This window comes from Bacillus cereus group sp. MG9 (assembly GCF_040459995.1).
In the GTDB taxonomy this organism is placed as follows: Bacteria; Bacillota; Bacilli; order Bacillales; family Bacillaceae_G; genus Bacillus_A; species Bacillus_A mycoides.
Map to the genome: position 1 here is coordinate 2,909,353 of NZ_JARVHC010000001.1, position 57,489 is coordinate 2,966,841.

Genomic DNA, 57,489 nt, shown 5'->3' on the forward strand with positions numbered 1-57,489 from the left:
GTGCTTGGCAACAAACAGTGAAGCGAACGCTCCAAGTACATGATGCCTTACAATCTTCATTAACATCCCTTCAAGAAGCAGAACTGGATCAACCAAGTCCGTCTCTACCAGTTTGGCAACAATATATGAATATCCTATTGCACGATGCATATCATACAGGTCAAATTATACAACTTCGTAAACTCCAAGGTTCATGGCCATCTCATCGTTCATATTTATAAGCAACGATTAAAGATGATAGATAAGCATATGATTCTTCATTTAGCAAAATAAGTACAAAAAAAGCAAATGAGATTCTAACTCTCATTTGCCTTTTTGCGTGCTGGAGAAACATCCTGCAATGAATTATTAAGCTTAATTAATATTCAACAAAGAATGTTCAATGGATAAAGTAAAACTTTAATTAGGCATTTCCGGGCCATTATCTCCCGCCTAACTTCCTCGCATTCGCCGCTTATCAATTCATCTGCGCATCGTTCAATATCCCAATTATTTCACTTAACATTTCTTCTGTAAAAGCACCTGCGCTAAAGTTCACTAATGCTCGTAATGGCATATAGTTCAGCATAGCGTCCATCATTTCAGATGCATCACTATCCCCTTCAGTCATACTACCAAACGGACTGTCTTTTAATGCTTTTTCCATAAGCCCTTTTGCGATTGGTGCTAAGATTGGGTCCGTAAATATGTCCCCAAGTAACGTATTACAATGCACTGGTTTTTGAGTTATAGTCGTTGATTGAACATACATGCTATCATGTAAAACGATCTCTTTTGAAGACTTTCCTACTAAAATCTCAAATTCACCTGTTTCAACATGCCAGTCCTTTAATTCAACATTATAATAAGCAAATGATCTTTTATTTAAAGTAAAGCTAACCGTTTTTTCTTCTCCCGGTTGCAATTCTACTTTTTCAAATCCTTTTAGCTCTTTTTCAGGACGAGTCATACTGCTTTCAACATCTTTTATATAAAGCTGAACAATTTCTTTCCCTGCTCTACTACCAGTATTTTTCACGTTCATACTGATAGAAACAGTGTCCGTATCCGTTATCTCTTTCTTATTTATTGAAAGATTACTATACTCAAAATTTGTATAGCTTAATCCAAAACCAAATGGGAACAACGGTTCAATATTTTTCGCATCGTAGTAACGGTATCCGACGAACACACCTTCTTTGTATTCCACTTTGTCCCCTTCACCAGGGAAGTTTAAGTAAGAAGGATTATCGCTTAACACTTTCGGGAATGTTTCCGCTAATTTCCCGCTTGGATTCGCATCACCAAATAATATATCGGCAATCGCCCCGCCTAATGCTTGGCCACCTAAATAGCCTTCAAGTATTCCTTTTACTTTACCTATCCACGGCATTTCAATTGGAGCACCGTTACTTAAAACTACAACGATATTACTTTGAACTTCAGCGATAGCCTCAATTAATTGCACATGATTTTCTGGCATTTGTAAATGTTTTCGATCAAAGCCTTCAGATTCATAACGATCTGGAAGTCCAACGAAAAGGACCGCTGTATCTGCTCGCTCTGCTATTTTTTTTGCTTCATTAACCATGCTTTCATTTACATCATCACTTGCAATGTCATAGCCTTGGGCAAATAATATGTTCGTTTTTTCACCTGATACAGTTTCAATTTCTTCAAGAATACTTTCAAGCTTTGTTGGATTAATATGAGAACTTCCGCCGCCTTGAAAACGTGGTTGCTTTGCAAATCCTCCAATTACTGCTACCGTTCCCTCTTTTTTCAGCGGAAGAATGGAAGCTTCATTTTGTAACATAACCATACTTTCACTTGCAACTTCTCTTGCAAGCTGATGATGCGCGTCCTTACTATACGCAGCGTTTTCTAATTGGTTATCATAAGCTTTAAAAATAATGTAAAGAAGACGCTCTGCCGCTTGATCAAGCTTTTCTACAGATAGCTTACCACAGTTAACTGCGTCGACAATTTTCTTCTCACCAATTCCAAAGCTTGAAGGCATTTCTAACTCCAAACCGTTAGCTAAACTTGCAACACGCTCATTTATTGCACCCCAATCAGAAACGACAAAACCTTCAAATCCCCATTCATCTTTTAAAATATCATTTAATAAATAGTTATTTTCCGAAGCGTATTCACCATTCACTTTGTTGTAAGCGCTCATTACTGTCCAAGGCTGTGCTTCCTTAATAACATCTTCAAAGCTAGCAAGATAGATTTCACGCAATGTTCTTTCATCAACAATTGCATCTACAGACATTCTGCGATGCTCCTGATTATTAGCAGCGAAATGTTTTAATGACGTTCCAACCCCTTGACTTTGTACGCCTTTAACATGGTTTGCAGCCATTTGTGATGATAAATATGGGTCCTCTGAAAAATATTCAAAGTTTCTTCCGCATAGCGGCGAACGTTTTATGTTTGCACCTGGTCCAAGGAGAACACCTACATGTTCAGCCTGACATTCTTCTCCTAATGCAACTCCTACTTGTTTTATTAATTCTTTATTCCATGTACTAGCTAACCCTACTGCTGAAGGGAAACAAGTCGCTGGAATACTGTTATAAATCCCTAAGTGATCTGCTCCCTCTGCCTGTTTTCTAAGGCCGTGTGGTCCATCAGTTACCATAATTGAAGGAATTCCTAATCGCTCAATCCCTTTTGTATTCCAAAAGTCTAATCCAGAACATAGACTTGCCTTTTCTTCTAATGTCATTTGTGAAATGATTTTCTTAATATCCCTTTTCATGATAGCCCTCCTAAAAAATAATTAAGTAAACGCTTTCTTAATGTTATTATAGTTATTATTTTTTAGATGTTATGGTATGTTTTTTAGAATAATGGTAAAAATTTTAGTTGATTATATTTATGGTTATACCGTACTCTCTTTCGCTCTTATTTTAAAACCTTTGCTTAGGAGAGGATTTTAACTTGTACATATATAGGCTAATGTTTAAAGAATAGAGGTTAAAATAATGAATTGCTCCAAACTTGAAGATTTATATTATATTTGTAAGTTGGTCTTTGACATACATAAAACACCTATCTTTTTCATTGATAACAAAGGGGATTTGGCATTTGAAATCTCGTCCAATATTCAGCATAACCCTTTGTATTCTTCAAAAGAGGCGTTATTTAATCAACTATTTAGGGGAAATCCACCATATACTTTTCCGGTACTTGAAGAGACTGCCTTTCTTGAAAATTTTTTCTCAATTAACTTACGTTTAAACGATCAACTTAGCGGGAATATCCTCGTTGGACCAGTCCTTTATTCCAGGTTATCAGAAACCTCAATTAAAGGAATCGTTAATGATCTTCAACTAAAAATAGACAAAGAGGAAATGATTCGCTATTATCAATCTCTCCCTGTTTTAAGCAATTTGCAATTTTTAAATATAAGCATGGTTCTTTATTACATGCTGTATCAACAAAAATTAGACATTGCTGATATTTTGCAAAAAAATATACTGTTAAAAAAGGATGATTTTGAAATTGAACAGCCCGCTATACATATATCGGAGCAACGTCAAAGTACACTAACTCATATCGATCCACTAGTTGAAAGGAAAATATTTGAGTGTATTAAAGAAGGAAAAAAGGATGATTTAATTAAAAATCTAAAAAAATTACCTGAATCAGGAGATCTTGGGGTGTTGTCAAAAACAAGCCACCTACGAAGCCAGAAAAATTCTGCTATCGCAGCAATTACACTTGCGACAAGGTCGGCTATAGATGGCGGACTATTTCCTGAAATTGCATATACCCTCAGTGATTTATTAATTCAAAAACTCGAAGAAATAAAAAAAAGTGAAGCCATTTCCCCATTTTTAGAGAATGCTTTACTTGAGTTCTCAGAACGAGTTAAAAACGGGAAAATGCAAAAACATTTAAAGCCTATAAACATATGTCAAAATTATATATTTACTCATCTTTACGAAGATATTACACTATCCCATCTAGCAGAAATAGTCGCATTAAATCCTAGTTATCTATCTTCCCTTTTCAAAAAAGAGGTTGGAATTTCATTAGGCGAATATATTCAGCGCGCTAAGATAGATGAGTCAAAAAGCTTAATGACCTATACAAAACATTCTATATCAGAAATCTCCACACTATTAAATTTCCATGACCAAAGTTATTTTACAAAGGTCTTTAAAAAACATACTGGTATTTCACCTAAACAATTTAAAAATGGATGCAGCTATTAATTGTCCTTCGTTCTACCAATAGATTTATTTTGTTGCTTTACATTATTAATACATATCCTTTATAAAGCGAAAAAACATTAATTTTTAGTACATAAATTGAAATAGATTAATCCCAAACATAATTTACATTCTTCATAACTTCTGATCATAATCCAAATTTGGAAGAATAGGGGCTTTTTTATATACAAATAATAAGCCTCAAGGAGTTGTTGACATGCATTTCATATTAAATATGTTAGGGATTTTCGTTGTAATATTAATCGTTTTCCTATGTTCGCCTAATAAAAGAAAAATAAAATGGAGACCAATTGTTATTCTAATAATATTGGAGCTTTTTATTACGTGGTTTATGTTAGGCACGAAATTGGGCAGTATTATCATTAATAAAATTGCGTCATTTTTCAGTTGGCTACTATCATGTGCGAATGAAGGAATTCGATTTGCATTTCCTTCAGCTATGGAAAATCAAACAGTTGATTTCTTCTTTAGCGCCTTACTTCCTATCATTTTTGTTATCACTTTCTTTGATATTCTTTCGTATTTTGGAATCTTAACTTGGATTATTGATAAAGTTGGTGCAATCATTTCAAAGATTTCTCGTTTACCAAAGTTAGAAAGCTTCTTTTCCATTCAAATGATGTTTTTAGGAAATACGGAAGCACTTGCAGTTGTTCGTGATCAATTATCTGTGTTAAAAGAAAATCGTTTGTTGACTTTTGGAATTATGAGTATGAGTAGCGTCAGCGGATCTATTCTTGGTGCTTATCTATCAATGGTTCCAGCAACATATATTTTCAGCGCTATTCCTTTAAACTGTATTAATGCATTAATCTTGGCTAATGTTTTAAATCCTGTAGAAGTTACTAAAGAAGAGGATGTTATTTATTCACCTTCAAAAAATGAAAAAAAAGATTTCTTTTCTACTATTTCAAACAGTATGTTAGTTGGGATGAATATGGTTATTGTTATTTTAGCGATGGTAATTGGGTATGTAGCTTTAACAGCATGTTTAAATGGTATTTTGAGCTTTTTTGTAACAGGTTTAACAATTCAAAAAATCTTCTCGATTATCTTTAGTCCCTTCGCTTTTTTACTTGGTTTATCAGGAAAAGATGCTATGTATGTAGCTGAATTAATGGGGATAAAAATAACAACGAATGAATTTGTTGCAATGATGGATTTAAAATCAAACCTAAAGTCTTTACAACCACATACAATTGCAGTTGCCACAACATTTCTAGCTTCTTTTGCAAACTTTAGTACAGTAGGTATGATTTATGGAACATACAATTCTTTATTTGGCGGGGAAAAATCATCAATAATCGGTAAAAATGTTTGGAAGCTTCTTGTTAGCGGAATGGCTGTTTCCTTATTAAGCGCTATGCTTGTGGGGCTTTTTGTATGGTAAATAATCTTTAAAATAAAAGACACTCACTATATGTTAAAGATATATAACTACAATTAAGTATTATAATTAAAAGCCTCTATCAAAAATTACTAAGTAACTTTTGATAGAGGCTCCTTTTATTTAGGTCGCTCTATATTCATCCAAAAAATTGAATACTACTTTATAGGGTTCCTTCTTTTTCCTCTCTACCGATAATGATACGTTAACTGAATATGTATGAAATATACATGATTCCTCGTTAAACAAAAGAGACAGGTTATTTAATAAAAAATAATAGTTTGGAAATACTACCTGTCAGAAAATCAAATTAGAATCGAGGTAATAAATTGATAGCTTCATTTCGTTTATTCATTACCTTAATACTTTTAATTAGTTACCCAATGACAATCATTGCTAAAGAAATTAAGTATAATCACAACAGCACTACTATTCCAGAAATACAGAAAAAAGTTAATTTCACTATTTTATCTCCAAAAAAGATTCCAGATGATTGGACATTAGATACAAAAACATCTCCTTGGATAAGCCTACATTATATGGATAGCAAGGATACAAAGCTAATGGTTGCTATTCACTTGAGTAGGAGAATTCCATTATCTGATAAAGACTTCACCCATGCTGAACAAATTGTGATTAACGGAAATAAAGGTTATTTTTCAGCATGGGGAAATAGTGGAACACTGGACAAGAATGGAGAACTCATTACAGGTGGTTTACTCTGTTGGACACAAGCTGGAACATATGTAGAAATGCAAAGTACAAGATTACCAAAGGAAAAAATGCTAGAAATCGCAAGGTCAATGAATTAACGTTATTTACTTGTAGAGCAATAATAAGTATTGAATAAATTAAATACAATAACTTCCTATATCGAAAATTATGTAAATAAGCTGTCCATATGGGCAGCTTATTGTATTTTTGTCTTAGCTTGTTTTTTCAAAATGCGCCGATCCTCCTTTACTACGTCTACAATTTTGACAATTTACCAAGTAAAATGGCATTGTCTTTTTTAGTTTTTTGTTTTCTTCATCCACGACCTTTTACTAAGCTAAGCATTCATTTTTTAGGTAAGTTCCTTAAACTACCTTTTATTACCAATCTAAAATTATGCATAAAAAAAGGACATTAGGAACATCGTCCCTTACTGTCCTTACTCATATATAAAACTAATTGCGTGTCTTTTATCTTCGAATCTGACCATTTCCACGAATCACATATTTTGTAGAAGTTAATGCAGGTAGCCCCATTGGTCCCCTTACGTGTAGCTTTTGTGTACTAATGCCAATTTCTGCACCGAATCCGAATTCAGATCCATCTGTAAAACGAGTCGATGCATTATGGTAGAGTGCTGCGGCATCAACAGATGTGAAAAACTTACTGACGTTTTCCTCGTTCTCTGTAATAATCGCTTCGGAATGCATGGATCCATACGTATTTATATGATGAATCGCTTCTTCTGTAGTGGAAACCACTTTAACTGCCAGTGTGAGAGATAAAAACTCTGTTTCCCAATCTTCTTCTGAAGCTAATGCAATAGAAGAATCAATTGCCAATGATTTACTATCTCCACGTAGCTCCACGCCTCTTTCCTTCAAAGAAGAAAACAGCTCGCTACCAAATTGCTGCGCCCACTTCTCATGAAGTACAATCGTTTCTATTGCATTACATACAGATGGACGCTGCGTTTTTGCGTTTATAATAATATCAAATGCCATTTGTTTATCCGCTGTTTCATCAATGAAAATATGACAATTTCCCGCACCTGTTTCAAGTACTGGAACAGATGCTTCTCTCACTACAGTATCTATTAACTGCTTGCCGCCTCTTGGGATAAGAACATCTAAGTACTCATTCAATGTAAACAACTGCTTTGCACTATCTCGCGTTGTATCTTCTATGAGCTGTACACTTTCTGGAGGCAAGCTTGTTTGTTTGAGCGCTCGGTGAATAACGCTAACGATGGCTTTGTTAGAATTGATAGCAGAAGAACTACCACGTAATATGACTGCGTTTCCTGTTTTCAAACAAATTGTAGCAGCATCTACCGTTACATTCGGTCTTGCCTCGTAAATCATTCCGACAACACCAAGTGGTACACGCATTTCCTGAATAGATAATCCATTTGGTCGCTCCCATGCACTTACACATTCTCCAACAGGATCGCGTAATTCAATTAACTGCTTAATCCCCTCTGCCATATCAATAATACGCTGTTCATTGAGCATAAGACGATCAAGAAGAGAATCGGAAAATCCTTTTGCCTTCCCTTCTTCAATATCCCGTTTGTTTTCCTCTAAAATATAAGCTGTTTCTACTATCATCTGATCAGCAATCGCAGCAAGTGCTTCGTTTTTTTGATTTGTAGATTTAAGTACAAGTTCTCTAGCAATTTCTTTCGCCTTTTTCCCCTTTGCCACCACTTCATTCATTTTTATTTCCTCCTTTTAAAAAGTTAATAAGTAAAAATTCAAGACCCGTTTATCTCCACCAACTAATTGTTTCCCGCCTATGGAATTAAAGAATTTGAGCAGTGGACTCTGCCCTCGCTATTCTTAAAATGAAACCCAATGATCCCTATGGATGACTTCATAATTATGCCTTTCGCCTCTTGCTTGAATATCTTGGCTTTGCATACCTTTTAAATTCCTTAGTTCCTCTGCGCTATATGTGCATTGTCCTTTTCCTATTACGCGCCCTTGTTGCGTAATTACTTCCACGACTTCATCCACTTGGAAAAATCCAGACACACTAGTAACACCAGCAGGAAGTAAACTCTTTCCATGTTGAATGATGGCAGTGGCTGCCCCCGCATCTACTTCAATTTGTCCGCTAACAAGCGAATGCAAGGCGATCCATTGCTTGTTCATCTTAATCACTTTTTGAGGAGCATTCCCGATATATGTTCCATCACCTTTGCCCTTCATAACATCTAAAAACTTCTCCTGTCCACATCCCGTTCCGATAAATACACTCACTCCAAGAGATAGTGCCGTCTTTGCAGCATCGATTTTTGATTTCATACCGCCAGTCCCAAGTTTTGAGCCAGCATCTCCTGCAAGAGAAGCAATTTCTTCCGTTACCTCAGGAAGGAAATGATATTTTTTCGCATCCGCATTTTTCTGAGGATTTTGGTCATATAAACCGTTCACATCTGTAAAAATCATGAGCATATCTGCCGAAACAAGTCCGCTTACTAAAGCTGACAGCATATCATTATCACCGAACGTTAGCTCTTCTAAAGAAATGGAATCATTTTCATTGATTATAGGAAGAGCAGAACGGTTTAGTAGCTCTCCTAAAGTAGCGTAAGCGTTACTGTATTGTTCTTTTCTAGAAAAATCACTTCTCGTTAGTAAAAGTTGTGCAGTAACGATACCATATTTACGGAATTCCTCCGTGTATGCCTGCATTAATAAACTTTGCCCGACAGCTGCAGCAGCCTGTTTCCCTTTAATTGTCACAGGTCTGCTAGGATACCCTAGAGCAGAAAAACCTGCAGCGACTGCCCCGGATGTAATTAGTAAAACTTCATGCCCTTCCTCTTTCAATCGTGCCAATGCAGCAACGTGATCTGAAAGTTGTTCTTTAGAGATGCCTCCATGACTTGCTGCCAAGGAACTGCTCCCAATCTTTACAACAATTCGTTGTTTTTTCACTTTTTTATCCCCCAAGTCTAAAATCAAAGTTTTTATAAAGTGAAACTTTAATCAGTGGGGGTTTTGTTCATCCCCCCACTGATTATTAGTTGAACCAATCGGGCATTTATGGGCAGTTGATCTCCCACCTACCTTCTTTGCTCCACCTGAATTTTGAGGTGGGAGTTTTACTGCCCGTTAATGCGGGATAAATTACACTTTTATTTATACAGTTTGCAGCTATGTCTATCCTCATCAATGCTGCACCTATAGTACTAAAAGGCAAAATAAAAATGACCGCTTCGCCCTTAATAAAATAAAAAGGACGAAACGGTCATTGTTCCGCGGTACCACCTTAATTGATATACATAGATATCCACTTGGCGCCTATAACGCAGGCGTACGCCTAAACTTTCATTTAAGACTCGGGGATAGGTTCGATACATTCTATACGAGGAATCTTTCAGCCGGTGAATTCCACTCTCTTTCGTAAGAAGACATATGTACTATTTCCCTTCAACGATTTTCCATTTGATTTTTTATATTATGCTATATATTTCGTTTTTGTGTCAAGAGGTATTTTGCAAAATGAATAGAGCGACAAGCTTTAAGTATGAAATTATGTACACACTTATGAATATCACCATATCTAGAAAAAGTTGATATAACTATACCTATTCTCCAACATGCTTTTAAACGTTACCAAATAGTAAATAACATAAAATATTAAATAATTGAGAATGCACTTGTTTAGTACAGAATAAAATTGATTTCTTTATTTTTTGTATTGCAAAAAAGAACGTATTCTCTTAGAATGTTTCTTTATATTGCACTTGGATGTTATTGTTATTTTAGAATAATAATTTGAAACCGATATAATTTATGATAAAAGGAGCCAGATTGAGTTATTATGAACAAACAAATTGGATTCATCGGATGCGGAAATATGGGAATGGCTATGATTGGCGGGATGATAAACAAAAATATAGTGTCTTCAAATAAAATCATTTGTTCAGATTTAAACACTACGAATTTAAAAAATGCTAGTGAAAAATATGGACTAACTATAACAACTGACAACAATGAAGTAGCTAAAAATGCTGATATTTTAATTTTATCAATTAAACCAGACCTATACGCATCAATAATTAACGAAATAAAAGAAGTGATAAAAAACGATGTTATCGTCGTAACGATCGCTGCAGGAAAAAGCATTAAAAGTACTGAAGATGCTTTTGATAAAAAGTTGAAGGTTGTACGAGTAATGCCTAATACACCTGCTCTTGTTGGAGAAGGAATGTCTGCGCTATGTCCTAATGAAATGGTGACAGAAAAAGATTTAGAAGATGTATTAATCCTTTTCAATAGTTTTGGTCAAACGGAGATCGTAAGTGAAAAATTAATGGATGTTGTAACATCTGTAAGTGGTTCTTCACCAGCATATGTATATATGATTATAGAAGCAATGGCAGATGCAGCTGTATTAGATGGTATGCCAAGAAATCAAGCATATAAATTCGCAGCTCAAGCTGTGTTAGGCTCTGCAAAAATGGTACTAGAAACAGGCATACATCCAGGTGAATTGAAAGATATGGTTTGTTCCCCTGGCGGAACAACTATAGAAGCTGTAGCAACATTAGAGGAAAAAGGCTTACGAACAGCCATCATTTCAGCTATGCAGCGTTGTACGCAAAAGTCTGTTGAACTATCCGGTCAAACTAAAAAGTAACAACTGCAAAAAAGACCAGATTAGCTGAATACACAAATCTTTAAACAGCTTTACACTTTATGCACATGTGGTTTACATACTCCCCTGTTTCCACTAAAAGATAAACGGACAAATTCATGAATAATTGAGTTTGTCCGTTTCGCATTTTATTATCTCGAAATAACTTCATAACTCTTATTGTTATTTGTTTTGCAGATTAAGATACTTTGGTATTACGTTTACATCATTTCCTGTCTATTGAAATATTCTCAGAGACGAAGCATGATATTCATTAAAAAAGTTGTGGTATCAAACGCTTCACATTGTTAACATAACATATTTACTGTCTCCTTTATTAATGCCTGTTTCCTAATCCTCCGCAATTACAATTTAAATCATTTAAGTTTTCTCCATATCGTACATCTACTAGTTAAACAAAAACTCCCCTTAAATCGAAAATGATTAAGGGGAGTCAGTCATATTTGATGAAGTTATAGTTCTGATTTTACTGGAATAGAAACATTGTTTTTCACTAATTTTTTGACTTCTTTAAAGCTAACAAAATTGTTATTTTGCTCATCCCATAGACGGAAACGGATTGACCGCAAGCTTGTAGCAAGAGTAATCGTTGGTACATTTTTTAAAGGAAGCGTATTATTGTGTGCCTCTTCTAGTTTATAGTTAGGTACTCTTGGACTTAAATGGTGAACATGATGATACCCAATATTACCAGTTAGAAATTGCAGGATTTTGGGAAGTTTATAAAACGAACTTCCTTCCACTGCCGCTTTCACATATTCCCACTCTTTATCTTCTTCAAAATAAGAATCCTCGAATGTGTGCTGTACGTAAAACAGCCAAATACCTATTGAACCTGCTATTAAGAATATGGAACCATGTACTAAAAGAAACGATTGCCATCCGAGTGTCCAGCAAAGTAACCCTACTAAAGCAACGATTAAAACATTCGTCAAATAGGTATTCATGCGTTCCTTCTTTCTAGCACCTTTTCTGTTAAATCTATTTTTAAGTAGGAAAACATAAATCGGACCTAACCCAAACATAACCAATGGATTGCGATATAAACGATATGCTAAACGGAGTCTAAATGGCGCTGCCAAATATTCATTCACTGTAAGTGTCCAAATATCTCCTGTACCTCGCTTATCCAAATTACCACTTGTAGCGTGATGAACGGAATGCTCATGCCCCCATTGATCAAACGGGAATAAAGTTAAAACACCCATACATGTCCCTACTATTCTATTTACACGACGGCTTTTAAAGAAAGAATGATGGGTACAATCATGAAAAATAATGAAAACCCGTGTCATAAATCCCGCGGCTAACACAGCTGGAACTAATGCTAACCAATAAGAAACGGACAAACTTTTATAAGCAAGGTACCATAAGATAATAAATGGCACTACCGTATTGATGATTTGCCAAACACTTTTTTTTGCCGTTGATTTTTCAAAAGGAGCAACTTGTTTTTTTAAATTTTTAGTATTTTGTAAGGTCATTTTTTCTAATTCCTTTCCTTTATGTTGCTAATTCATATTATAACAGAAATGAATCAAAATTGTTAGTAGTAGGTATTATGTTCAGGGTATAAATTTTTTAGGGTGATAGCAAATGCACTTATTTAGTTTGGTGAAGTTCAAGCTGAGGACGGTTATATGTCATCACCTATTATGTATGCACCATCCTTTAAAATGAGAGTAAGCTCATATAATGGAAGGCTTACATTTACGATCGGTTATCATACGCCGGATACATCAAAAGAAAAAGTAGACAAATTTTTAGAAAGTATGGTTAATCAACTATCGTAACTGTAATAATCATTATCAAAAATAAAAGCTCCTAACATATTAGTTATATACAATATGTTAGGAGCTTGATATTTTAAGCGTTTTTTGAATTTATGTCTTGATAACGTGCACTAAGCGATCTTGTATATAAAAAGCTGATTTCCCGTAATCTAAAGGATAATCGGGCGTTTTACTATTCAATTACTTGTAGCAGTTGAATAAATTCTAAAGGCGGGATAAGAAAGACTTAATCGTTACTTTTAACATAACATCATTTACAGAAAGAAGGAACGATTATCTTCACTATATTCCGTCAAAGGAACAATGATATATATCACCATATTCATCATACTTTTTTATTTCAGGAAATCTATTTGTTTGGCGCCCTTTTTTATAAAGAGTGCACTTTTTATTTTCATCTAAAATTCAAATTGGTTTAACAATAAAAACAAGATTATAATAAATAAAAATTTATTGTTAAACGATAAATTTCATGTTAAATTAAATAGATAATTAATAAATGAGGTGCTTTATATGAAACAAGGATCAACACTCTTTTTAAAGACAGCTATTATTCTGATTGGAATCCCTGTTCTTGCTTTATGTATATTTTTAGTTCCTAACATAGGGAAATATGCAGCGGAATTGTTCCCGGATATTGCATTTATAAAATATCTTGTTTTAATCAATCTATATGCAACCGTGATACCTTTTTATTTTGCTCTATATCAAGCCTTTAAACTTGTAAGCTTCATTGACAAGGGTAACGCTTTCTCGAAATTATCTGTTAGAGCTTTAAAAAAGATAAAAAACTGTGCAGTAACAATCAGTATTTTATATGTGGTAGGTATGCCACTCTTCTATCTTGTGGCGGAAAGAGATGATGCACCTGGTATTATTATACTTGGCATGCTCCTAATCTTTGCTTCAATGGTTATCGCAGTCTTTGCTGCCGTTCTCCAAAGACTTTTAAAAGATGCGATAGATATAAAATCAGAAAATGATTTAACGGTCTGAGGTGAATAACATGGCAATAATAATTAATATTGATGTAATGTTAGCTAAAAGAAAAATGAGTGTAACAGAGCTTTCGGAGAAGGTTGGAATTACAATGGCTAACCTTTCTATATTAAAAAATGGAAAAGCAAAAGCAATTAGAATTACAACTTTAGATGCTATTTGTAAAGCATTAGAATGCCAACCTGGGGATATTTTAGAATATCAACCTGAAGATACCGAATAAAAAAGAGTCCTTCTATTAATGAAGGACTCTTTTTATTGCTCATTACGGCGCGAAGCTAACTTGACCCGTCAAAACTAAAATAATTGCGATAATCCAAAATATAAAAAATGATGAGGACAGTATTAATGAAATAATAGCTATCCCCTTCTTCTCTGTTTTTTTCGTCATTGTGATTATTGAAAGTATAATACCTACCCCTGTCAGAGTAATCGTTACATAATCTCCAACTATATTTCCGGCATTCGCTATTCTCGTTGGAGTTATAAAAACGAATAAAAAACACATAATTCCGATGAGTAAAGATAAATAGCTTATTATACTGTACTTCTTTTTGGGAACTATTTCGGTTTTCATAATATCCACCCCTTTTATATAGCTATGTGTTCATATTAGTATGAATAACCATAATTTGGTTAAAATAAAAAAACAGATACAGTGGAAACTTCCACTGTATCTGTTTTTATTTAATATATAAACCAGCTATTTCTTCTTTAGCGTTATAAGTTATGATAAAGGTACGTTGTTCTTTACTATATTTTGCTACGAGAACAACTGTATATAAACCATCTTTTTCTTCAATCGACTTTTTTTCAATCTTTTCGAATATACCAGCTTTTTCAATTACATGTAAAGTGATAATAATGTTATTTAATTCTGATTTAAAAATATAAGAGCCTCGCTACAAATCATATTGTAGTAAGGCTCTTTAAAGTTGTTTAATTTCTAACCTTTTAAATGAGTTTGTAGACAACTATAAATAATAAATTTGTTTAAATCTTGTTCAACTAAAGCTCCCATTAGTTGAAGTGTAATTCTTCACAAATTATTGAGATTTTTCTTCTAGAAAATTAAAATCACCATCAATAAGATCCTGTAAATACTCATCAAAGCTGTTTGCAATCACTTCATATTCATCAGGGTCGTGCAAAAAACGAATTATTTGACCACATACACCTTCATCAGAAGGGTTAAAATCAATATAGAGTCTTGATGTTCCACCATTGTTCATACAGTCTGAAAAATGAATATAAGTGCCAGGGAGAAGTCCTTTTGGATTTATCTTAGAATCAACAGTATCCTCGTCATCTTGGTATTCTAAAAGATAAGAGACGTCTTCTTCTTCTTTTGAACTTTCGAGCATCTGCTGTGTAGAAAGCAAATAATATGGATACTCTTCAACATCTGAGCCTAAAATACATACCGCAACTTTGTTTTCTCCATATTTCCGCCAATATGTACCATCAATATTTTCAAGTAAAGAGATTAGTGATTCTGGACAATTTGGATATTCTGACCTTAATGTATCAATATCATCTTTTGTAGCACCGTACGCTTTATTTAGTGCCTCGAGATCATCTGTTGATAATGCTGCTCTCAAGCCGTTTAAAAATTTGTTTACCAAATCCATTATTTCGTCCTCCCAATAATAAAATATAAAATTTTTTTATTAGTCTATATACCTAACATAAATAAGATTATTCACTTTTATCGAAAGCCTCATTTCATCTTTTTGTTCAAGCAAATGTAAGCAGATAATCCCATTGTAATTATTGATAGGGTGAGTTGAGCATATTTTCCCACTTGAAATATGTCCGTAAATATCAAAATTAGGTCATTTTCACTCTACTATGATAAAACCTTCTAACTCGAATGCCATTGATGGTTCACTATTTACTTGTGTATGTAAGTTACCTTCTTCGTCTATTACTATAACTGTGTCTATTAACCCATCTGCACTTAATATATCACCTAATTTTAAGTCTTGACCCTTTACCGTTTTGATACCTAGTTCTATATTTGGAATCATGTTCCTACCATCCTATTAGAAATTAGAAATTAGAAATTATAATTTAAAAATGGTAACTTTACACTAGTGTCTACTTCTCCTGTATACAACTCTACAAATACATTTGAAGTTTCATGCGGTATATAGATTGTTGTGACTTTCTCGTCAATATGTACGTAAGCAATTACTTCCATGTATTCATCACAGTCTTTCATAGGTACAAAGGTTAGACAAGGAGATACCCCTAAAGGTACTTCTTTCTTATCTATAAATTCCTTACACATGACAGTCTTCTCTACTTGATATGTAGTTATATGTACATTGTCTACTTCTGTTATTTTTACATTAGTCGGTATCTCTATCCCTAATAGATTACACCAACTGTTTAAGATGGACCTTTTCTCTGTACTTAATATAATGTCACCTTCACCATTTAAAACAAAAAGAGACTCCTTTTGGTCTCTCCCTACTTTTACCTGTTTCATCTCAATCATATTGCATACTCCTTTGTGAAATATTAGTTGAAGTATTGTTTCAGTAACTCACTACCTGTTTTAAGTCTTGTATAATATTGTCCATCTTTCTTCTCGAATTCACCGTTGTTAGCAAATTCTTTCTTTACACTTTCTAAGTTCGATGAATCAATAATACCAAACACATCGCCTATTTCAAAGTTACCTTCTTCATTTATACACTCTTCTAATAAGTAGTATTTGTCTTCTTCTAAAGGAACTATCTTACCTTTTGTAATCGAATACAGATGTTTTGTTTCCTCTACCTGTACCGTAATAAAAATCCAACCAACTCTTACAATGGTACATGGCGTTAACCCCTCAAATGTAAGTGCAACTACTTTTTGGTCTTTCTTGAATTTCCCCATCCTTGGTACCCCTTTAAATAGATTTATTTCTCCTAAAGTCTACTATTTTATAGCGTAACCATAGTCTCTCAAACATCTATCTGCCCTAAGTAATACATCTCTAAGAGTTTCCTTTTCTGTATATCCTAGTTCACTAATCTTTTTTTTTGCATATTCTAGTTCACTATCAATCGTATTCCAGTATACTTACCGTATTTCGTTACAGTTTCTACATGAATATCCTCAACATAAGCTTCGTGTCGTTCCATTACATCTTTACCGTTTTCTCTGTATCCTAAATACTTATAGAATGCACCTACCCCTAAGTCTTCTCCTGTACCACTTACCTTAGTGAAACCTGCTCTTGCACTACCTATATGGAATGGCATGTTCTATCCCTCTCTTATTTTAATATGATATTATAGCGTTCTCTTTGTTGTGAACTCATAAACTGCCCTACAAATTGTAGTTCATGCCATTTAAACTCTTTCATGGCAACATAGATGACAGTTAACTTATTGTCTACCATTCCATAATATACCCATTCTTGCTTTGCCTTTGAAAAATTATGCTTTTCTACACTTTGTAATAAATTGAAATTTTTTTATAGAACTAACCTGCATGGTTAGTTCTATAAGAATTAAAGAACTTTATTATTTTTCAAAGGATTTTATTATTTTTTAAACAACTTTATTATCGCTTAACATTACAGGCGTAAGATCTTTCATTTTCCCCTCTGATAATGCGGTTTTCATCTTGCTATCAAATTTTCCATGCACTTCTTTATACTTAGCTTCATTTTGTAATTACTAAATCCGCCCTATCCCTCGGAGATTCCGCTTCCCAATAATACTCCTCAGCTTTCCAATACCTACTTTGAAACTTTGAAAGATTCTTCTGCGTTTCTGGACTTTCACGTAGAAACCTTGTCTCTCTTGAACAATCCAAATACACCATATAATGAAAAAAATCTCTCCATTCTTTTCGCTGCAGAAAAACTCCTTCTACAATTATTACACCTACTAAAGGAAGCTGGATTTCTTTCATTTCACATGAGTCTGTTCCATCATGATAAAAAGGTAATTCTAATTCAATAGCGCTTTGTAACTTTTGAAAAAGGTTTCGCAGCAAGCAATCGATATCCCATTGAAAGTTGTAGTACTCATACCACTCTGCAAACCCAGTATTATATCGCTTATTCCGCTCGGTAATGTGATCATCAATATGAAAAATATGAAACGGGATTCCATTTCGTTTCATATTTTCTTCTAATTTTTTAACCAACGTTGTTTTACCCGAACGACTTAGTCCGTCTATACCTAATATAAATCGCTCATCTTTATGGTCCTTAATAACCTTCATTATCTCATTTGTGCTCATTACTTTTGCCAATCTTCTTTTAATAATGAATAAACGACCGTGTCATGAGCAACATCATTTTGAATCATATATTTTCGAAGTAGTCCTTCTTCTTGAAATTCGGATTTTTTTAATAAATTACGGGAAGCTTCATTTTCTATATATACGACAGCTGCAATTCTTATAAAATGCAACGTTTCAAATCCGTAAGCTAGCATTGCTTGCAGTGCTTCGGTTGCGTATCCTTGTCCCCAATATGTATCATCTAGCTCATAACCAATTTCAGCTCGTTTATGATGCTTGTTAATTAAATGAAACCCACACGTACCAATTAATTGATCCGTGCCTTTCTTCTCTATTCCCCAGCGAAATACGCTTCCCTCTTCATTACGCTTTCTAAACGTTTGAATAGTCGTTTTCGCTTGCTCAATATTTTCGAAAGAGTCCATTCCGAAATAACGAATAACGGATTCTTTTGAAAAATAATGGAACATCGCTTCTGCATCTAATAGTGTAAGTTCTCTTAATAGTAAACGTTCTGTTTCTAATTTTGGAAACCCCATCCTCTTTTTCTCCTTCTATTCTAATGAACTACAAATTTCAATATAATTACCGTCTGGATCGGCAATGTACGCAATTGTTTGTCCCCACGGTTTTATGATTGGCTCAACTAGAACTTTAACCCCTTGTTCTTTTAATTTCTCAATCGTTCCCTTTACATCTTCTACAACAAACCCTAACTCAAAATGAGAAGATTGTAGTACACCTTCTGTAAGAGGTAGTCCCGTTAACTCCTTAACATCCTCTCGTGTATTCATCGCTAAAATTGTTGCTCCTGTTTCAAATTCAATATATGTACCGTGCTCTGCTCTTATTGGCAATCTTAAAATTTCTTTATAAAACTGAAGACATTGCTCAAACTTTTCTACATATAAAATAATGTATTTCATTTTTAAGTTCATAATTATTCCCCCTTAACCTTCACCTCTAAAAATTCGACAAATGTTTTTAAAAACCTTGTACCTTATTGAGATGAGCACAAAAAAATGAGGCCGATTTCTCGGCCCCCCAGCTTATTGGCATAAAACAGGAGATTTGGTTTGGACATAACCAGTTCTTACATTTATTATATTTTATTTTTTCTGAATTTTAAATATAATAAACACCTATTTATATTGAGAAAGTTTTTTTACTTGCATAAAATCATACCGCTTAAGAAATGCTACAAATGGAGGTGTATACATATGGAACCAATGCTATGTCCAAGCTGTAAAACGAACCGAACGCGCTTTAATATTCTTGAGCAACAAGTAAAACCAGTAAAATTAAATCCGCAAACTGGTCAAGTAGAAGAAGAATACACAAATGAAACGATGAACGCTTTTCATATGGCTTATCAAGGACCTACTTACCGCGTCCAATGTGCTGTATGTGGGCTTGTTGAAAACCCAGAACAATTTATAAAACCTGCGCAAAATCAGTCTTTCTCATAAAATCATTACTATCCCTTATAGAAATAGATTTTTCTTTAAGGGATTTTTCCTTTTAATGAGGTAGTACAAAACGTATTTCTTCCTTATTATATTTTAAACTCCATACTCTTCTTGTAATATTTACATAAGAGATTAGTTTGCCACATGATCATACTCTACTTTTGGATTTTCGATTGGAAGAAGATAACAACTCCTTACGGTCTAGCTATATGGATTGTTTCTACTGTTTGCGGCTTTTTACTTTATTACCACTTTAAACATCAAAACTCTAATAAAATAGTATTAATCAGTAGTTCATTATTATTAATCGTTTCTTCATCATTTATGACTTTTTTAGGTATTATTACTAGTATTATCTTTGTAACTGTTAGTTCTATGCCTTAAATATACAGTCTTTTATTATGTAAAAAAGAGTGAACAAAATAAAATTACATAGAAATGAAAGAAGATGATTCCCGTATAATATCTACGAAATCATCTTCTTTTAAAATCCACTCTTTATTATAATATTTCGCTTTTCAATTCCTTAATTTTCCAAGAGAGCCTTATAAAGAGATACATATACATACAACCAACAAACCCCAGCATAACTTTCGCCCAAATTGGCACTCTTGATTCTGTTGAACTTAAAAATGCGTTATACATTGAGGGTAATATAGTTATTGAAATAAAGGCAAAAAATTGTAGTAATTCCTTCATTTTTTGTACCTTCGTTTCCTTTTCTGAATAAATATCAGGCAACTCTTTTTCCTCTTCTACATCTTTACAAAAATAATTCCATTTTGCAAAACTCGTTACATGTTTCCATCCACACATTTCATATATTTCAATATATTCTTTTTGTTTTTCCTTTGAATCTTTATAATCCAATCTAAAATCTGCTTTATATACTACATCTTTCGGCTTAGTTTTCTGAAACGTATACATTATATTATATTTTTGTAATGCCCAGCCTTGTTGGTGCATATTCCGTAAAAAAGCTTCTTCTTTTTCTAAGCTCCATACCGCAAAAGGTTTGAATATCTTCTTTGTCTCCATCTTCCATTCACTCCCCTAAAATACTTTTTCCATTCCCTACAGATCGTTGTAATCTTTTATACTCCAATTCCAACACTTCTCTACCAAATGGTGTTAACTCGTAACATTTCTTCCTATCGGTAGAGGCAACTTCAACAATCAATTTTTCTTTTAATAACTTCGTCGTATTCCCGTATAAAGTACCAGGACCGAGCTTTACTTCCCCATTTGTCATCTCTTCTACCATTTGCATAATTCCATAACCATGCATTGGCTTTACAAGTGACAACAATATGTAATATGTCGCCTCAGTTAATGGAATGTATTTTTGCGCTTTCCCATTCATTATAACTACCTCCGATACATCGCTTCGTGATATATCGACTTTCGATATATCGTATACCGATATTGTATAATCATATTCCAAAATATGCAAGTGGAATTTTAAAATTAAATATCCATTTCTTCAAATTAAAAAATCATATCAATTTTCTGAATAATTTGTTAAAATATAGAAATATCCGCTTTTATTTTGAAAGGAATGATACATATGATAACTAAATTGAAAGAAAACATAGGATCTGTTTTTGTCGGTAAGGAAAATGTAATTGATTTACTCCTCGTTTCATTACTTGCTGATGGACATGTACTGCTTGAAGACGTTCCTGGCACCGGGAAAACATTACTAGCAAAAACAATTTCTAAAAGCATTGGTGGTAATTTTTCTCGCGTTCAATTTACCCCTGATGTACTTCCGAGTGATGTAACAGGTATTGAATATTTCAATCCAAAAACTAGTGAATTCGAGTTAAGACTTGGACCAGTCGTGACAAACATATTACTTGCGGATGAAATTAACCGTGCGATGCCGAGAACACAATCTAGTTTGTTAGAAGCGATGGAAGAACGACAAGTAACGCTTGAAAAGCAGTCTACTCCTCTTCCGAAACCTTTCTTTGTTATTGCGACGCAAAACCCGATTGAATCACAAGGAACTTTCCCTCTTCCAGATGCACAGCTTGATCGCTTTTTAATGACGATTTCAATTGGTTATCCGTCTCCTGAAGATGAATTAAAAATGATGCGCCGTTTTCGTAACAATGCACCGTTAGAAAGCGTCACATCTGTCATTTCTTTAGAGGACATTTTAGAAGCGCAGCAACAAGTGAAAGAAATTTTCGTATCAGAACCGTTAGAACATTACATTATTAAACTTGCTCACGCTACAAGAAATCATGATTACATTGCCAATGGTGTAAGCCCGCGTGCCACATTAGCTTTAGTACGTGCCGTTCAAGCATTAGCCTTTTTACGCGGGAGAGAATATTGCACGCCTGAAGATATACAATTTTTAGTTCCTTCTGTTTGGAATCACCGTATCGTCTTGTCAATGGAAGGAGCTTTACGTACGACAAAAAATGAATTAATGCAAAGGATTTTAAAAGAAGTAGACGTACCTGTGGAGATTGAACAAGCATGAATGGACAGCGCGTTGTAACTGTACCTTTATTTTTTCAGCTCCATATTATTCAATTAACTGTGCCAGGCGCTATACTATTTACGTTTTTTCTGCCGCAACGAATTATTATGTTTCTCTTTTTCTTCTACTATTTATTTGCGATTTTTATTTATAAATATGTCGCTTACATAGAGAAAAAGTTTCAAGTAATAAACGAGAAACAAACAACTCGGCTTTTCCCTGATGAATCTGGACAGTTTTTTATTCATTTAAAAAATGGGGCAAATATACCACTCGTTAACGGCGTTTGTTATTTTCATTTAAATTCATCTCTTATACCGCATAAAGATCAAGGGATTGAACAAATATCGAAAACGTTATTTTCTTTCCCATTTTCACAACCTGCTCATTCAGCACAAAAATGGGATTTAACATTAACCGCAACGAAGCGTGGTGTGTTTCAAATTGAACAGTTCGAATGTGTTTTAAAAGATCCTTTTCATCTTTTAACTGTACATTTACCTGTTTTCGATAAGTTAAAGACTGAAATTATTGTGTACCCTTCTCCTAAAGAGGTAGCCGGTTTACAAGAACTTCAGCAACTATTAACAGGTTCGTATCGAACGAATTTCTCTTTTTACAATGATGAAACATCCATTATCGGTGTTAAACGATATGAACGTGAATCTTTCCGCTCTATTCATTGGAAAGCATCTGCTAAAATGCAGGCGTTACAAGCGAAGCAATATGAACCTGTAAAAAATTATAGTTGGACGATTTGTCTTTCTTTAGCTGCTGATCGTGGGTTTGGTTGGAAAGAAAATGTAGAAGACCTTATTTCATTTACAACGTACATTTGTCAATTCGCAACGAAGCATCAAATTCCGTTTGAGTTATTTATTAGTGTTTTAGCAGAAGGTGGCCCTTTGCTTTTACCATTAAACGAAGGACAAACACATTATGCCAAAGCGTTAGAAGAATTAGCACGTATTTCAGATGATAGTACGCTACTTCCGAAACAAGGATTTCTTCACTATGTAACGAGAAAAAGGGAACGCTCATCTACAATGATATACATTGGTTTGCAGAAAAAGGAGCTCCCTCTTCTATCTCAGCCTACGTTCCTCATTAATAATGAAGGGATGGTGGAAAAGCTTGAAAACTTGGCTCTATCACGTTAATGACTTTATTCTGCTCCTCCTTCTTTCATTATTAACGGAAAGAGATGAACTCATTGGTATTGCTATATTTTTAGTGACCGGTTATGTAGGAATATTTCTTATTCATAAATTTATGAAGAAAAAAACAACAGGTTTTGTACTACTGTTAGTTATTCAAATAATCGGTTGTTCTTTATTTCTACCTTTCTCTATTTTAGGCACAATATTATTACCACTGTTTTTCTTTATCGTACACTCTGTTGGACCGGGATATCCAGTACAAAAATCGTTAGGCGGTATTGTATGGTTTGTCGTTTCAGCTATATTTTATGCCCCCTTTCCGCCATTGTGGAAATTGTTACTATTAACTTTACACATTATGATTACATTTTGGTTAACAGGTTCCAATCGTAATCAACAGCTATTACGTTTCACTTCTATTATTACGATTGGAATAATTAGCGCTTTACTTATTCCGGTATTTCCTTATATTCGGCTTCTTTTTTCTTATATCATACAAGTAGTTGCCTTAGGATTTGGTTATGCTTTAAATCCATTGTTCTCGGCAGCTGCATTAAAAGATACAGACGACTTTTGGTCGAATAAAGGAAATTTAAAAGATCCTCAAATTAAAGAGGAATTGGGGCAGCGTCCTTTTGATCCAACTCTCATAAATAGCATTACAATAATAGCCTGTACAGCCATCGCTATTTACGTCGTTTGGAAAATAGTAAAAAAACGAAAACATTTAAGTTTACCAAATATGCCTGTCTTTGAATCTACAATCATTACTGATAAAGAAGGCATTAGCCAAAAACGCTTCAAACGAAATAAACCACCAAATAACGAAATTCGGAAAGAAATTTTCAAACTCGAGAGCAAGCTATCTCCTCCTTTAAACCGAGAACGAGGAGAAACTGTTGAAGCTTGGCTAGAAAGAATTAATGATGAAGAAGAGGTAAATATTCAGAGTCATATTATTATAGACGCGTATAATGCAGTGCGTTATTCAAATGGTGAAAACACTGTACTTCTGCATGAATTTAAGGAAGAGGTTCATAAGCTTTATGCGTATCAGAAGAGTTTGAAGAAGAAGAGAAAATGATGTATACAAAAAGACTCCTATTAAACTAGGAGTCTTTTTGTGTAAAAGTCCACGTTGCTTTTCACAAATTATGCTTTTTTTCCTGCTTCAATTTCTAAAGATTCTTCATGCCACCAAAGTGTTTCTTCAGGATCCTCTTTAGCAATTTGATGTGCTTCTTTTTTCGATTCTACAGTAGGGTAAGAACCTTTTAGTGCACGTCCTGAGGTTGTGACAAACAGTACACTAAACACAATTAATCCAATTACACTTACACCTGTTAAATAAAATGCTGGTGCTAGTGGATTACCAGTAGCATGAACTAAGTATGAACATACGAGCGGTGTTGTACCACCGAATATAGATACAGAAATATTAAAGGAGATAGAAAGCGCACGATAACGTACATCGGTGAAAAAGAGTGCTGGTAATAACGAAGGCAATGTTCCTTCATATACACTAAGGAAGAAACCTAAAATGAAAATACCCGCAAACATGGCTACAATATGTCCGTTACCAATTAATAAAAATGCTGGAATTGAACATAATGCTAAACCAAGTAAGCCAATTTGTACTACGCGTTTATTACCTACTTTATCACTTAATTTACCGAAATAAAGTGCCAGTGGAATCATAAGTGCCATCGTAATTGAAATAATTAATAAGCCCGTTGTTTCTTTGACTTTTAGTACTTGTGTTAAATAAGAAGGAATATACGAAAGGATCATATAGTTTGTAATGTTAAAGAAGGCAACAATTACTGTGCTTAATAAGAAGTCTTTTTTGTGATATTTTAATATATCCATAAATGAAAATTGTTCGTTGTCTTCAGATTCCTCTTGTGCTTTTTCCATCTCTTGAAAGATTGGAGATTCATCTAAATGACGTCGTAAATATAAACCGACCAAACCAATTGGTGCAGCAATTAAGAAAGGAATACGCCATCCCCAGCTGAGCATTTGCTCATCTGTTAATAATAACGTCAAAATGGTAACAATTACCGAGGCAGCAATGTAACCTGAGAGTGTTCCAATTTCAAGACCACTACCGAGTATACCACGCTTTTTATCTGGAGAAGATTCTGCGATATAAACCATTGCTCCTGAATATTCGCCGCCTGTAGAGAAGCCTTGAATCATTCGAGCAATTAAAAGTAGTATTGGTGCCCATACACCAATTTGTTCATAGGTTGGTAGTAATGCGATGAATAATGTAGAAAGTGCCATTAAAATAATAGTTGTACTTAAAACAATCTTTCGGCCGTATTTATCTCCTATTCTACCAAAGAAAATACCTCCGATTGGTCGAACGAGAAAGGCCGCCGCAAATGTACCAAATGTTAGTACAAGTTGCAAACCACTATTATCCACACCTGAGAAGAATAATTGACTTAATATTACCGCTAAATACGCGTATAATCCAAAGTCAAACCACTCCATTGCATTCCCAATGCCAGTAGCAATAACTGCTTTTTTCGCTTGTTTAGAATTGACAATATTAACGTCTTGAGGTTCAAAATTCAAATCATTATTTTGTTGCATATAGTAAAACAGCCCCTTATTTAATTTAACTTCTTTAAGCACACCTTCTCTTACTAGAATAAATTCAATACGAAGCACTTAAGGAAAAGCAACGTCTCCTTATCTGTTATTATTGTTTCACATAATTAATTATTTGTCCAATGAGATGCTTCCTATGTTAAGTAATTTACTATTTTAAAAAGCTGAAGAAGGCGCTATACGAGTACCTTTTTCAGCTTTTTATTTTAATATGTAAATTTATTTTTTCCCCCCCTATTTTCTTCTTATTTGAATTAAAAATAAGGTACTTTTTTATAAAGTTTTTTAAACACTCGCTATAGCTGATAAGCTATGAATACAGGAGATAAACTCATAAATAAATGCATCAATTTCTTCTTTAGTAATTATATATGGAGGAAGTAAACGGATGATGTTCCCTTGTGTAACATCAACTAACATTCCTTTCTCCATTAGCTCCACCTGTAATTTCTTAACATTTTCATTCTTATCATTCAAACTAATTCCAAACATCATTCCAGCATGACGTACTTCCTGAATATAATAAGAATTTTCTTTCTGAATTTCTTGCAATTTATCATTTAGATAGTGTGATGTTTCATACGCTTCTTGCATTAAACCATCGTCAATCAATGTATTTAAAACCGTTAACCCTAAAGCCGTTCCCATTGAAGAATGAGCAAACGTTGTGCCGTGATCTCCTGGTGCAAATACATCACATAACTTTTCACCTACAATAATTCCGCCAAGCGGTATCCCGCCTCCTGCTCCCTTACCAATTTGAATAATATCCGGTGTAATATTGAAATTTTGATAAGCAAATAGTTTACCAGTTCTCCCCATACCACTTTGAACTTCATCAACGATAAGAATGACATTATATTTATCACATAAGTTTTGAACACCATGTAAATATTCACCCGATAAAGGGTATATCCCCCCGCTACCTAATACAGGCTCTAGCATAATCGCAATTGGATTTTCTTTAACAATTGTTTCTTCTAATTGCTCTATATTCTCGCGCTCTACTTCATATACTGGAATCGATGTTTTAGGGAAATTTTGATATACACTTTCTTGTCTCGTAAAATGAAGTGCCCCTAACGTACGCCCGTGGAAGCTATTCTTCAGCACTACGATTCCTTCACGTTCCTCATGCGTATTCGCTCTATATTTATCAATTAATTTCAACGTTGTTTCTGTCGCTTCCGTACCAGAGTTTGTAAAAAAGACTTTTCCATTTTTTAAAGAGCAATCAACGAATTTCTTTGCATACTCAATCGCAACTGGGTTTAAAAAATGAAATGGGAGATGCAGAGATTTCGTAACTTGTTCCATTGTCGTTTGCACGATTTTCGGGTGATTATACCCTAATACGTTCACTCCGACACCAGAAAATAAATCTACATACTCTTTACCATCCACATCATAAAGCTTGCACCCTTCTCCTCTTTCTATTGCAACCTTCGTACGACAATACGTAGGCATCATATATTCTTTATCTAATTGAAACCAATCCGACATTTTAAATTCCTCCTAGTTATTTTCCCTGTTTATTTATGTTCATTCTCTATAAAGTCATGTATAAATTCATTTTTAAGATTGTAATTTTAATAGTAATTTTCTTCCCGATATTCATTTTTCCATAATTTCTTCTATTTCAACAGGTCCACTACATACACGTTTTTTTCATCTAGCGGTCTGTTACTATTTTGAACTTTGCGTGTCATACATAATCAAGGCTATAAAATCATATTTAGTAACAATGGAAAAAAAGATTTGGAGGCTATATCGATGGATGAAAACTATGATAAACAGAGACAATCTTTACTAGGAAAAGGCTTTAATGAAAATGGAGAACGTAATGAACAAGCTAAACTTCACTCTCAAACAGTTGGTTCACGTGGACCTATTTTAAAGCAAGATAATGTACTGCACGAGGCGTTACAAGAATTTATTCACGAAAAAATTTTAGAAAGACCTGTTCATGCAAAAGGATTTGGTGCATTCGGTTATTTTCAAACGATATATCCGATGTCTGAACATACAAAACTAAGCTTTTTACAAAATTCAAATGAGAAAGTTCCTGTTATGGTTCGATTTTCATTAGCTGTTAGTACGAAAGGAACACCTGATACTTCTAGAAATGTACGGGGTTTTGCTACAAAATTTTATACAAAAGAAGGCGTATTTGATCTTTTATGTAATCACCTTCCTGTCTTTTCTGTTCGTGATCCGATGCGTTTCCCTGAAACTATTAATGCGTTATTGCCTTCACCTAAAAATAACTTAATAGACCCTGATAGATTTTGGGATTTTGTTGCTAGAGCACCCGAATCCATTCACTTTGTTGTCCGTTTATACTCTGATGCTGGTACGGCAAAAAGTCTTCGCCACATCCCAGGACATAGTGTAAATACATATGTTTGGAGAAATGCTCAAGGTTATCGAAAGTATGTAAAGTATCATTGGTATCCATTTGAAGGTGTACAATTCATTACTAGTGAGGAAGCAAATAAACTGGCCGCCGAAAATCCTGATTATAGCGGGAAAGATTTATACGATACAATTGAGGCTGGTAAAGCAGTGGAATATGGTTTATATGTCCAGCTCATGGATCCTAAAGATGAAACACACCTTTCTTATGACCCTTTAGATGATACAAAAGTATGGGATGAAAAGGAGTATCCTCTTATACCAGTAGGCAAAATGGTATTAAATAAAAATCCTGAAAACTATAAAGAACAAGTAGAAAAAGTCGCTTTCTCCCCTTCTAATTTACTAGACGGTGCAGAACTATCAGATGATAAAATGCTGCAAGGTCGTGCTAACATTTATAGTGATTCTCAAAGAAGAAGAATTGGACCTGAATTTCGTAAAATAGCGATCAACCAACAGCAAGATTGGACACCTGCTAATCAAGCAACTAGCGGTGACGGAAGATACGTTGAAGGAAAACTTGAAAGAGCTTCTATAACTAAGAAAGACGACTTTGGGCAGCCTGGTGAATTTTATGCTAAATTATCACATATTGAAAAAGAACATCTCGCTGAAAATTTAGCTAATGATTTGAAAGTTTTATCCGAAGATATTAGAAAAATAGTTATGGGGTATTTCCATGAAGTGTCAGCTGATTTGGAAAAGAGGATTGAGAGTGCGATGCAAAGGTTTTAAGAATATAAAAAAACGTCATTTTTAATGATTAAAATGACGTTTTTTATGGCGAACTTATTTGTGATTTCTATGATAAATTCAGGCTATCATGTGAAGATTTTGTGTATGTCGGAATTACCGGTGCAGGTGTATCTCCTCGATTTGCATATTGAATAAAGTCTCTTGCTGGTGCAGGTGTATCTCCTCGATTTGCATATTGAATAAATTGGGACCCACCAAAAGCGACTGTTCCAATAAATACAATGCCCATTAAAAACATTTTGACTTTTTTTATCATTTTAATGCCCCTTTTTCCATTGATTTTTTTTGTGACACTGTACTTTGATAAAAATATTCACTAGCTTTTCGATAATTATTTTCTTCATGAAATCTTATTGCAAGTTTTTCAGTATATTCATAAACAGCATCTAATAGATTATTCTGTTCAAAATATTGAATACCTTCAATTACAACCTTCTCTAGTTCATTTGTATTTGATAATTTATTCATTTGTTCAAGGATTAAAAATCTATGGAGGTATTCTTTATTATCAATTTCCTTACTGACATTTATTCCGCGATTAATAAGCTCTTCTGCACGCAGAGTTTCTCCCAACTTAAAGTGTGCTTCAGCCTCTGAAAAAAGTGCACGTACATGATTAGCTATTTTACTGTTTACTTCTGACAAATGACGAATTGCAGATGATAATAGATTTTGATTTTCATATAACCAACCTATATTGCTTCGAACACGTAGTAATAATTCTTCTTGAGACTCTCTTCGTAAAATATCAATAGCAGCATCGAAACTTTCTTCTGCTAAATTATATTGCCTTAAATCTATACAGGATAACCCATAAACGTTTTCACACAACGCAACAAGTACATTATATTCATTATGTTTTAACAATATATCTTTGGCCTCAGTTACTTTCTCGATCGCAAGTAGAGGTTGGTAAGTTTGATACAAGTATGTCCCTTGTCTATACATAAACTCAGCTTTCTCTAATTCATTTAAATCACTCGTTATGAACTCTTCAGCTTGTTCAAAATGTATTTTCGCATCATTATAGTCACTTAATATCGTTCTATGTATTCCTTTAAAGAAGTGATAATAAAATTGAATAGAATTAGATGCAGGTAAATTCATTGAATCGATATGATCAAATGAGCGCTTATTAATTGAAAGCCCATCTGTAAGCACTTGATATCTAAAATTAAATAATTCCAAATAAAATCTTTGATCCAAATTTAGTTCATTTTCATTAGTTCTTTTATTTATTTCTGTTTTTATTTGTAATGCTTCGTTTATGTTACATCTTATAATATTTTCATACCATACCTTTAATAAACTATTAATTTCCTCATTTGTATTTGTCATCACACTCTTCCCCCTCTTTCTTGTATAATAACTATATTTTATCTCAACCTAATACTAAGCGACTTATATAATAATTGATAAATACGATTCAGAAAATTCAGTTAATTAAACTTTGAAATTCTGTTTTAAAACAAAGACAAGCAACCATATTTACAAAACTAATATGATTGCTTACTTTTTATCATTTATTAATAAAAACTATTCCCTTCAAGATTTTCATTGCATCATTTTATATTATGATATTCATTTCTCTTTTTCAGATAATCTTTTTCACATTGTAATGGTCTGTATTCCACGATTTTCCCTTGCTTCTTTTTCGTTTCGGTAACAATCCATTCCCCTTTTTCAAGGTTTAGGCGTTTCATTACATTAGTATCGTCTATTTCTTTATAAAGTAAAAATGCTTCTTGCGCCTTCACAAATAATCTAGGCTCTCCCCTATATCCACCACTATCATAAACTTTAGTTAGCGAATTATAATAAGAATCATTTTCCCTTCCGCCATACATCAAATGCGCAGCCTCTAGGTCTCTTTTACTAATTTCCCAAAAACTATTTTCATCAATCTTTAAATCAAATGTAGATATAATGTCATTCATAATGTTTTTCACATACTTTTCATCACGAATTTTACTTTCTTCCAGACAATCTGAAGATAACCTTGGTGCATTTGACTGAGAATGTACCACATGCTGTATAGATACGCACAAAATAAATACACTTAAAACATACAATAGTTTTTTCATATTTAAGTATCACCTCAAATGATTTAGATACTATATTATTTGAGGTGATTCTATTCTTATACTGAAAATAATAAATCCCCTATAAAATTGATTTTTATAGGGGATTTATATTTAACATTTAATCGGCGAAGCAAGTACCTTACTACTTTTCACATCATATAATCCTATAGGCGTTACTCGTATAAAAGGCAAGTGCGTCGCAGAAAAGAATAAAATCGTAAATGCTGGATCATTATAGGTGTATCCTCGCTCTTGTAGTAATTCCACCATTTTTTTCTCTTTCTGTATTAATTCACTCATTTTCAAATTAGACATAATCCCGAGCAATGGTAATGCAATTTCGTGTAACACTTCATTTCTTTCCGCTATTACCATTCCCCCGCCAAGCTCTTTTACTCTATGAAAAGCTGTAAGCATATCTTCTTTCCTTTTTCCAATAAGAATGATGTCACCTGTACCGGAATAAGAGCTAGCAAGACCTCCTAATCCATTCGCAAAACCTTTCACAACTGTATTCACTCGCCAAGTGCCATCACGAGCAATCATCATAAGGAAACACTCATCATGATCTAGAGAAAGTTCCTCACCGTTTAAGTCGATTTCAGTTACATATGGTTTTGAAATAACATCATTTAATAATTTTATACCTGTTGTTTCCGAAAAAATCATATCTTCTTTCTTTAAAGACCAGTCTAATGATAATGGAGTTACTTTGAATTTACTCCAGTCTATATGTAATGATGCCTTTTTGTTTATTCCGTCACGCTTCATCCATTTCCCCTTTGCAATTACACTTATTGGAATCGGGTTTTCTTTACTTTCCAAAATATTAATATTTGCAATTCTTCCTGTCGCGATCGCGCCGTGTAAATGCTCCATATTATAATAACGAGCAATGTTATAGCTTGCCATATTATAGGCATCAATTACTGGTATTCCTTGCTTTATCGCGATTTCTATCATCCTATTCGTCATTCCGTTTTCATAAAATGACGGATGTGAACCATCTGTTGTGAACATGAATCTATCAAATTGCTTGACACCTAATTCCAGCAATTCTTTCAGTAAAACTTCTAAATCTGGACGGATAGAAGAGTTTCTAAGAGTAACGGTGTAACCTTGCATAAGACGTGTTAATGCTTCCTGCCCCGTCATCGCTTCATGATCGCAATCAGTACCTAGTAACTTTAACTTCGCTAACGTTGATTCAGACGCACCGGGAAAATGACCTTCTACTTTTTTCTGTAAGCGTTTTGTTTCCTGTACCCAATTTAACATCTCATCATCGCCATTTAATAGTTTTGGCCATGCTGTTAACTCGCCGCCCTGAAGAACATCTTCATGCTTCAGCCACTCCATTATTTCTTCACTATTAAATAAAGATTCCCCATTTTGTAGTTCAGTCTGTCCATCAAAACGACACCACCAATACATACTTGCCGGAATCTTTTCAAATTCATCTAATAAACGAAATGCTTCTTCACGTTGTAACGTGAAAAATAAAGTTAAATTATCATTAATAAAAGTTGTTGTCCCAAATTGCATCGCATGATTCGCTAAAGTTTCTGGATTATACAATTGATATGGATGTGCATGCGGTTCAATGTAACTAGGAACTACATACTTTCCATTACAATCAATCACTTCACATTCATGTAGTTGCTCTGGTAGTTTTTCTCCTACATATATAATGCGGTCATCATAGATCCAAATATTTGCTTGCACCCACTCGCGCATATAGGAATTTAAATATGTCGCATTCTTGAATAAAATGTGCGGGCTTCTTGTGCCATCTATTACTTCAACATGTTCTCGTAATTGTGTGTTACTCCATCTAAACTGATTTTGTCCCAATGTATTTCACTCCACATCAATTTACTTTTATTTATTAAAACAAAATAATTAACTAACTAAAGTATTTTCCATTCATAACTCCCCTGTATATCCCCTATACCCTTTATTATATGGAATAATTACAAAAATAACAATTTTCAAAATTCATAATATATCTCTTTAATCTGTACCCTTTGTAAAGGACATTTTGAAAAAAGTTAGGCAACATCAAGGAGATGATTTCTGTATCCAACAGGAGTCATCTTTTTTAAATTCCATTGATATCTATAGTGATTATAGTACGTCATATATTTCTTAATCTCTTGTTTCAACTCAGTAAAAGACTCGCAAGGTTTTATATGTGCTTCATCTTTCAGATGACCAAAAAATGATTCCTGTGGAGCGTTATCCCAACAGTTTCCTCTTCTTGACATAGATTGTCCGAGCTTTAGCTTTTTGACTAATTTTTGGTAGGTAGGGCTTGTGTAGTGGGCTCCTTGATCTGAATGAATATATGCACCGTTAGTCAATCGAATCCTCTTATTCCGTTTTAGTTTATGAAGAGTTGTTGTTACGAGGTCTAATGTCATCTGTTCTGAAACATGGTAAGCTAAAATTTCATTGGTTGAGCTATCTAAAATTGTAGATAAATAAGCTCTTTTATTCTTACCATAAACTAAATAAGTGATATCTGTAAGAAGTGTTTTTCCTGGGGTGTTTTGTTTAAATTCTCGATTTAATTGATTCGGCACTACTCGATGTTCTTTTGAAGCTTTCAGCATTCTTTTATAAGGGTTTGCTTTCCGAATCGGACAGACAATCTCATATTTCTTCATGATTCTACGGATACGCTTTAAATTGTAGACAACTTGAAAATGACCCGCCAATGTCATTTTTATTTGACGAGCCCCTTTCTTTCGATTTCTAAATCGAAGTGCTTTTAATATGATTTCTTTCACGATTTCATCTTGATCGTTCTTTTGTTTCCGTTGTTCTTGAGATGAAATGGAAAAATAATTATAGTATCCCGAACGGGATACACCAGCTACTTTACACAAGTAACTCACCATATTTCTTAAGTTATATTTTATGATAACAGAACGAATCAGGATATATTTCTGACTAGGTGATAACGTTATTTCCTTCTCATCCTCCCTTCCATAAGTTTGATCTTTTTTAACAATTCATTTTCTGCCTTTAGTAAGTTCCGTTCGGCTTCTAAACGAGCATACTTCTCTTCTAACGTAAGCTCTCTCTCAAGAGTTCTTCCCGCGTTTTCGGTGCGTGTATCTCGTAAACCAAATACACCATTTTTTCTGTAAGCAGCACGCCATCTACTTCCTGATGACATAATTCGTTTCATTCCAATCATATCTATATCAAAACCACATTCTTCAAAAATATTTCGGGGTAGTTTTCCTTTCGCATTCTCCTCAATAAAAATACGCTTAAATTCATCTGTATAAGTGATACCTTTCTGACTTACAGATTTTATATATGGGTTATTTGATAGAATTTGAATGTCTCTTTCTGTAAATAGCTTTTTTGTCATTTTAAACCTTCTCCGATTCCAATTTTCTCTCATTATACAAGAAATACCCTATAGAATAGACTTTTTTTCAGTGTCTATTCTATAGGGTACATTTTAAACTGACATCTTTTTTATACTAGACTATAAGATTGAATTACACTTGTATCCGTATTTATGTTCTACATATACTTGATTGCTGCCATACCATGCATGCTAATACTGTCCTTATTTGCGAAATTAAAAAGCATCTCTTTTATTTACAACTAAAGCAGTATCCCATTCGCTTTCTTTTCATCTATTTCTTAAATTCAATTTGCATCATTTTATTAAACTGTGTAAAAACATCCATCGCACCTAAAGAGTTAATATTGACAGCTAATGTATGTTTGCCTCCCATTACTCCGCCAACAAAAGTTGTAAATCCAGGAATTGCCCCTCCGTGACCCCAAACTGAAACACCGTTTGGAAGTTTAGTCTCATAGATCCCAAGGCCATATCCATCACCAACACCTTTTCCTTCTATAGGAACTGTAGTAAGCATTTCTTTTAGCTCGCGTTCTTTCAGTAACTTACCACCAAGTAAAAATGAAAAGAATTTATTTAGATCGTCCGCATTAGAAATCATATCTCCAGCTGAATTAGCTAAACTCGGATTATAATACGTCATATCTTTCAACTCACTTGTTTCATCAATTTTCATATACCCTCGGGCATGATTCTTACCTGGAATTACGGGTGAATTCCCTGGTAAAAACGTATTTGACAGATCCAAAGGCTCAATAATTCGCTTTTCAATTTCTTCCGCATAACTATTTCCAGTTATTTTTTCAATAAGCATTCCCAATATTACATATCCTGTGTTTGAATACAACCATCCCTTACCTGGTGAAAAATCTGGAGGTAGAGAAAGTCCTATTTTCACTATTTCTTCTGCTGTATACGTTTTTTTCGAATTCATAATATCAGCGTCTTTTGACTTTAAGTATTCAGCTATACCACTCGTATGATTCAAAAGTTGACGTATCGTAATTTGATTGCCATCATACCCATTTCCTTGAATGAGACCCGGTAGCCACTTTTCAATTGGATCGTCAAGTTGTATGCGATTTTCTCCTACTAATTGAAGAACAGTCGTGGCAGTAAAAGTCTTCGTCACACTACCAATCCGAAAGCGATATTCCGATTTTATCGATTTCTTTGTACTTAAATCCGCCACGCCAGCTGTATAACTACTAGTTTTTCCGTTGTTAGACGTCTTCGCTAATATTCCTGGGGTTCCAAGCTGAACTGTTTCCTGCATTACTTGTTTCCAACCATTTCGGTTCTTTTGATCATGTGCTTCTGACGAACTAGAAATATTTTGAGCTGACTCTGCTTTCACAGTAAAACCTGGTGTGAATAGAGTAGTACTCGCTAATAAAACTGCTAAACTTGCTAACTTAATTGAATTACATTTTTTCATAAGGCTCCCTCTTCTCTATTAAAAACGGATTAATTCAAGTTATACTTTAATCCTATATGATAAAACTCTCTTTTTTCTTATCCATTCCTTACGAAATACTTACGTTCAAATTTTGATACGATAAACTGAGAAAGAGCTATGCATGAAAATAAAAAGGGCATATAAAATAAGGACAGCCACTTAACTGCCCTTATTTTCATTTCACCTCGTCTTTATTATTTTTAAGATGATTCATTAATTGTGTTCGTTTCAAAGGTACATATATGTTTGTTCCAGTAACATATCTTTTTCCCAATCGAATTATCTTATAAATTTAAGGAGTTCATATTAAGATTAACAATAAAAAAGAACGTGTTTTCAATTTATCAAAACACGTTCTCTTACATACTTAAAACCCTATATCAACTTTTTATTTCATTCACTTTTACCATCCTGCACTAGCGTTCATGCCATTTCCAATAATAGTAAGAAATAGTGGCCACAATACTGGTCCTAACGTAAGAAGTAAATTTAGAAGTATAAGTAATCTATATACTCCGGGGAAATTTTGATCTTTACGATTTACAAATACTAAAATAACTAATAATATTATGGTCGTTAAAAATAAAAGTAGAGTTAGCAACCAATACCAAACCATTAAACTGAGACTCCATGGTGTTAATAGCTCGTGTATTATACCAAATATGATTCCTAATACTCCAAAACTAAAGGTAGTAACTGTTGATTTTATAAGCACTATATTTAATGTTTTTTCGTATGTATTTTTACAATATAAATCTATTAAAGTGTATAAAGATAAATATGCCATTAATACACCTATCCAAGACAATAACCAGTCTCCGCCTCCTCTAAATAATATGAACAGAAGCCAACACATCCCTACTGCAGAAAAAGCAAAGGAAATACGTATGCTTTTCAATACCGGTTTCATTATATTTTCACACCCTTAAAAATAAATTATAACTTTTTACTAAACTCATGTAATTTTTTATTAACATGCTACCCGTTAATCGTTTAGCTCTAACGTATCCTTTTTTCATTCTATATTAATAAAACAAAGATATACTCATGAACAATTAAAGAAGCAATACTCTACAAAGAGTTCCATATAGCTTGTATATTCTTTTTCCATTAGTAGAGATATTAAAAAATTAAGTATACATTAACATGCAATTAAATATAAGTAAATAAAAAAGATGACCTCAGCATACGCCAAAGTCATCTTCTATAACCATATTATTTTACTAGTTCACCGCTATAAACCTTTATATCAAGCGGAGCAGTTAAAAACTGTGATGCTTTACTAACGAAAGATGTGAAGTGTTCACTCGTATTATGACTCGCAACTGCTGCTTCATCTTTCCATACTTCTACCATCGTATAAACACTTTCTTTTTCAGTATCTTTATATAAATCGTAAGATACATTTCCACTTTCTTCTCTTGAACCATGAAGTAGTGGCTGAATTTCTTCTAAAAATGATTGTTGTTTTGCTGGATCTACTTGAAATATTGCGTGAATAATAATCATGGTGTTTCCCCTCTCATATCTCACTTATTTCTGTTTTGTTATAAAATTACTTCCACTCAGCAACTTTTTCAATTGGAAGACGTACTGATGGATAACCACTGTCAGCAGCTTTTCCGATTGAAATTAACATAACTGGTACGTGACGCTCTTTGTCTAATCCGAAAGCTTCTGCGATTTGGTCTTTTTCAAATCCACCAATTGGGCAAGTATCATAGCCGTGAGCACGTGCTGCTAACATAAATTGCATCGCTACAAGACCACCGTCAATTAGTACAGTATCTTTCATTACTTCTGGTGTAACCATTGAGAAGTAACCTGAAAGTTTTTTCATTTGATCTTCTTTTACTTCAGCTGGCATAAGTCCGCGCTCTACTGCTGTACCGTAAATTTCTTCTGCGTTATCAAAGTTGTTTAAGTCACCAAATACAGCAATCATTGCTGAAGATGTTTCTACTTGAGATTGATTGAATTTTGCAAGTGGAGCCAGTGTTGCTTTTGCTTCGTCACTTTCAATAACAAGGAATCTCCATGGTTGCATGTTTACTGAAGATGGTGCAAGTGTTGCTTCTGTAAGAATTTCAGTCATTTCTTCTTTGCTAATTTTCACTGAAGGATCGTACTTACGGATTGAACGGCGTCCTGTTAAAATTTCGTTAAAATCATTTGTTTTTACTGAGTTAGTCATAGTTGTATTCTCCCTTTTTTAAAGTTCTTTTATATTTTCTTGAATGCGGTCTAACATCGTTAAAAGATTGTCGCGTTCTTCTTCACTTAACCCTTTAAATGCCGAAGTAGCGAAACGCTCTTTTTCCTCTTGATACACTTTAATTTTATTTCGTCCCTCTTCTGTAAGAGAAACTAACGTAATTCTGTTATCATCTGGATTTTTACGTCTTGTAATCATTCCGTTTGCTTCCAGCTGTTTTAAATGCCTCGTAATCGCGGCATTATCAATATTCACTTCTTGCTGAAGTGCTTTTTGACTAATTTCATCTACTTCATATAACTGAAGTATGAGCTCTAATCTAGACTGACTCATACCCGTACACCCTTCAAATTTTGAACTTACTTCTTTGTTTAGAAAGTGTAATTTATATAAAATTATTGCTTCTTTTGAGCATGAACTTGTCAAATTACCCCTCCTTTACATCCAATGCAAAAAACATTTGATGCATCAATAGTTGATATGTCAATTAATATAATCTATATCGATTTAGAATGCAAGCATTTTGTTTTCATTTTTATTTTTTCCAAATTAAGGCGCTTTGTCGCGTTACAAAAAATGTAAATTACATTATAATAGTAATAATTCAAATGACTGGAGAGTGATTGTAATGCGGCAATACACAAATAGAAATGAGGAAATGAAAATGGAAAATGAAATGAGGATATTTATATATGACAACAATAAATATAGGGATTGTCGCGCACGTAGACGCTGGCAAGACGAGTTTGACTGAGCGAATTCTTTATGAGACGAATGTGATTAAAGAAATTGGCCGAGTAGATAGTGGTAATACGCAAACTGACTCAATGGAATTAGAAAGACAACGCGGAATTACGATTAAAGCATCTGTCGTTTCTTTCTTTATTGATGATTTAAAAGTAAATGTTATTGATACACCTGGACATGCTGATTTTATCGCTGAAGTGGAGCGATCATTCCGCGTTTTAGACGGTGCGATTTTAGTTATCTCTGCCGTTGAAGGTGTGCAAGCACAAACGAAGATTTTAATGCGGACATTACAGAAATTAAACATACCTACTATATTATTTGTTAATAAAATAGACCGTAGTGGCGCAAATACTGAAAAAGTTGTGAAACAAATAAAAGAGCTTCTTTCAAATGAAGCATCCCCCTTCTACTCTGTAGAAAACGAAGGTACAAAGGACGCTCGGATTATTGAATATAAATCCTATGACGATTGTATTGAACGATTAGCACCATTTAACGAATCATTGCTTGAGTCATATGTAAATAACGAAATAATACCGGATGCACTATTAAGAAAAGAACTCGAAAAGCAAATACAGCAAGCAAATGTGTTTCCTATCTTTTTTGGTTCAGCAATGACAGGTATAGGAGTAACTGAATTACTTAAAAATATTTCAGCCTTAATTCCAGCTACTAAATCGGCACAAGATGAAACATTATCCGGTGTTGTTTTTAAAATTGAACGTGAATCTTCTGGCGAAAAGATTGCTTACGTAAGACTATTTTCTGGTTGTTTACACGTTAGAAAATATGTTGATATACAGCGTGGAGAGTCTCTACCACATAAGGAAAAGATTAAAAAAATGTGCATGTTTCATAATGGAGATGCCGTTCAATCTTCTACTGTTCAAAGCGGAGAGTTTTGCAAAGTATGGGGACTTACGAATATCAAAATTGGTGATATTATCGGTAAGCGGACGGATTATATAAAGGATATTCACTTTTCCGAACCACAAATGGAAGCTGCTATTGAAGCAGTGCCTAAAGAGCGAATTCATGATTTATACGCTGCACTTATGGAGCTATGCGAAGAAGATCCTCTCATTAAAGTTTGGAAAGACAATGTTCATAATGAACTATACATTCGCCTTTTCGGTGAAGTGCAAAAAGAAGTTATTGAAACAACACTTTATGAAAAATACCGTCTACAAGTTACCTTTTCAAACACGCGAGTTGTATGTATTGAAAAACCAATTGACTTAGGGAATAGCGTTGAAGTAATGGGTGAAAAAGAAAATCCTTTTTACGCAACAATTGGGTTCAAAGTTGAACGTGGCGCGCTTAACTCTGGCATAACGTATAACTTAGGTGTTGAACTTGGATCACTGCCTTTAGCATTTCATAAAGCGATTGAAGATACAGTATTTCAAACGTTAAAACAAGGTTTATTTGGATGGGAAGTTACGGACATTATCGTCACATTAACACATACCGGCTATGCCAGTCCTGTTACAACAGCGAGTGACTTTAGAAATTTAACACCGCTCGTATTAATGGATGCTTTAAAACAAGCCAAAACATGTGTATTTGAACCAATAAATGAATTTGAATTAACTGTTCCGGAGCACGCAATTAGTACCGCAATGTATAAACTAGCTGCTATCCCAGCAACTTTTGCAGAGCCTACGTTGCATAATGATTCTTACCATTTAACAGGATCATTACCTGTTGCAAAAACAGAGGATTTTAAACGAATGCTCCATTCATTTACTGAAGGAGAAGGTATCTTTATAACAAAGCCAACTGGTTTCACAAAACTTACGGCTCCCTTTCCTACTCGAAAACGTGTTGATTATAATCCGCTGAATCGTAAAGATTATTTGCTTCATGTTTTGAAGGCTTATTAAATAAAAAAGAGGTGCCATTCGCACCTCTTTTTGCATGTATTGATAGGTTAGTTTTTCCTAACAACTTCTTTAAGTTTTTCTATTATTTTTGCTATCGCTTCGATCGAATTCTCGGTTTCAAATTCTCCAACATTTACAGAATGGTTAGCGTTTCTGACAACTTCAATCTGTAAATTCGTTTTATGTAACTGATTTATTTGATTTGCATTATATTGATGATCTTTATCTCCAATTACTAAAAGCCCTTCGTGATGACTATGTAAGATCGAATCAAAAATAGAATCAAAAGTTAGTAATGGTGTAAGCAATATCATTTTTGACCGTAGAAATTCTTCTCTCTTCATTAAATCATTCGCAATCGGGATTATTCCGAGTGATTTTCCTAAAAACATCGAATTGCTATATTGCCCACTTTTTAGCACTTCAATAATGACAGGATTAATATCATCCATCATTACTTTCGTTATTTCTTCCATTGGTTTTTCCATTAATTGTCCATCGTAGGAATAATGAATATGTACTACATCTATTTTATTTTCAAGCATAAGCATCGTTGCATAATAAAATAACGGCTTGTCATAATTGTAGCCTGAACCTGAGAACATAAAACAAATTGTATTAGAACCTTTTTCGATATGTGTGTAACGAATGACTTTATCATCTATATGTATCTCTTTTTTAGTCCCCTTCACCGTTTTCCCCTCCAAGCACGCTTACTTTTGTAAAACGATATGTTCTGTATGAACTGATACATCCTTTACTTTATCTTTTATAAACGCTGGCTGTAAGTTATATGCATGTAACTCTTCTACCGGCACCCACTTAAATAAATATTTTCTACCTGCTTCTTCAAGAATATATTGATCCGCCCCATTTGCAGGTAATTCATGCAATTCTACTTCATAATAAAAACTAATCTCATGAAACTTTCGCTCAGAAAGTGTAAAGAAGTTTTCTACTGACCATATTAATCTCTTCACTTCAATAGGTACGCCTAGTTCTTCTGCAAGCTCTCGTTTTAACGCATCTTCACTATTTTCTAGCATTTTCACTCTTCCGCCTGGTACGTACCAAAAATCTTCACCGTCACCTTGCAGAATGAGTATTTTATTATCATGTTTACAAATTGCTCCGACTCGGTAATTAAAACATGTTTCCTCTACTTTAAACGTAAGATCCACAACAAACCCCTCCAATGTATCATTACAAAACTATTATTTATGTGCTGTACAAATAAGATTACTAAATTTTTCTATTCCGTTCAATAATTTTTTAATTTTCCAAAAACAATACGCATCATTTGTCATCACAAGTATAAATACATATGTCACAATCACTGCACACACTAGAGAAGCATTATGGGGGACGAATGGAAACATTGTCAATATATAAAACTGAAAAATCAAATATTTTCTAAGGAATCATTATAAAAGATAAAGTAAAACTTCAATAAATGGAGTTTTTATCTTTCCCCTGTTGTTTTTAAATATTGTTAAGACATTATTAAAAAAGACGCAAGGTCAACTTATGTGCTAATTAATTCTTTTTCTAGAAAAAGCGTCTTTTATTGCACTTGTTAATACATTTAGGAATAATAAAATAGCCATAACTACCGTTAATACGTTAAATTGCTTTGTTTTATAAGGAGCGAACCATTCCGTAAAGAACTCTGAATTAACGAGACGCTCCCCAACTCCTCCTTCCTTGAAGTTCGGTATCCACGAATTCATATCAAGGATGATAAAAATTAGTTGCATAACGAAAAATGCTCCAAGAGTTTTCAGCCAATTTCGTATTCGAATAGGACGCCCTTTTTTTGATGTCATTTAAATGATCCTCCTTTTAGAACTTGCTATTAAAGAGCCTTGTTCTGATAGATACGAATAGATAATATCCATGAAACCCCATAACACCCCACTGCTATGACAGCAAATATAAGAAATAATTTCAAATCTGAAATCTCTTTTAAAAAGGTCAGTACGCCATTAGCATATTTATTTAATAAATATGGAGTATTTCGCATTAAATATATAACTCCAATAGATAAAAATATAAAAACTGGTACAAGTGTTTTCACTTTAAATGCAACAAAAAAGGGGATGTACAATGCAGTAATCAGCATGACTGCCAAGAAGCCTAGAATGTAACTTTCTAAGGAAAGTTGAAATTCCATGCTGTCTAAAATGAAATATTTTCCAACTAAACAAAATGGGATGATTACTATTGTAAAAAATAAGGTTCCAACGTATTTTGAACTTATAATTTCCTTCCTAGTATACGGTAATGAGTTTACTAAAATATTAGCATTATCTTTATCATCAGATTGATATGTGTTAATTACAAAAACGGCACTACAAATGATTATGACATATGCTACATCCATGCCGGCCCACAAATAGGTAACTAGAAATAAGAGATAAGCAGGTAAAAAAGTTTTTTGTAAAATCAAATCCTTTTTAATTAAATTAAGCATCTTGACTCCCCCTTTTTCATGAAATACATAATATCCTCTAAACTTGGTTTTTCAATCACCACTTCTTTATTAAATAAAGTTTCGATAGAATTTACATTTTCAATCAATCCCTCGAAACCTGTATTTGCCTTACATACAGATATAAATTCACGCTCAGTATCAAAATCTAACATATCTAGTGGTCCTTTGACCAAAATATAATCTTCTGCAATGGCATAAATATCTTTTGTAAAAATATGCTTCCCATTTTGAATAAATGTAATATAATCGGCAATGCGGTCTAAATCCGTTGTAATATGAGATGAGAAAAAGATAGTTTTCTCACCATCCTGCATAATATTTTGTAAAACATCCAATAATTCTCTTCTAAATACCGGATCGAGTCCGGAAGTAGGCTCATCCATAATAATTAGTTCAGCATGATGTGAAAGGGCAATTGCAAGAGAGGCTTTCATTTTCATTCCTTTGGAGAATGTTTTCATTTTTTTATTTAATGGTAATTCGAACAGATCTTTATAATATGTAAATTGGTTAAAATCCCATTTTTTATAAGCAGGCGCAATAATTTTAGTAATTTCCTTTAATGTGAGTTCATCATAAAACACATTATCGTCATAAACGAAACCAATTCTTTCTTTAATTCGCTTCGCATCAGTCGAATAGTTCATGCCAAATAAGGAGACATTTCCACTATCCGGGTTCATTAGATTCATAATCATTTTAATCGTTGTAGATTTACCTGATCCATTTCCCCCAATAAAACCCGTAACAAATCCTTTTTTTACTTCCATCGAAAAATTTTTAATTTGAAATCCTTTAAAAGATTTACTGACATTTTGAAGTTCTATTACGTTTTCCAAGAGTTTTCCTCCTCGTATAAAATTGTAAGCATTTCTTTTAGATCATTTAAAGAAACATCCATTTGTTTAGCATTTTGAATCGCTTCACACAACTTTTCTTCAACTGTCTTTAATTTTTTTTCTTTCATAGTTTCAATGTTTTGTTCTGCTACAAAGGACCCCCTTCCGACAATTGAATAAATAAAACCGTCTTTTTCCAGTTCTTCATATGCTCTTTTCGTTGTAATAATACTTACTCTTAAATCTTTTGCTAACTGACGCATTGAAGGAAGAGCATCGCCTTGCTTTAAATCACCTAGTAAAATAAGTTTTTTTATTTGGACACCAATTTGTTCATAAATAGGTTCCTTTGAAGTGTTCGTAATAACGATTTGCATGCAAGTACCTCTTTTTAAAATATTGTATATATACTTTATATACAATATACACTATCGTACATTGTAAATCAACAGAAAATTTCCAAAATATAGTCACAAACACAATCTAATAATAAATGTAATTCATACAACTTATTTATACGGGGTCTTCCTCGTATTTGCTCGATTTTGAGGTGGAGGTCTTACTGCTATCTAATGCGGTATAAAGACTACGTTGTGTTTTACGGAGAAATTGGCACAGCTGGTAGTGTGAAAGCAAAAGAGTTTGAAACAGAAGAACAATCTGAGGAAGTTGATATCAAGTTAGACTGGTATGAAGATGACGAGGAAGGATTGAAAAAGATGTTTCCTATGCTATGGGAAATGTATGGAGAAAAACCGATTGAGTGGTAGATTTATATACGAAAAACGCCTTGTTTCTTTATTAACAAGGCGTTTTTTCTTGATACTATGTTTAAATTGTTATCTTTCCACTCTCCCACCACACCATAAAAATCTTTAAAGAAGGCGCAACCCACGTTCTGCTATCATTTTCATGGTTCCATACATATATATCATCTCTTTGCACTATTCCATTCAAAATGGAATAGCCAAACAAATCACCATTTCCGCCATCAGCAAAAAATAATAAACAGTCAAAAGGCATATATAAATCTTTAAAATCAACTATATTTCTCATATTCATATTTTCAATTTTAATTTTTGAGGCATCCCAAATAAATTGTCCATATTCACCTTCTATACCATTTGTTTCCTGTAATAATTGATATAAATCATTCGGTAACTCCAGCTGCAAATTTTTTTGAACTTCAGCGAGTTCATCCTTCGTAGCGGGATTTTTCAAACTTAAGTTTGATGAAATACTGCGAATGGTATTTTTCCACATAACCTTTTTCCTCCTTGCAGTCCCTTATGTTCAATCCAGTATATACAATGTGGCTCCTCTAAATTTATTGATACCACTTTTCTAACAAATCCTTCTCCCTCTCGCCTGAAATACCTGCTTTTAATTCCCATTCGTCCATACTCTTCATCCACGCATACACGTCTGTAACAGTATCTTCTAAACTTCTAAAAGTAAGACCCTCTTTAACTGCGCTCTCTATATTAATAGAGAATCCACCTTTCCACGGATCTGTTTCACCTTCTAATGAAAAAGTTTCTGGAAGCCATAATGGCATTTCTGTCCATGGCCCTACTTTATGTTCATTCATAAACGATTCACCAACCCAAACGAATTCAGCATCGCTATTCGTAACCTTTTTACTCATATTTAATAGCTCTTCCATCGTCAGCTCATCTTTCGGACCCGTTACATTAAATGTACCTACTTTATTGTTTTCTGCCATGTTTAGTCCAAAGCTTGCGACGTCTTTTATATCAACGAACTGCACTGGACGGTCTTTCCTTCCTGGAACTAACACTTTTCCTCCCTTTGCTACACGCTGAACCCAATATGGAAGCCGATCTGTATAATCAAACATTCCTGAAAGAAGTCCTGCTCTTACGTGTAAAACACGCCCCGGCCAATACTTCTCTGCTTCTTTTTCACATAGTACTTTAAGCGCACCGTAATACTCATAAGGGGATACTTCACCATTCTCCACAGCCTTTATTTGATCACTTGATGGTTCGGGTTGTAGTATATAATCTTCTTTTATGTGATACGGAATCCAATCTTTATATACGGAAAGGCTTGAGATGAATGTATAATGCTTTATATTATCTTTAAGTACTTCTCCTACATTCCTAATGTGATGAGGAGAAAATCCACACGTATCTATGACCAAATCCCATTTTCGATTTTCTAAACTTGAAACATCATCATTTCTGTCACCGATTAACTGCTCCACTTCAGGAAAAATTTCTTTATTTGTTCCACGATTAAATAATGTAACTTCATGCCCTCTTTTTAAAACCTCTTCTACAAAAGCTCTTCCTAAAAATCGTGTACCACCTAGAATTAGAATCTTCATGGTTCTCCCCCATTCGTGATAAAAAATCTATTCATTTGTTTAACGATTTTTTGTTGTGAAAAGTTACGGGGGATTTGTTGTTTTACTTCAATTAAATATTTAACTATTTTCGGGCCGTGACCTCATTATATAAGAAAAAAACAACAGAAAAGTTAAAACATTCTTTTAATTAACGTTTTTACGTATTTTTTACATTTACTCTAACAAAATGACATAAATTCTAAGTTACGCTATTTTTAAAATTGACTGCTGATTTTCATACACTAAGATTTTTCCTAATCCTGCTTTATTTCTCTCTGTACATTCAGATGAGCAACTTACTGATCATTAATATCCCAATAATATACCCTGTTTTAAAAAAGCCTTCTGTAGTTATACGGAATGTTTACTTTTCAACATTTTCATAGATTTAGACCTGATTAATATTAAATCTTAGTTGCTCATGTCCACTCATTAATCTATAACATGAGGTCATCTAATCTAAATCATTCATATTCATACAAACAATGCTCCTGTCAATTTGGCAGGAGCATTGTTTTTTCAACCTCTATTTACTTTTATATACTTGAATTGAAATGATCGAAATTAAACTGAGCAAACCCATAAATAAACAAGTCGCGCCTAGAATTGTATAAGAATTTCCGTATCCTTGTAATAAAGCTAAATACGTACTTGTATCCATATGACCGCCCTGCTCTGCAACAGATTCACTTGTTGCCTTACTCCCCATTTCTGGTGCATTTATTAGTACATACACACCGATAATAGCTACTAAAGCTGAAATAATTTCTACAACATTAGACTTTGTCATCATACCCTCACCTTTCAAACAACGTCTTTTATCCATCTAGTGAAATCTCTTTCTATCTCTTACTATACTAGCAAAAAAAAGAGATATAATTTAATCCCCTTCTCTATTACTAGAATCAACAATATGAAAATATTCATTCTGTCTATTTCCATTTCATATATAATTAAAATATCCAATATTTGATTAACAAATTATACGTACTTAGGTAGGTGATAAATATTAATAAAAACATAGTTTATCATTCAACATTTTACATTTATTCTCTCACATCGTTCTTTTATATCTTTTTGCTAAACATAGAAAATGGTCGTAGTTATTTGGGTTTCACGATGGTTGTTCCGTTGTTAGCCGTTCTTTTATATCAAAAAGCATATAAGAAACAAGAAATTTTTCATACATTTGGCATTTCACGTCCAACATTAAAATCACTAATTTTCTCCATTTTATTCCCACTACTTCTAGGTCTATGTCTCCATTTCTATTTTTATATTTATAATATAAAGTTCTTATTTAATCACTGCAATGAATTGGGATTTCTCCTACTCATTGGTCTTACAATTGCAGCTTTGTCTGCATTTTTAGAGGAAATTATTTGGCGCGGAAATCTTCATTACTATTTACGAAAAAAATATTCATTAATACAAACCGCAATAATTACAGCTTCACTTTGGTCTTTATGGCATTTACCAGTAGCACTCTTTTATAAAAACTATGAGTTATGGTTTGTAGGAATATTAAGTTATCTATCGTTATTATTTATATTATCTATAATTTTGACGTACACGAGAGAGTACGGTCGTTCTGTACTACCACCCTCAATTTTACATGGTATGTTTAATGTATTTTTTTTAACAGATGGATTGCAAAACAAGTGGGATGCCAGCCTAATGGAGTTAATTAAATTTATCTTTTTAGCAATTGCGCTCTGCATTATGTATCTTATACATCGAAAAGTTAAAAAATAGTTAACAATTAAAAAAAGTGTTGAAGTACTTAATGTACCTTAATTAGCTCATTAAGTACTTCAACACCTTTCAATTATTCAATAATCGTATAAGGTGTTGAAGTTTTCTAATTTTAATTGAACGACTCCGTTCTCACAGCACTTATTTCAATTATGTAGAACATAGCAAGTATAACTATTTCTCCTATTGTAACTTTTGTAAAACTTTTAAATAAGGAAATATAGACTCTTTGATTAATCTCCATCTATCCTGCGCTTCCGGTATAATCTCTGAAGCAATCACCACAACCACTTCCTTCTCTGGTACGCAGCAAATCATATTCCCACCATCGCCCATTGCACAGTATGAATAGACACCTTCTTCTTCTCGTAACCACCATAAGTAACCGTATTGATTTGAATTCATCGCTGTTGATTCTTGTACCCACGATTTTGAAAGAATTTCCTTTCCATTATGAATACCTTCATTCAAATACATCTGTCCAAACTTAGCCATATCTTTAACTGTTAACGTTAGTCCCCAGCCGCCCGTCGAAATACCATTTGGATCGTGAACCCATCCTTTCACATCTTTTCCGAATAAGTCATCGAATCCAAAAGATTTCATATTGTAGTTTGGAATTTCTCTCATGCCAAGCGGCTGAAATAAGTATTCATTCGCAAATTCACGAGCACTTTTCCCTGTTACACTCATAATAATTGCTGATAATAAATGAACTCCTGCAGATGAATATTTAAAAGATCCAATTTCTCCGCCTTTTCCTACCCTATCTAACGTATACTGCACCCAATCCTTTTGTGTGCATAATTCTTCTAACGGTTCCTGCCAGTCTACGAAAGGATGGGGAGCTGTCATCGTAAGAAGATGTCGTACTGTTATTTCAGATGAATTAACGTTATATTCCGGGAAAAATCCTATTACTCTTTGATCAACACTTTTTATATACCCTTTATCTACACATAGTCCAATTAGCGTAGAAATAATTGTTTTTGTGACTGACGCTATATGAAATGCATCATCTGGACTGTGACCGTTATAATATTTTTCAAAAATAACATTACCTTTCTGTACTACTAACATACCATTAATATTTTTATATTCTTCTTTTATAATCTGATCTAACTTTTCAGCAGTTTTCATTATTCCTTCCCCTTTAACCTATGATTAAAAAGGTTCGATAGGTACATATATATCAACTATATGTTTATTTTCCGGGTGCTTCCTTGGGTCATTTTTATACATTTCAAAAGGATATGAATCTCTCGGCTTATATCCGCTATTTGGGAGCCATTCACCGTATAAGAAATTCCATGCTCCTTTATATTCCTCTTGGAATATTTCAAAATGACCTATCGCATACTTGCCTGAAGGTATTACCATTATTCCAATGTCGCTCGTTTCTACTGCGTACTCATTCGGAATTGTTACACATAAACTAGTTCTTAAATGATTGTCCTCAGTAAATTCATGATGATCGTGGTAAATGGTTAATACTTTCGTATCCTCAAATACATGATAGTTTTCCCCCGCTGCGTAATGAAATAATTTCTCTATCATTTTTGGAAAAGCTATCGTTAACTCTTCATATGTACCGATATGCCTTATGTATGCGACGTGTATATCGTCCGCTGTTACAATTTCAACATTTCCTCGAACCTTCTTATACTCATTGTATTGAGAAGTTCCGCTTACGTCTTTGCAATTCTTGCTATTGTGATTTCTATAGTGAGACGGACTTACTCCGTAATAACTTTTAAATGTACGGGAGAAAACTGCTGAATCTGTGAACCCGAAGTAATACGCAATGTCTGTAATCGTCATATCTGTACGATAAGTAAGAAGGTGTGTTGCCCTCTCTAATTTCAAACGATTCACATACCGAGATAACGGCTCATCCATCATCCCTTTAAAAATTCTATGAAAATGAAATTTTGAAAAGCCTGCCACATTAGCTAAATCTTCAATTGAAAGTGAATCATCTATATGTGATTCTATATAGTCTTGCACTTTATAAACACGTCGTAAATACTCGTTTCTACTTTGAGAACTCTCCATATTTATCACTCCTCACAACAAAAAGGCTAACTTTACGTCAGCCTACTTTACACATTTTTTAAAAATAAAACTCTACTCCCGCTGTTCCCATCATAATTTGTATGTACGGATACACCTTCTATTTCATCATCCCCAGCTTCAATTTGAAATCCGATTTCTTGATGAAATTCAATTGACTTTTTATTAACTGGTGACGTTATCGCTTTTACAACTTTACGGTTATTTGCACGAGCGACATCGAAGAAATAAGAATATAACGTCGATGCGATTCCTTTTCGTCTAAACTTCGGATTTACACCGATAAAATGAACGTACGCTTCATCTTTATGCGTTTGTGAAAAGAATCCACATAAGAAACCTAACGTTTTTCCATCTTCTTCAATGATAAAACTCGTTTCTTGAAAATGGACGAAAAACAACTTCGGCAACATACTAGCCATATCTCTTCCGCCCCACCAATCATTTAATACAGAATGAATATTTACATAATCTTCCCCTTGAATATTTCTTACTCGCATGCATTTCTCCCTCTCACTCACTTCATTTTCTCATATATTTTAATAACCGTTTCGACTAACAGAATGAATACCCAAATACCTGAAAATACAAGAACAGACTGGAATATCGATCCAATTATCATAACACCAACTGCACCTGTTATTGAAAATGATATTCCACCAAGCCCTGGATCCTGTATAAGTGCTCCAGCAGAAAAAGCAGTTATAATAGATACTATTAAATAAATAACACTCATTATTTTTAATATTTTTATAGAAAGATACGAAGTTTGTTCTTCTTCCACTTGTGATAATTCGATTTCCCCGCTCGCAATTCCTTTTTGTAGACAATCTTCACACAAAAATTCTTCATTTATTTTTTTACCACCATGTATTGTACCTGTTATTTCTTTACACCTTGAACATTTTCGATTTATCATGTTGTTATCACTCCATTCATATAAGATTATACTTACATAATTCTACATTTACCTTAATATCCCTTTTATGTATTTTATAGAGAAAGGTCGTGTTTTATGATTTCGAAACCGACATTTATCTATAAAAACCCTACCGTCCAGTATGTATTACGGCCTAGTTGCTATGCGGTTATTTTTAACAATACTTGCTCAAAAATAGCTATCATCGAAAAAGGAGAACATTATTTTTTACCTGGTGACGGTATGGAAAGTACGGAAACGAAAGAAGCATGTTTACATCGTGAATTACTAGAGGAATTAGGTTGGGCGATTGAAATTGATCGTTATATCGGTAATGCAGCACGAGATTTTTATGCCGAAAAAGAGGATACATATTATTTAAACGATGGGTTCTTTTACATTGCACAAAAGATACATGAAGTTGAAGTTCATGAAGAAGACCATATTTTACAATGGATGTCTCCATCGCTTGCTATAGAACATTTACTTCACGATCATCAAAAATGGGCTGTTGAACAAGCGCTTTTATTACGAAATAAAAAATGATCTCCTTCTATATGAAAGAGATCATTTTTACTACTAACTTACTTTTTTCAAATTGAGAGCTGGCTTTTTGATTCCGCCTTTTTTTACAACATATAAGCCGATGAAGATTATAAGACCGCCAACGAGTTGCATCATATTGATTTGCTCTCCAATTGTTACAGCTGCAAAGATAACTGCGAACAATGGTACGAGATACATATAAACCATTACTTTCGTTGAACCGATTTTACTAATACCGACATACCACATTGCAAGTCCGAAAATTGTCGCAAAGACGATTGAATATGCTAGTGATCCCCAGCTTGGCGTATCTACTGGCCACGTTAATGTATTTACGTTGAATAAACAGTATATAACGAGAGGTACAATTCCAATTAAAGTAGACCATGATGTGACTCTCATTGCGGAGTATTTTGTGATAAGTGGTTGCGCTAAAATGGGATACCATCCCCACGCAATTGCTGCGACTAATCCAATTACATTTCCGATCCACGCATATTCGTAAGTAGCTCCTCCTGTATGTCCTGTTAATAAAACGAATGCTGCACCAATAAACGCTATTATTGAACCTATTTGTACTTTCATCGAAAAACGTTCTTGTTTGTGCAATACTGCTAATATCCCTGTAAAAATAGGTGACATCGCAATTAATAATGAGGCGTTCGTTGCTGAAGTATATTTCACAGATAGCATAAACATCGTTTGATACATTGTCGTTCCAACGATACCGACTGCTAGTAATCGTAACCAATCTTTTCTTTCAATACGTAATGAGCGTTCCATTAAAAATGTAATAAGTAATAATACCGGTGATGCTACTAAAAATCGTAAACTATTAAATTGAATGGATGACATATATGCCACGCCATACTTTCCAATTGTATAATTTGCTCCCCATACTAATGCTACTGATACTAGGAGCCATTCCATTTGCCATCGTTTCATCCGAATCTCCCCTTCCCTATTTAGCATAGTAAAATTGGCTGGATATAACACCGTCCAATTGGCTGTTTTTTTACCCAGCCAATTTGTTATACTTAATGTATATAAGATTTGCGGAGGCGTTTGTATGGAATGGAAGCTAGATAACGACAGTAAAATCCCAATTTATCAGCAAGTTGTTGACTTTATTGAAAAACGTATTACATACGGAGAACTTCCCCCAGGTAGCTTCCTCCCTTCAGAACGGAAATTAGCTACGCAGTTAAATGTAAACCGAAGTACGGTAACAACTGCTTATAATGAACTACGTGCTATGGGAATTGTAGAAAGTACGACTGGTAAAGGTACACGTGTGAGTACACATATGTGGGGCGTTTCTCCAACATTAACGCCGAACTGGAGAGGTTTCGTAGAAGGTGGTACTTTTTTACCAAACTTACCGTTACTTCGCCATATTCGGGCAGAAGTACAACAAAATGAGAACATTATAGATTTCGCAAACGGAGAGCTCGGTTGTAATCTCTATCCTCACGATCAACTACAAACAATTTTGCGAGAACAACCGTTAACGCAGTCATTAAGTTACGATCATCCGCAGGGGTATCTCCCGCTAAGACAAGCGGTAGTAAAATATATGAAGGAATATTTAAAAGTTGAAGCGACCGAACAATCGATTATGATTACATCTGGCGCCCAACAAGCACTTCACCTTATCGTACAATGTTTATTAAATCCAGGTGACGCAGTCGCTTTCGAAAGCCCTTCACACTGTTATTCATTACCGTTATTCCAATCGGCAGGTATTCGTATTTTTCCATTACCTGTCGATGAACACGGTATTAATCCAGACGATGTGCAAGAGTTATATAGAAAGCATCGTATTAAAATGATCTTTTTAAATCCAAATTTCCAAAACCCTACGGGAACGATGCTGCATCCAAACCGTAGAAAGAAACTGCTATCACTTTGCGCAGACTTACGAATCGCGATCGTTGAAGATGACCCGTCCAGTTTACTTACGTTAGAAAATAAACAACCTTGCCCTACTTTAAAATCGATTGATGAAAACGGAACAGTCATTTATGTTCATTCCTTATCAAAAATGATTGCGCCAGGGTTACGAGTTGGCTGGCTTGTCGCTCCGCAGTCTGTCGTAGAGCGATTATCAGATGCGCGTCACCAAATGGAATTAGGAATGAGTATATTCCCGCAGTGGCTTATACAACAATTTTTCGAAACTGTACCATTTCAGTCGCATATCGTACCGTTACGAAAACAACTAGCAGAAAAAAGAGACATTATCGTTCGTGCCCTAAACGAGCAACTTCACGATAAAATCTCTTTCTCAAGCCCAACCGGTGGTATATACATATGGGGAAAATTAAACGAACCGATAAACGAAAAACAACTCATTATGCAAAGCTTAAAACAAGAAATCGCCTTTATGCCGGGTAGTATTTTCGGTGCTAAAGACGGTTATATTCGTTTATCTTACGGGAAAGTGAATATTGATCAAATTGAGGAAGGTATTTCTCGTTTGCGTGAGGCTATTTTGGTTTGTGGGAAATAACATTATGTAAAGAAGTCTCGTTTGACAAAAGCAAAATCTACCATTATTATCAACACGAACCTATTCATAGGAGTGATAAAATGAAGATTTACGTTGATGCAGATGCTTGCCCTGTAAAAGATGTGATTATTTATGAGGCTACGAATGCAGAAATTCCCGTTACCCTCGTTACTAGCTTTTCTCATTATTCTAATGCGGAACAACCAAAAGGTGTAGAAACAATTTATGTTGATTCCGGAGCAGATGCTGCGGATTACCGGATTATGCAGTTAGCAAAAAAAGAAGATTTAATCGTAACGCAAGATTATGGTCTTGCTTCGCTAGCTTTAGCAAAAGGCTGTATCGTTCTACACCATAAAGGCTATAAGTATACGAATGAAAACATTGAACAATTGTTACAAACACGGTATTTAAGTGCAATGGTTCGAAAAAGCGGTAAGCGTACAAAGGGACCGAAACCATTTACAGCAGAAGATAAAGAGAAATTTAGAGCGCTCTTTAAAAGTATAATTGCACTTTAAAAATGAACCGTCTATTTGCAAGGAAAACTTCGCAAAACAAAGAAGAGAATATCCAAATGAACATTCTCTTCTTGAGGTTTACCTGTTTAAAATGAAGGTAAATTATCTAAGTTATTTTCCTTTATTCCATCAGGTTCACTACGTATAATATCTCTACCATACTTATGAAATACATCCACATGAGCTAACTTCCCTGATTTCGCTTCACTAAGAGCAGTAATATAATCTAACTCTCTCCCGCTACTTGTCTTAAAAGCAATTAAATCCCCATCATCATTTTTACGAACAGCAACTATTTGTTCTACTCCTGAATTGACTTCATGGTCCACTTCAAATTGAGCTTGCTCTTCTCCTTGATGTAAATAATCATTATAAACTTTTTGAAAATCTTTTTTATCCATAAAACTCACCTCCAACACATTTTATTAGTATGGTTGTGAGGTGTTGGTTTTATGTGCTTCCTCCATCAAGTTCACAAAAACACACTCCCTCAAAGAGATAACCCGGATCATAATTTTTTCAATCTAATACAAATTCATTTTAGAATCCTATAGAGTATCTCTTAATTTAAGTGTTAATATTTTCCTGATAATATTATAATTTATTTATATCGAAAAGAAATATGAAATGGAGAATGATTATGTTGAATATAGATATTAATCGTTTAACTGATATTTGTTTAGAGTATCAGCAGTCTAGATTTTATGTTACTAAAATCCCTAAAGATTTCTTATCAATTGCCAAAAAACGTTTTTCTATACCAACGGATGACCAAATTTTTGCTTTTTTAAGTTGTAATTTGTTTGGATCAGGAAAATATGGTGTTTACTTTACAAATTCAGGTTTATACTGGAAAAATTGGCTGTTAGGTAAAGGAAATATAAAATGGGATCAATTAAATAAAGTGCAAAAAATTGAAATTGATAAAGATAGCTTTTTATCTTTTGATGCACAAAAAAGCTTTAATATTAACGGAAGTGATTATCCTCCACTGTTATTTAAAGAATTACTTATAACTCTTACAAATTCATTCCAAAATTCAAAGCAAAATGATATACATCCAGTTATAAAAGTTGATGAGATAAAATCAACCTGTTCTTTGTTTGAGACGTACAATGAATTATTAGAACCTGATAATGGGTTATTTGTAGACACTCATATTTCACACAAAAAATTAAAAGAAATTGGGGCACGATACATTGTTTCAAAAGAAGAAGAAATCATTGCTTTTTTAGATACATCTGTCCTTGGTAATTTGAGTAAAGGATCCGATGGAGTATTAATTTGTCAATCAGGTATATATTTTAGAGAAACTTTTGTACACTTGTATTTTCCATGGCATGTCTTTAGGAATATCCCTATTACTTTGACTTCAAATGAATTAGAAATCGGAAAAGGAAACATATTTCATCTTCAACATGCTAGAATGCCTAGTCAAGAGATTCTATTATTCATCAAGAGTTTAAAACAGTATGTTAATAGTTTATATGAGGAAAATCCACAACTACATATTTAATACATTCGTTATTACATATAAGCTCGTGTATATTTAAGTCTAAAATTTCAATTCAACTAAAAAAAACCGATTATTTTTGTAGGGAACCTACAGGTATAATCGGTTTTTTAATCTTATTCTTTGCTTACATGCTCATTTATAATGGAATCTAGTGATAGACTAGATATTCTGCTTTTTTAATATCTACGCAATTTCTCCAAAGTCTCCAATATATCATCTGTAAAGGCAGTAGCGCCCTCTTTCTCTAAAGCTCTGAAATATAAACTTCTTAAGAAAGCTCTAATATTTTGTACTAAAATATCATGTTGAGGATGTGGGATATCTTCAACAATTGCTATACTATGTAGCCAATTGCTCCACTCTTCTTCAGTTAAAATATTTTGGTTACGCAACGACATAATTGGCGTTACTAATCTCTCATCCTCAAAGTGTATGTATACGTAGTCATTCAATCGAACCTTCTGACGAACAGCAGCTAGTATTGCATATGAAAACTCACGATTTTGTATTGTACGTGCTAAAGCATCTAGTGCATCTGCCGCATGTGCAGTAGAATGTGCCCAGCCTTTTCCTTCTACGTAACCTCTTACATCTTCTTCTAAATAGACATATTCCAGAACTTGTTCTGCCACACTATACAGTTGTTCTTCAGATAACAGTGGTTCTCTTTCATGAACAGATAAAATAAGCGGCGGAATTAATACGGAGAACGCACGTTTAAATACAGAATCTGTGCCCTTTTCACCAATTTTATAAAATAAATAATCAGGACTAATCGCTTGTAACATTAATCCTCGTAATTCTTTTTGTCTAAATACATCATTTGTAATCCATTTGTGAAGCGTACTATAAATCAAATCATCACGTAATTCAGCATCAGGTGATCCGATATAATCTAGCATCCACTGTGCATATGGATATGCATCTACATCTTCTGGCACAGCATAATTATTATTTTGAATTTGTTGTAATTCTTCTTTTAGTTCTAGTACTTCTGTCATTATATTTCCTGTCCCCTTTTTACGTTTTTTAACTTCTTTTCGCCTTATCCCCTGTAATTTCCCTCATAAAATTAAGTCGACTTTTAATATAGTTTTAGTCCCTATCTTTCTATGAACTTGATTCAATTATATAAATTTCTCCCGAGAAATAAAAGGAAATACATTGGAACACCAAAGCTTCTCACTTTGTTTGC

63 protein-coding genes, 4 pseudogenes and 1 other annotated feature (1 of these 68 only partly in view) are annotated in these 57,489 nt (G+C 33.9%); of the genes and pseudogenes, 21 read left to right on the top strand and 46 right to left on the bottom strand.

Going from position 1 to position 57,489, the window contains the following annotated elements:
• Positions 1-221 carry the 3' portion of a DinB family protein gene (locus tag QCI77_RS14930; RefSeq protein ID WP_113709971.1) on the top strand. Its footprint begins 271 nt before the window's first position, so 221 of the gene's 492 nt are visible here — the last part of the coding sequence; its start codon lies off the left edge, out of view; its stop codon occupies positions 219-221.
• A 236-nt stretch (positions 222-457) separates the two neighbouring features.
• On the opposite strand, the gene QCI77_RS14935 is transcribed toward QCI77_RS14930, so the two are convergent.
• On the bottom strand, positions 458-2,746 hold the full coding sequence (locus tag QCI77_RS14935) for a glycoside hydrolase family 3 C-terminal domain-containing protein (RefSeq protein WP_353825145.1): 2,289 nt from the start codon (positions 2,744-2,746) through the stop codon (positions 458-460).
• Between the two features lie 226 nt (positions 2,747-2,972).
• Between QCI77_RS14935 and QCI77_RS14940 the strand changes: the two genes are divergently transcribed.
• From QCI77_RS14940 to QCI77_RS14950, 3 genes are all read left to right on the top strand, one after another.
• On the top strand, positions 2,973-4,208 hold the full coding sequence (locus QCI77_RS14940) for a helix-turn-helix domain-containing protein (RefSeq protein ID WP_353825146.1): 1,236 nt from the start codon (positions 2,973-2,975) through the stop codon (positions 4,206-4,208).
• A 214-nt stretch (positions 4,209-4,422) separates the two neighbouring features.
• Positions 4,423-5,616, top strand: coding sequence for a NupC/NupG family nucleoside CNT transporter (locus QCI77_RS14945; protein WP_113735796.1), 1,194 nt, complete (start codon positions 4,423-4,425; stop codon positions 5,614-5,616).
• A 326-nt stretch (positions 5,617-5,942) separates the two neighbouring features.
• Positions 5,943-6,425, top strand: a complete 483-nt coding sequence (locus QCI77_RS14950; protein ID WP_002142282.1) for a DUF4367 domain-containing protein — start codon at positions 5,943-5,945, stop codon at positions 6,423-6,425.
• Positions 6,426-6,797: 372 nt separating this feature from the next.
• Here QCI77_RS14950 and QCI77_RS14955 read toward each other — a convergent pair whose 3' ends face one another.
• Positions 6,798-8,045 (bottom strand): glutamate-5-semialdehyde dehydrogenase, encoded by a 1,248-nt coding sequence (locus QCI77_RS14955; RefSeq protein ID WP_340813427.1) that lies wholly within the window; start codon positions 8,043-8,045, stop codon positions 6,798-6,800.
• A 123-nt stretch (positions 8,046-8,168) separates the two neighbouring features.
• The gene (gene proB / locus QCI77_RS14960; RefSeq protein ID WP_353825147.1) at positions 8,169-9,272 is read right to left on the bottom strand and encodes a glutamate 5-kinase; all 1,104 of its coding nucleotides are present in this window, start codon (positions 9,270-9,272) and stop codon (positions 8,169-8,171) included.
• A gap of 297 nt (positions 9,273-9,569) precedes the next feature.
• Positions 9,570-9,780, bottom strand: a binding site (T-box leader).
• Between the two features lie 381 nt (positions 9,781-10,161).
• Between proB and proC the strand changes: the two genes are divergently transcribed.
• Positions 10,162-10,980, top strand: coding sequence for a pyrroline-5-carboxylate reductase (gene proC / locus QCI77_RS14965; protein WP_113769242.1), 819 nt, complete (start codon positions 10,162-10,164; stop codon positions 10,978-10,980).
• A 470-nt stretch (positions 10,981-11,450) separates the two neighbouring features.
• On the opposite strand, the gene desA is transcribed toward proC, so the two are convergent.
• Positions 11,451-12,482 carry a Delta(5) desaturase DesA gene (desA, locus tag QCI77_RS14970; protein ID WP_353825148.1) on the bottom strand — a complete coding sequence of 344 codons (1,032 nt, stop codon included), beginning with the start codon at positions 12,480-12,482 and terminating at the stop codon, positions 11,451-11,453.
• Between the two features lie 126 nt (positions 12,483-12,608).
• Between desA and QCI77_RS14975 the strand changes: the two are divergent.
• From QCI77_RS14975 to QCI77_RS14985, 3 genes and pseudogenes are all read left to right on the top strand, one after another.
• A pseudogene (locus QCI77_RS14975) lies at positions 12,609-12,791 on the top strand (hypothetical protein); the annotation flags it as partial.
• A 513-nt stretch (positions 12,792-13,304) separates the two neighbouring features.
• Positions 13,305-13,787: a DUF2975 domain-containing protein gene (locus tag QCI77_RS14980; RefSeq protein WP_002032872.1), complete on the top strand. Its 483-nt coding sequence runs from the start codon at positions 13,305-13,307 to the stop codon at positions 13,785-13,787.
• 10 nt (positions 13,788-13,797) lie between these two features.
• Complete coding sequence (locus tag QCI77_RS14985; protein ID WP_000974615.1) at positions 13,798-14,013, top strand: helix-turn-helix domain-containing protein; 216 nt, start codon at positions 13,798-13,800, stop codon at positions 14,011-14,013.
• Between the two features lie 42 nt (positions 14,014-14,055).
• On the opposite strand, the gene QCI77_RS14990 is transcribed toward QCI77_RS14985, so the two are convergent.
• The 12 genes and pseudogenes from QCI77_RS14990 to QCI77_RS15040 form a co-directional block, all read right to left on the bottom strand.
• The gene (locus tag QCI77_RS14990) at positions 14,056-14,367 is read right to left on the bottom strand and encodes a hypothetical protein (protein ID WP_353825149.1); all 312 of its coding nucleotides are present in this window, start codon (positions 14,365-14,367) and stop codon (positions 14,056-14,058) included.
• Positions 14,368-14,473: 106 nt separating this feature from the next.
• Positions 14,474-14,638: pseudogene (locus tag QCI77_RS14995) on the bottom strand (DUF3887 domain-containing protein); the annotation flags it as partial.
• Positions 14,639-14,836: 198 nt separating this feature from the next.
• Complete coding sequence (locus QCI77_RS15000; RefSeq protein WP_113769240.1) at positions 14,837-15,421, bottom strand: SMI1/KNR4 family protein; 585 nt, start codon at positions 15,419-15,421, stop codon at positions 14,837-14,839.
• A 210-nt stretch (positions 15,422-15,631) separates the two neighbouring features.
• Entirely contained in the window at positions 15,632-15,820 is a 189-nt protein-coding gene (locus tag QCI77_RS15005) for a hypothetical protein (protein ID WP_113769239.1), read from the bottom strand.
• 29 nt (positions 15,821-15,849) lie between these two features.
• The gene (locus QCI77_RS15010; protein WP_002032882.1) at positions 15,850-16,293 is read right to left on the bottom strand and encodes a hypothetical protein; all 444 of its coding nucleotides are present in this window, start codon (positions 16,291-16,293) and stop codon (positions 15,850-15,852) included.
• A 23-nt stretch (positions 16,294-16,316) separates the two neighbouring features.
• The gene (locus QCI77_RS15015; protein ID WP_002032883.1) at positions 16,317-16,679 is read right to left on the bottom strand and encodes a hypothetical protein; all 363 of its coding nucleotides are present in this window, start codon (positions 16,677-16,679) and stop codon (positions 16,317-16,319) included.
• Positions 16,680-16,721: 42 nt separating this feature from the next.
• Positions 16,722-17,047 (bottom strand): annotated as a pseudogene (locus tag QCI77_RS15020) (hypothetical protein).
• A 14-nt stretch (positions 17,048-17,061) separates the two neighbouring features.
• The gene (locus tag QCI77_RS15025; RefSeq protein WP_002032886.1) at positions 17,062-17,187 is read right to left on the bottom strand and encodes a hypothetical protein; all 126 of its coding nucleotides are present in this window, start codon (positions 17,185-17,187) and stop codon (positions 17,062-17,064) included.
• Between the two features lie 175 nt (positions 17,188-17,362).
• Positions 17,363-17,464: pseudogene (locus QCI77_RS30940) on the bottom strand (DUF3887 domain-containing protein); the annotation flags it as partial.
• The gene (locus tag QCI77_RS15030) at positions 17,454-18,038 is read right to left on the bottom strand and encodes a kinase (protein WP_061688462.1); all 585 of its coding nucleotides are present in this window, start codon (positions 18,036-18,038) and stop codon (positions 17,454-17,456) included. The pseudogene QCI77_RS30940 and the gene QCI77_RS15030, both read right to left, overlap by 11 nt.
• On the bottom strand, positions 18,038-18,580 hold the full coding sequence (locus tag QCI77_RS15035) for a GNAT family N-acetyltransferase (RefSeq protein ID WP_353825150.1): 543 nt from the start codon (positions 18,578-18,580) through the stop codon (positions 18,038-18,040). The genes QCI77_RS15030 and QCI77_RS15035 overlap by 1 nt, the downstream gene beginning before the upstream one ends.
• A 15-nt stretch (positions 18,581-18,595) precedes the next feature.
• Entirely contained in the window at positions 18,596-18,979 is a 384-nt protein-coding gene (locus QCI77_RS15040) for a VOC family protein (protein WP_002032893.1), read from the bottom strand.
• A gap of 282 nt (positions 18,980-19,261) precedes the next feature.
• Here QCI77_RS15040 and QCI77_RS15045 point away from each other — a divergent pair, with 282 nt between their 5' ends.
• Both QCI77_RS15045 and QCI77_RS15050 read left to right on the top strand, forming a co-directional pair.
• Complete coding sequence (locus tag QCI77_RS15045; protein WP_000433610.1) at positions 19,262-19,510, top strand: hypothetical protein; 249 nt, start codon at positions 19,262-19,264, stop codon at positions 19,508-19,510.
• Positions 19,511-19,654: 144 nt separating this feature from the next.
• Complete coding sequence (locus QCI77_RS15050) at positions 19,655-19,894, top strand: hypothetical protein (RefSeq protein ID WP_080019321.1); 240 nt, start codon at positions 19,655-19,657, stop codon at positions 19,892-19,894.
• Between the two features lie 117 nt (positions 19,895-20,011).
• Here the strand turns inward: QCI77_RS15050 and QCI77_RS15055 are convergent, their stop codons facing one another.
• Positions 20,012-20,548: a DUF2812 domain-containing protein gene (locus QCI77_RS15055; protein WP_353825151.1), complete on the bottom strand. Its 537-nt coding sequence runs from the start codon at positions 20,546-20,548 to the stop codon at positions 20,012-20,014.
• Between the two features lie 7 nt (positions 20,549-20,555).
• On the bottom strand, positions 20,556-20,873 hold the full coding sequence (locus tag QCI77_RS15060) for a PadR family transcriptional regulator (RefSeq protein WP_353825152.1): 318 nt from the start codon (positions 20,871-20,873) through the stop codon (positions 20,556-20,558).
• Between the two features lie 204 nt (positions 20,874-21,077).
• Here QCI77_RS15060 and QCI77_RS15065 point away from each other — a divergent pair, with 204 nt between their 5' ends.
• The 3 genes from QCI77_RS15065 to QCI77_RS15075 are packed head-to-tail and all read left to right on the top strand — an operon-like array spanning position 21,078 to position 24,251.
• Positions 21,078-22,007, top strand: a complete 930-nt coding sequence (locus QCI77_RS15065; RefSeq protein WP_341025138.1) for an AAA family ATPase — start codon at positions 21,078-21,080, stop codon at positions 22,005-22,007.
• On the top strand, positions 22,004-23,167 hold the full coding sequence (locus QCI77_RS15070; protein ID WP_149190645.1) for a DUF58 domain-containing protein: 1,164 nt from the start codon (positions 22,004-22,006) through the stop codon (positions 23,165-23,167). Before QCI77_RS15065 ends, QCI77_RS15070 begins: the two co-directional genes overlap by 4 nt.
• On the top strand, positions 23,142-24,251 hold the full coding sequence (locus tag QCI77_RS15075) for a DUF4018 domain-containing protein (RefSeq protein ID WP_353825153.1): 1,110 nt from the start codon (positions 23,142-23,144) through the stop codon (positions 24,249-24,251). The genes QCI77_RS15070 and QCI77_RS15075 overlap by 26 nt, the downstream gene beginning before the upstream one ends.
• Before the next feature lie 68 nt (positions 24,252-24,319).
• Here QCI77_RS15075 and QCI77_RS15080 read toward each other — a convergent pair whose 3' ends face one another.
• Positions 24,320-25,771, bottom strand: a complete 1,452-nt coding sequence (locus tag QCI77_RS15080) for an MFS transporter (protein WP_012261183.1) — start codon at positions 25,769-25,771, stop codon at positions 24,320-24,322.
• A gap of 303 nt (positions 25,772-26,074) precedes the next feature.
• Positions 26,075-27,292 carry an aspartate aminotransferase family protein gene (locus QCI77_RS15085; protein WP_353825154.1) on the bottom strand — a complete coding sequence of 406 codons (1,218 nt, stop codon included), beginning with the start codon at positions 27,290-27,292 and terminating at the stop codon, positions 26,075-26,077.
• Between the two features lie 270 nt (positions 27,293-27,562).
• Between QCI77_RS15085 and QCI77_RS15090 the strand changes: the two genes are divergently transcribed.
• Positions 27,563-28,942, top strand: a complete 1,380-nt coding sequence (locus tag QCI77_RS15090) for a catalase (RefSeq protein ID WP_353825155.1) — start codon at positions 27,563-27,565, stop codon at positions 28,940-28,942.
• Between the two features lie 67 nt (positions 28,943-29,009).
• On the opposite strand, the gene QCI77_RS15095 is transcribed toward QCI77_RS15090, so the two are convergent.
• From QCI77_RS15095 to QCI77_RS15140, 10 genes are all read right to left on the bottom strand, one after another.
• Positions 29,010-29,219: a hypothetical protein gene (locus QCI77_RS15095; RefSeq protein WP_002084811.1), complete on the bottom strand. Its 210-nt coding sequence runs from the start codon at positions 29,217-29,219 to the stop codon at positions 29,010-29,012.
• Positions 29,216-30,301 carry a response regulator aspartate phosphatase gene (locus QCI77_RS15100; protein ID WP_061674885.1) on the bottom strand — a complete coding sequence of 362 codons (1,086 nt, stop codon included), beginning with the start codon at positions 30,299-30,301 and terminating at the stop codon, positions 29,216-29,218. The genes QCI77_RS15095 and QCI77_RS15100 overlap by 4 nt, the downstream gene beginning before the upstream one ends.
• Before the next feature lie 224 nt (positions 30,302-30,525).
• The gene (locus QCI77_RS15105) at positions 30,526-31,047 is read right to left on the bottom strand and encodes a hypothetical protein (RefSeq protein ID WP_002137023.1); all 522 of its coding nucleotides are present in this window, start codon (positions 31,045-31,047) and stop codon (positions 30,526-30,528) included.
• Between the two features lie 111 nt (positions 31,048-31,158).
• The gene (locus QCI77_RS15110) at positions 31,159-32,901 is read right to left on the bottom strand and encodes an adenine deaminase C-terminal domain-containing protein (RefSeq protein WP_353825156.1); all 1,743 of its coding nucleotides are present in this window, start codon (positions 32,899-32,901) and stop codon (positions 31,159-31,161) included.
• Between the two features lie 197 nt (positions 32,902-33,098).
• Positions 33,099-34,432, bottom strand: a protein-coding gene (locus QCI77_RS15115; protein ID WP_113770855.1) for an IS3 family transposase whose coding sequence is annotated in 2 segments (ribosomal slippage) — positions 33,099-34,045 and positions 34,045-34,432 — 1,335 coding nt in all. Because the reading frame shifts where the segments join, the coding sequence is not laid out codon by codon here.
• Between the two features lie 274 nt (positions 34,433-34,706).
• Positions 34,707-35,873, bottom strand: a complete 1,167-nt coding sequence (locus QCI77_RS15120; protein ID WP_353825157.1) for a serine hydrolase domain-containing protein — start codon at positions 35,871-35,873, stop codon at positions 34,707-34,709.
• Positions 35,874-36,297: 424 nt separating this feature from the next.
• Positions 36,298-36,804: a DUF3902 family protein gene (locus tag QCI77_RS15125; RefSeq protein WP_353825158.1), complete on the bottom strand. Its 507-nt coding sequence runs from the start codon at positions 36,802-36,804 to the stop codon at positions 36,298-36,300.
• A 305-nt stretch (positions 36,805-37,109) separates the two neighbouring features.
• A complete protein-coding gene (locus tag QCI77_RS15130) occupies positions 37,110-37,403 on the bottom strand; it encodes a putative quinol monooxygenase (protein WP_000583822.1) in 294 nt (97 codons plus the stop codon).
• A 46-nt stretch (positions 37,404-37,449) separates the two neighbouring features.
• A complete protein-coding gene (locus QCI77_RS15135; protein WP_000185377.1) occupies positions 37,450-38,088 on the bottom strand; it encodes a nitroreductase family protein in 639 nt (212 codons plus the stop codon).
• 18 nt (positions 38,089-38,106) lie between these two features.
• Positions 38,107-38,535, bottom strand: coding sequence for a MarR family winged helix-turn-helix transcriptional regulator (locus QCI77_RS15140; RefSeq protein ID WP_353825159.1), 429 nt, complete (start codon positions 38,533-38,535; stop codon positions 38,107-38,109).
• Positions 38,536-38,801: 266 nt separating this feature from the next.
• Here QCI77_RS15140 and tet point away from each other — a divergent pair, with 266 nt between their 5' ends.
• Entirely contained in the window at positions 38,802-40,745 is a 1,944-nt protein-coding gene (tet, locus tag QCI77_RS15145) for a tetracycline resistance ribosomal protection protein (protein WP_353825160.1), read from the top strand.
• Between the two features lie 47 nt (positions 40,746-40,792).
• Here the strand turns inward: tet and QCI77_RS15150 are convergent, their stop codons facing one another.
• The 6 genes from QCI77_RS15150 to QCI77_RS15175 all read right to left on the bottom strand — a co-directional run bounded on the left by QCI77_RS15150 (position 40,793) and on the right by QCI77_RS15175 (position 44,455).
• Entirely contained in the window at positions 40,793-41,437 is a 645-nt protein-coding gene (locus QCI77_RS15150) for an alpha/beta hydrolase (protein ID WP_353825161.1), read from the bottom strand.
• Positions 41,438-41,458: 21 nt separating this feature from the next.
• Positions 41,459-41,926: an NUDIX hydrolase gene (locus tag QCI77_RS15155; RefSeq protein ID WP_016127192.1), complete on the bottom strand. Its 468-nt coding sequence runs from the start codon at positions 41,924-41,926 to the stop codon at positions 41,459-41,461.
• A gap of 351 nt (positions 41,927-42,277) precedes the next feature.
• Positions 42,278-42,571: a YfzA family protein gene (locus tag QCI77_RS15160; protein WP_000202089.1), complete on the bottom strand. Its 294-nt coding sequence runs from the start codon at positions 42,569-42,571 to the stop codon at positions 42,278-42,280.
• Positions 42,572-42,600: 29 nt separating this feature from the next.
• Positions 42,601-43,218, bottom strand: coding sequence for an ABC-2 transporter permease (locus tag QCI77_RS15165; RefSeq protein WP_088292141.1), 618 nt, complete (start codon positions 43,216-43,218; stop codon positions 42,601-42,603).
• On the bottom strand, positions 43,206-44,078 hold the full coding sequence (locus tag QCI77_RS15170) for an ABC transporter ATP-binding protein (protein ID WP_000432454.1): 873 nt from the start codon (positions 44,076-44,078) through the stop codon (positions 43,206-43,208). The genes QCI77_RS15165 and QCI77_RS15170 overlap by 13 nt, the downstream gene beginning before the upstream one ends.
• On the bottom strand, positions 44,066-44,455 hold the full coding sequence (locus QCI77_RS15175) for a GntR family transcriptional regulator (RefSeq protein WP_001167593.1): 390 nt from the start codon (positions 44,453-44,455) through the stop codon (positions 44,066-44,068). The genes QCI77_RS15170 and QCI77_RS15175 overlap by 13 nt, the downstream gene beginning before the upstream one ends.
• A gap of 195 nt (positions 44,456-44,650) precedes the next feature.
• Here QCI77_RS15175 and QCI77_RS15180 point away from each other — a divergent pair, with 195 nt between their 5' ends.
• Positions 44,651-44,848, top strand: coding sequence for a hypothetical protein (locus QCI77_RS15180; RefSeq protein ID WP_001269544.1), 198 nt, complete (start codon positions 44,651-44,653; stop codon positions 44,846-44,848).
• 61 nt (positions 44,849-44,909) lie between these two features.
• Here QCI77_RS15180 and QCI77_RS15185 read toward each other — a convergent pair whose 3' ends face one another.
• The 3 genes from QCI77_RS15185 to QCI77_RS15195 form a co-directional block, all read right to left on the bottom strand.
• The gene (locus tag QCI77_RS15185) at positions 44,910-45,341 is read right to left on the bottom strand and encodes an SMI1/KNR4 family protein (protein WP_000265815.1); all 432 of its coding nucleotides are present in this window, start codon (positions 45,339-45,341) and stop codon (positions 44,910-44,912) included.
• A 64-nt stretch (positions 45,342-45,405) separates the two neighbouring features.
• Entirely contained in the window at positions 45,406-46,431 is a 1,026-nt protein-coding gene (locus QCI77_RS15190; protein ID WP_113770503.1) for an SDR family oxidoreductase, read from the bottom strand.
• Between the two features lie 547 nt (positions 46,432-46,978).
• Positions 46,979-47,278 carry a hypothetical protein gene (locus QCI77_RS15195; RefSeq protein ID WP_000361375.1) on the bottom strand — a complete coding sequence of 100 codons (300 nt, stop codon included), beginning with the start codon at positions 47,276-47,278 and terminating at the stop codon, positions 46,979-46,981.
• Between the two features lie 173 nt (positions 47,279-47,451).
• Between QCI77_RS15195 and QCI77_RS15200 the strand changes: the two genes are divergently transcribed.
• A complete protein-coding gene (locus QCI77_RS15200; RefSeq protein ID WP_353825162.1) occupies positions 47,452-48,207 on the top strand; it encodes a CPBP family intramembrane glutamic endopeptidase in 756 nt (251 codons plus the stop codon).
• 183 nt (positions 48,208-48,390) lie between these two features.
• Here QCI77_RS15200 and QCI77_RS15205 read toward each other — a convergent pair whose 3' ends face one another.
• From QCI77_RS15205 to QCI77_RS15220, 4 genes are read right to left on the bottom strand one after another with little or no spacing between them, the layout of a single operon-like run.
• Positions 48,391-49,347: a serine hydrolase domain-containing protein gene (locus QCI77_RS15205; protein WP_353825163.1), complete on the bottom strand. Its 957-nt coding sequence runs from the start codon at positions 49,345-49,347 to the stop codon at positions 48,391-48,393.
• 24 nt (positions 49,348-49,371) lie between these two features.
• The gene (locus QCI77_RS15210) at positions 49,372-50,262 is read right to left on the bottom strand and encodes an AraC family transcriptional regulator (protein WP_113770506.1); all 891 of its coding nucleotides are present in this window, start codon (positions 50,260-50,262) and stop codon (positions 49,372-49,374) included.
• A 47-nt stretch (positions 50,263-50,309) separates the two neighbouring features.
• Positions 50,310-50,780 carry a GNAT family N-acetyltransferase gene (locus tag QCI77_RS15215; protein ID WP_353825164.1) on the bottom strand — a complete coding sequence of 157 codons (471 nt, stop codon included), beginning with the start codon at positions 50,778-50,780 and terminating at the stop codon, positions 50,310-50,312.
• Between the two features lie 17 nt (positions 50,781-50,797).
• The gene (locus tag QCI77_RS15220) at positions 50,798-51,199 is read right to left on the bottom strand and encodes a DUF3980 domain-containing protein (RefSeq protein ID WP_085311783.1); all 402 of its coding nucleotides are present in this window, start codon (positions 51,197-51,199) and stop codon (positions 50,798-50,800) included.
• Between the two features lie 96 nt (positions 51,200-51,295).
• Between QCI77_RS15220 and QCI77_RS15225 the strand changes: the two genes are divergently transcribed.
• Positions 51,296-51,745, top strand: coding sequence for an NUDIX hydrolase (locus QCI77_RS15225; RefSeq protein ID WP_353825165.1), 450 nt, complete (start codon positions 51,296-51,298; stop codon positions 51,743-51,745).
• A gap of 33 nt (positions 51,746-51,778) precedes the next feature.
• Here the strand turns inward: QCI77_RS15225 and QCI77_RS15230 are convergent, their stop codons facing one another.
• On the bottom strand, positions 51,779-52,690 hold the full coding sequence (locus QCI77_RS15230; RefSeq protein WP_088039666.1) for a DMT family transporter: 912 nt from the start codon (positions 52,688-52,690) through the stop codon (positions 51,779-51,781).
• A gap of 124 nt (positions 52,691-52,814) precedes the next feature.
• Between QCI77_RS15230 and pdxR the strand changes: the two genes are divergently transcribed.
• Positions 52,815-54,257, top strand: a complete 1,443-nt coding sequence (gene pdxR / locus QCI77_RS15235; protein ID WP_060750386.1) for a MocR-like pyridoxine biosynthesis transcription factor PdxR — start codon at positions 52,815-52,817, stop codon at positions 54,255-54,257.
• A gap of 80 nt (positions 54,258-54,337) precedes the next feature.
• Entirely contained in the window at positions 54,338-54,778 is a 441-nt protein-coding gene (locus QCI77_RS15240) for a YaiI/YqxD family protein (protein ID WP_002032939.1), read from the top strand.
• An 86-nt stretch (positions 54,779-54,864) separates the two neighbouring features.
• On the opposite strand, the gene QCI77_RS15245 is transcribed toward QCI77_RS15240, so the two are convergent.
• On the bottom strand, positions 54,865-55,179 hold the full coding sequence (locus tag QCI77_RS15245) for a DUF3892 domain-containing protein (protein ID WP_353825166.1): 315 nt from the start codon (positions 55,177-55,179) through the stop codon (positions 54,865-54,867).
• 239 nt (positions 55,180-55,418) lie between these two features.
• Between QCI77_RS15245 and QCI77_RS15250 the strand changes: the two genes are divergently transcribed.
• Entirely contained in the window at positions 55,419-56,294 is an 876-nt protein-coding gene (locus tag QCI77_RS15250) for a hypothetical protein (RefSeq protein ID WP_353825167.1), read from the top strand.
• A gap of 176 nt (positions 56,295-56,470) precedes the next feature.
• Here QCI77_RS15250 and QCI77_RS15255 read toward each other — a convergent pair whose 3' ends face one another.
• On the bottom strand, positions 56,471-57,295 hold the full coding sequence (locus tag QCI77_RS15255) for a DUF2785 domain-containing protein (RefSeq protein ID WP_002013583.1): 825 nt from the start codon (positions 57,293-57,295) through the stop codon (positions 56,471-56,473).
• Positions 57,296-57,489 lie beyond the last annotated feature (194 nt).

Excerpts from the sequence above, each read along its gene's own strand:
- QCI77_RS14935 (WP_353825145.1), bottom strand. The coding sequence starts at position 2,746 with ATGAAAAGGGATATTAAGAAAATCATTTCACAAATGACATTAGAAGAA.
- QCI77_RS14940 (WP_353825146.1), top strand. The coding sequence starts at position 2,973 with ATGAATTGCTCCAAACTTGAAGATTTATATTATATTTGTAAGTTGGTC.
- QCI77_RS14945 (WP_113735796.1), top strand. The coding sequence starts at position 4,423 with ATGCATTTCATATTAAATATGTTAGGGATTTTCGTTGTAATATTAATC.
- QCI77_RS14955 (WP_340813427.1), bottom strand. The coding sequence starts at position 8,045 with ATGAATGAAGTGGTGGCAAAGGGGAAAAAGGCGAAAGAAATTGCTAGA.
- proC (WP_113769242.1), top strand. The coding sequence starts at position 10,162 with ATGAACAAACAAATTGGATTCATCGGATGCGGAAATATGGGAATGGCT.
- desA (WP_353825148.1), bottom strand. The coding sequence starts at position 12,482 with ATGACCTTACAAAATACTAAAAATTTAAAAAAACAAGTTGCTCCTTTT.
- QCI77_RS14980 (WP_002032872.1), top strand. The coding sequence starts at position 13,305 with ATGAAACAAGGATCAACACTCTTTTTAAAGACAGCTATTATTCTGATT.
- QCI77_RS14985 (WP_000974615.1), top strand. The coding sequence starts at position 13,798 with ATGGCAATAATAATTAATATTGATGTAATGTTAGCTAAAAGAAAAATG.
- QCI77_RS14990 (WP_353825149.1), bottom strand. The coding sequence starts at position 14,367 with ATGAAAACCGAAATAGTTCCCAAAAAGAAGTACAGTATAATAAGCTAT.
- QCI77_RS15000 (WP_113769240.1), bottom strand. The coding sequence starts at position 15,421 with ATGGATTTGGTAAACAAATTTTTAAACGGCTTGAGAGCAGCATTATCA.
- QCI77_RS15005 (WP_113769239.1), bottom strand. The coding sequence starts at position 15,820 with ATGATTCCAAATATAGAACTAGGTATCAAAACGGTAAAGGGTCAAGAC.
- QCI77_RS15010 (WP_002032882.1), bottom strand. The coding sequence starts at position 16,293 with ATGATTGAGATGAAACAGGTAAAAGTAGGGAGAGACCAAAAGGAGTCT.
- QCI77_RS15015 (WP_002032883.1), bottom strand. The coding sequence starts at position 16,679 with ATGGGGAAATTCAAGAAAGACCAAAAAGTAGTTGCACTTACATTTGAG.
- QCI77_RS15025 (WP_002032886.1), bottom strand. The coding sequence starts at position 17,187 with ATGGTAGACAATAAGTTAACTGTCATCTATGTTGCCATGAAAGAGTTT.
- QCI77_RS15030 (WP_061688462.1), bottom strand. The coding sequence starts at position 18,038 with ATGAGCACAAATGAGATAATGAAGGTTATTAAGGACCATAAAGATGAG.
- QCI77_RS15035 (WP_353825150.1), bottom strand. The coding sequence starts at position 18,580 with ATGGGGTTTCCAAAATTAGAAACAGAACGTTTACTATTAAGAGAACTT.
- QCI77_RS15040 (WP_002032893.1), bottom strand. The coding sequence starts at position 18,979 with ATGAACTTAAAAATGAAATACATTATTTTATATGTAGAAAAGTTTGAG.
- QCI77_RS15045 (WP_000433610.1), top strand. The coding sequence starts at position 19,262 with ATGGAACCAATGCTATGTCCAAGCTGTAAAACGAACCGAACGCGCTTT.
- QCI77_RS15050 (WP_080019321.1), top strand. The coding sequence starts at position 19,655 with ATGATCATACTCTACTTTTGGATTTTCGATTGGAAGAAGATAACAACT.
- QCI77_RS15055 (WP_353825151.1), bottom strand. The coding sequence starts at position 20,548 with ATGGAGACAAAGAAGATATTCAAACCTTTTGCGGTATGGAGCTTAGAA.
- QCI77_RS15060 (WP_353825152.1), bottom strand. The coding sequence starts at position 20,873 with ATGAATGGGAAAGCGCAAAAATACATTCCATTAACTGAGGCGACATAT.
- QCI77_RS15065 (WP_341025138.1), top strand. The coding sequence starts at position 21,078 with ATGATAACTAAATTGAAAGAAAACATAGGATCTGTTTTTGTCGGTAAG.
- QCI77_RS15070 (WP_149190645.1), top strand. The coding sequence starts at position 22,004 with ATGAATGGACAGCGCGTTGTAACTGTACCTTTATTTTTTCAGCTCCAT.
- QCI77_RS15080 (WP_012261183.1), bottom strand. The coding sequence starts at position 25,771 with ATGCAACAAAATAATGATTTGAATTTTGAACCTCAAGACGTTAATATT.
- QCI77_RS15085 (WP_353825154.1), bottom strand. The coding sequence starts at position 27,292 with ATGTCGGATTGGTTTCAATTAGATAAAGAATATATGATGCCTACGTAT.
- QCI77_RS15090 (WP_353825155.1), top strand. The coding sequence starts at position 27,563 with ATGGATGAAAACTATGATAAACAGAGACAATCTTTACTAGGAAAAGGC.
- QCI77_RS15095 (WP_002084811.1), bottom strand. The coding sequence starts at position 29,219 with ATGATAAAAAAAGTCAAAATGTTTTTAATGGGCATTGTATTTATTGGA.
- QCI77_RS15100 (WP_061674885.1), bottom strand. The coding sequence starts at position 30,301 with ATGACAAATACAAATGAGGAAATTAATAGTTTATTAAAGGTATGGTAT.
- QCI77_RS15105 (WP_002137023.1), bottom strand. The coding sequence starts at position 31,047 with ATGAAAAAACTATTGTATGTTTTAAGTGTATTTATTTTGTGCGTATCT.
- QCI77_RS15120 (WP_353825157.1), bottom strand. The coding sequence starts at position 35,873 with ATGAAAAAATGTAATTCAATTAAGTTAGCAAGTTTAGCAGTTTTATTA.
- QCI77_RS15125 (WP_353825158.1), bottom strand. The coding sequence starts at position 36,804 with ATGAAACCGGTATTGAAAAGCATACGTATTTCCTTTGCTTTTTCTGCA.
- QCI77_RS15130 (WP_000583822.1), bottom strand. The coding sequence starts at position 37,403 with ATGATTATTATTCACGCAATATTTCAAGTAGATCCAGCAAAACAACAA.
- QCI77_RS15135 (WP_000185377.1), bottom strand. The coding sequence starts at position 38,088 with ATGACTAACTCAGTAAAAACAAATGATTTTAACGAAATTTTAACAGGA.
- tet (WP_353825160.1), top strand. The coding sequence starts at position 38,802 with ATGACAACAATAAATATAGGGATTGTCGCGCACGTAGACGCTGGCAAG.
- QCI77_RS15160 (WP_000202089.1), bottom strand. The coding sequence starts at position 42,571 with ATGACATCAAAAAAAGGGCGTCCTATTCGAATACGAAATTGGCTGAAA.
- QCI77_RS15165 (WP_088292141.1), bottom strand. The coding sequence starts at position 43,218 with ATGCTTAATTTAATTAAAAAGGATTTGATTTTACAAAAAACTTTTTTA.
- QCI77_RS15175 (WP_001167593.1), bottom strand. The coding sequence starts at position 44,455 with ATGCAAATCGTTATTACGAACACTTCAAAGGAACCTATTTATGAACAA.
- QCI77_RS15180 (WP_001269544.1), top strand. The coding sequence starts at position 44,651 with ATGCGGTATAAAGACTACGTTGTGTTTTACGGAGAAATTGGCACAGCT.
- QCI77_RS15185 (WP_000265815.1), bottom strand. The coding sequence starts at position 45,341 with ATGTGGAAAAATACCATTCGCAGTATTTCATCAAACTTAAGTTTGAAA.
- QCI77_RS15190 (WP_113770503.1), bottom strand. The coding sequence starts at position 46,431 with ATGAAGATTCTAATTCTAGGTGGTACACGATTTTTAGGAAGAGCTTTT.
- QCI77_RS15195 (WP_000361375.1), bottom strand. The coding sequence starts at position 47,278 with ATGGATAAAAGACGTTGTTTGAAAGGTGAGGGTATGATGACAAAGTCT.
- QCI77_RS15205 (WP_353825163.1), bottom strand. The coding sequence starts at position 49,347 with ATGAAAACTGCTGAAAAGTTAGATCAGATTATAAAAGAAGAATATAAA.
- QCI77_RS15210 (WP_113770506.1), bottom strand. The coding sequence starts at position 50,262 with ATGGAGAGTTCTCAAAGTAGAAACGAGTATTTACGACGTGTTTATAAA.
- QCI77_RS15215 (WP_353825164.1), bottom strand. The coding sequence starts at position 50,780 with ATGCGAGTAAGAAATATTCAAGGGGAAGATTATGTAAATATTCATTCT.
- QCI77_RS15220 (WP_085311783.1), bottom strand. The coding sequence starts at position 51,199 with ATGATAAATCGAAAATGTTCAAGGTGTAAAGAAATAACAGGTACAATA.
- QCI77_RS15225 (WP_353825165.1), top strand. The coding sequence starts at position 51,296 with ATGATTTCGAAACCGACATTTATCTATAAAAACCCTACCGTCCAGTAT.
- QCI77_RS15230 (WP_088039666.1), bottom strand. The coding sequence starts at position 52,690 with ATGAAACGATGGCAAATGGAATGGCTCCTAGTATCAGTAGCATTAGTA.
- pdxR (WP_060750386.1), top strand. The coding sequence starts at position 52,815 with ATGGAATGGAAGCTAGATAACGACAGTAAAATCCCAATTTATCAGCAA.
- QCI77_RS15240 (WP_002032939.1), top strand. The coding sequence starts at position 54,338 with ATGAAGATTTACGTTGATGCAGATGCTTGCCCTGTAAAAGATGTGATT.
- QCI77_RS15245 (WP_353825166.1), bottom strand. The coding sequence starts at position 55,179 with ATGGATAAAAAAGATTTTCAAAAAGTTTATAATGATTATTTACATCAA.
- QCI77_RS15250 (WP_353825167.1), top strand. The coding sequence starts at position 55,419 with ATGTTGAATATAGATATTAATCGTTTAACTGATATTTGTTTAGAGTAT.
- QCI77_RS15255 (WP_002013583.1), bottom strand. The coding sequence starts at position 57,295 with ATGACAGAAGTACTAGAACTAAAAGAAGAATTACAACAAATTCAAAAT.